The organism is Pseudarthrobacter sp. CCNWLW217 (assembly GCF_037203985.1).
In the GTDB taxonomy this organism is placed as follows: Bacteria; Actinomycetota; Actinomycetes; order Actinomycetales; family Micrococcaceae; genus Arthrobacter.
In genome coordinates this window covers 57,672-112,229 of record NZ_JBBCBT010000017.1, presented here as the reverse complement: position 1 = coordinate 112,229, position 54,558 = coordinate 57,672, and the positions used below count along the sequence as shown (strand labels likewise).

The 54,558-nt window shown below is 61.0% G+C and carries 39 protein-coding genes and 3 pseudogenes (1 of these 42 cut by a window edge); 37 read left to right on the top strand and 5 right to left on the bottom strand.

Going from position 1 to position 54,558, the window contains the following annotated elements; genetic code table 11:
- Both V9L18_RS18055 and V9L18_RS18050 read left to right on the top strand, forming a co-directional pair.
- Positions 1-327, top strand: a pseudogene (locus tag V9L18_RS18055) (tryptophan synthase subunit beta); the annotation flags it as partial.
- 34 nt (positions 328-361) lie between these two features.
- Positions 362-580 (top strand): annotated as a pseudogene (locus V9L18_RS18050) (tryptophan synthase subunit alpha); the annotation flags it as partial.
- Between the two features lie 73 nt (positions 581-653).
- Here the strand turns inward: V9L18_RS18050 and V9L18_RS18045 are convergent.
- The gene (locus V9L18_RS18045; RefSeq protein WP_337348534.1) at positions 654-1,307 is read right to left on the bottom strand and encodes a TetR/AcrR family transcriptional regulator; all 654 of its coding nucleotides are present in this window, start codon (positions 1,305-1,307) and stop codon (positions 654-656) included.
- A 184-nt stretch (positions 1,308-1,491) separates the two neighbouring features.
- Here V9L18_RS18045 and V9L18_RS18040 point away from each other — a divergent pair, with 184 nt between their 5' ends.
- The 10 genes from V9L18_RS18040 (at position 1,492) to V9L18_RS17995 (ending at position 15,611) form a co-directional block, all read left to right on the top strand.
- A complete protein-coding gene (locus V9L18_RS18040) occupies positions 1,492-1,710 on the top strand; it encodes a hypothetical protein (RefSeq protein WP_337348533.1) in 219 nt (72 codons plus the stop codon).
- 34 nt (positions 1,711-1,744) lie between these two features.
- Positions 1,745-3,547, top strand: coding sequence for a sigma-54-dependent Fis family transcriptional regulator (locus V9L18_RS18035; RefSeq protein ID WP_337348532.1), 1,803 nt, complete (start codon positions 1,745-1,747; stop codon positions 3,545-3,547).
- Between the two features lie 217 nt (positions 3,548-3,764).
- Positions 3,765-4,712 carry a C-terminal binding protein gene (locus V9L18_RS18030; protein WP_337348531.1) on the top strand — a complete coding sequence of 316 codons (948 nt, stop codon included), beginning with the start codon at positions 3,765-3,767 and terminating at the stop codon, positions 4,710-4,712.
- A gap of 19 nt (positions 4,713-4,731) precedes the next feature.
- Positions 4,732-6,024, top strand: coding sequence for an aspartate aminotransferase family protein (locus V9L18_RS18025; RefSeq protein WP_337348530.1), 1,293 nt, complete (start codon positions 4,732-4,734; stop codon positions 6,022-6,024).
- Between the two features lie 5 nt (positions 6,025-6,029).
- Complete coding sequence (locus V9L18_RS18020; RefSeq protein WP_337348529.1) at positions 6,030-6,929, top strand: fumarylacetoacetate hydrolase family protein; 900 nt, start codon at positions 6,030-6,032, stop codon at positions 6,927-6,929.
- A gap of 31 nt (positions 6,930-6,960) precedes the next feature.
- Entirely contained in the window at positions 6,961-9,051 is a 2,091-nt protein-coding gene (locus tag V9L18_RS18015; RefSeq protein WP_131134658.1) for a hydantoinase/oxoprolinase family protein, read from the top strand.
- 2 nt (positions 9,052-9,053) lie between these two features.
- Positions 9,054-10,814: a hydantoinase B/oxoprolinase family protein gene (locus tag V9L18_RS18010; RefSeq protein ID WP_337348528.1), complete on the top strand. Its 1,761-nt coding sequence runs from the start codon at positions 9,054-9,056 to the stop codon at positions 10,812-10,814.
- Between the two features lie 83 nt (positions 10,815-10,897).
- Positions 10,898-12,031 carry a Gfo/Idh/MocA family protein gene (locus V9L18_RS18005; RefSeq protein ID WP_337348527.1) on the top strand — a complete coding sequence of 378 codons (1,134 nt, stop codon included), beginning with the start codon at positions 10,898-10,900 and terminating at the stop codon, positions 12,029-12,031.
- Positions 12,032-12,214: 183 nt separating this feature from the next.
- On the top strand, positions 12,215-14,164 hold the full coding sequence (gene iolD / locus V9L18_RS18000) for a 3D-(3,5/4)-trihydroxycyclohexane-1,2-dione acylhydrolase (decyclizing) (protein WP_337348526.1): 1,950 nt from the start codon (positions 12,215-12,217) through the stop codon (positions 14,162-14,164).
- 91 nt (positions 14,165-14,255) lie between these two features.
- A complete protein-coding gene (locus V9L18_RS17995; protein WP_337348525.1) occupies positions 14,256-15,611 on the top strand; it encodes an aldehyde dehydrogenase family protein in 1,356 nt (451 codons plus the stop codon).
- Between the two features lie 71 nt (positions 15,612-15,682).
- On the opposite strand, the gene V9L18_RS17990 is transcribed toward V9L18_RS17995, so the two are convergent.
- A complete protein-coding gene (locus tag V9L18_RS17990; protein ID WP_337348536.1) occupies positions 15,683-17,221 on the bottom strand; it encodes a flavin-containing monooxygenase in 1,539 nt (512 codons plus the stop codon).
- 330 nt (positions 17,222-17,551) lie between these two features.
- Positions 17,552-18,301: a glucose 1-dehydrogenase gene (locus tag V9L18_RS17985; protein ID WP_131134664.1), complete on the bottom strand. Its 750-nt coding sequence runs from the start codon at positions 18,299-18,301 to the stop codon at positions 17,552-17,554.
- A gap of 59 nt (positions 18,302-18,360) precedes the next feature.
- Between V9L18_RS17985 and V9L18_RS22100 the strand changes: the two are divergent.
- The 4 genes and pseudogenes from V9L18_RS22100 to V9L18_RS17955 all read left to right on the top strand — a co-directional run bounded on the left by V9L18_RS22100 (position 18,361) and on the right by V9L18_RS17955 (position 24,389).
- Positions 18,361-19,215 (top strand): annotated as a pseudogene (locus V9L18_RS22100) (SDR family NAD(P)-dependent oxidoreductase).
- A 106-nt stretch (positions 19,216-19,321) separates the two neighbouring features.
- Entirely contained in the window at positions 19,322-20,851 is a 1,530-nt protein-coding gene (locus V9L18_RS17965) for an aldehyde dehydrogenase family protein (protein ID WP_337348522.1), read from the top strand.
- 219 nt (positions 20,852-21,070) lie between these two features.
- On the top strand, positions 21,071-22,717 hold the full coding sequence (locus tag V9L18_RS17960; RefSeq protein WP_337348521.1) for a sigma-54-dependent Fis family transcriptional regulator: 1,647 nt from the start codon (positions 21,071-21,073) through the stop codon (positions 22,715-22,717).
- A gap of 199 nt (positions 22,718-22,916) precedes the next feature.
- Complete coding sequence (locus V9L18_RS17955) at positions 22,917-24,389, top strand: APC family permease (protein ID WP_337348520.1); 1,473 nt, start codon at positions 22,917-22,919, stop codon at positions 24,387-24,389.
- A 64-nt stretch (positions 24,390-24,453) separates the two neighbouring features.
- On the opposite strand, the gene V9L18_RS17950 is transcribed toward V9L18_RS17955, so the two are convergent.
- The gene (locus tag V9L18_RS17950; RefSeq protein ID WP_337348519.1) at positions 24,454-25,638 is read right to left on the bottom strand and encodes a Gfo/Idh/MocA family protein; all 1,185 of its coding nucleotides are present in this window, start codon (positions 25,636-25,638) and stop codon (positions 24,454-24,456) included.
- Positions 25,639-25,826: 188 nt separating this feature from the next.
- Here V9L18_RS17950 and V9L18_RS17945 point away from each other — a divergent pair, with 188 nt between their 5' ends.
- The 13 genes from V9L18_RS17945 to V9L18_RS17885 all read left to right on the top strand — a co-directional run bounded on the left by V9L18_RS17945 (position 25,827) and on the right by V9L18_RS17885 (position 43,625).
- Complete coding sequence (locus V9L18_RS17945) at positions 25,827-26,594, top strand: SDR family NAD(P)-dependent oxidoreductase (RefSeq protein ID WP_337348518.1); 768 nt, start codon at positions 25,827-25,829, stop codon at positions 26,592-26,594.
- A 54-nt stretch (positions 26,595-26,648) separates the two neighbouring features.
- Positions 26,649-28,409 carry an IlvD/Edd family dehydratase gene (locus tag V9L18_RS17940; RefSeq protein WP_337348517.1) on the top strand — a complete coding sequence of 587 codons (1,761 nt, stop codon included), beginning with the start codon at positions 26,649-26,651 and terminating at the stop codon, positions 28,407-28,409.
- A 69-nt stretch (positions 28,410-28,478) separates the two neighbouring features.
- Entirely contained in the window at positions 28,479-29,462 is a 984-nt protein-coding gene (locus V9L18_RS17935) for a D-2-hydroxyacid dehydrogenase (protein WP_337348516.1), read from the top strand.
- Between the two features lie 140 nt (positions 29,463-29,602).
- Positions 29,603-31,066, top strand: coding sequence for an APC family permease (locus tag V9L18_RS17930; RefSeq protein ID WP_337348515.1), 1,464 nt, complete (start codon positions 29,603-29,605; stop codon positions 31,064-31,066).
- A 41-nt stretch (positions 31,067-31,107) separates the two neighbouring features.
- Complete coding sequence (locus V9L18_RS17925) at positions 31,108-32,115, top strand: Gfo/Idh/MocA family oxidoreductase (protein ID WP_337348514.1); 1,008 nt, start codon at positions 31,108-31,110, stop codon at positions 32,113-32,115.
- A gap of 699 nt (positions 32,116-32,814) precedes the next feature.
- The gene (locus V9L18_RS17920; protein ID WP_337348513.1) at positions 32,815-33,633 is read left to right on the top strand and encodes an ATP-binding cassette domain-containing protein; all 819 of its coding nucleotides are present in this window, start codon (positions 32,815-32,817) and stop codon (positions 33,631-33,633) included.
- On the top strand, positions 33,630-34,628 hold the full coding sequence (locus V9L18_RS17915; RefSeq protein WP_337348512.1) for an ABC transporter permease: 999 nt from the start codon (positions 33,630-33,632) through the stop codon (positions 34,626-34,628). The genes V9L18_RS17920 and V9L18_RS17915 overlap by 4 nt, the downstream gene beginning before the upstream one ends.
- Positions 34,629-34,704: 76 nt before the next feature.
- On the top strand, positions 34,705-35,673 hold the full coding sequence (locus V9L18_RS17910; RefSeq protein ID WP_337348511.1) for a sugar ABC transporter substrate-binding protein: 969 nt from the start codon (positions 34,705-34,707) through the stop codon (positions 35,671-35,673).
- 125 nt (positions 35,674-35,798) lie between these two features.
- Positions 35,799-38,738 (top strand): FAD-binding and (Fe-S)-binding domain-containing protein, encoded by a 2,940-nt coding sequence (locus V9L18_RS17905; protein ID WP_337348510.1) that lies wholly within the window; start codon positions 35,799-35,801, stop codon positions 38,736-38,738.
- A gap of 932 nt (positions 38,739-39,670) precedes the next feature.
- Complete coding sequence (locus V9L18_RS17900; protein WP_337348509.1) at positions 39,671-40,369, top strand: TetR/AcrR family transcriptional regulator; 699 nt, start codon at positions 39,671-39,673, stop codon at positions 40,367-40,369.
- Between the two features lie 206 nt (positions 40,370-40,575).
- On the top strand, positions 40,576-42,060 hold the full coding sequence (locus V9L18_RS17895; protein WP_337348508.1) for an APC family permease: 1,485 nt from the start codon (positions 40,576-40,578) through the stop codon (positions 42,058-42,060).
- A 44-nt stretch (positions 42,061-42,104) separates the two neighbouring features.
- Entirely contained in the window at positions 42,105-42,851 is a 747-nt protein-coding gene (locus V9L18_RS17890) for an SDR family NAD(P)-dependent oxidoreductase (RefSeq protein WP_337348507.1), read from the top strand.
- Between the two features lie 30 nt (positions 42,852-42,881).
- Positions 42,882-43,625, top strand: a complete 744-nt coding sequence (locus V9L18_RS17885) for an SDR family oxidoreductase (protein WP_337348506.1) — start codon at positions 42,882-42,884, stop codon at positions 43,623-43,625.
- An 860-nt stretch (positions 43,626-44,485) separates the two neighbouring features.
- Here V9L18_RS17885 and V9L18_RS17880 read toward each other — a convergent pair.
- Positions 44,486-45,271, bottom strand: coding sequence for a GntR family transcriptional regulator (locus tag V9L18_RS17880; RefSeq protein ID WP_337348505.1), 786 nt, complete (start codon positions 45,269-45,271; stop codon positions 44,486-44,488).
- 90 nt (positions 45,272-45,361) lie between these two features.
- Between V9L18_RS17880 and V9L18_RS17875 the strand changes: the two genes are divergently transcribed.
- The 8 genes from V9L18_RS17875 to pntB form a co-directional block, all read left to right on the top strand.
- Positions 45,362-46,828: an aldehyde dehydrogenase family protein gene (locus V9L18_RS17875; protein WP_337348504.1), complete on the top strand. Its 1,467-nt coding sequence runs from the start codon at positions 45,362-45,364 to the stop codon at positions 46,826-46,828.
- Positions 46,829-46,873: 45 nt separating this feature from the next.
- A complete protein-coding gene (locus tag V9L18_RS17870) occupies positions 46,874-47,680 on the top strand; it encodes an SDR family NAD(P)-dependent oxidoreductase (protein WP_337348503.1) in 807 nt (268 codons plus the stop codon).
- A 77-nt stretch (positions 47,681-47,757) separates the two neighbouring features.
- Positions 47,758-49,086 (top strand): MFS transporter, encoded by a 1,329-nt coding sequence (locus V9L18_RS17865; protein WP_337348502.1) that lies wholly within the window; start codon positions 47,758-47,760, stop codon positions 49,084-49,086.
- Between the two features lie 86 nt (positions 49,087-49,172).
- Positions 49,173-50,270 carry an isocitrate/isopropylmalate dehydrogenase family protein gene (locus V9L18_RS17860; protein ID WP_337348501.1) on the top strand — a complete coding sequence of 366 codons (1,098 nt, stop codon included), beginning with the start codon at positions 49,173-49,175 and terminating at the stop codon, positions 50,268-50,270.
- A gap of 73 nt (positions 50,271-50,343) precedes the next feature.
- On the top strand, positions 50,344-51,273 hold the full coding sequence (locus V9L18_RS17855; protein WP_337348500.1) for a ketopantoate reductase family protein: 930 nt from the start codon (positions 50,344-50,346) through the stop codon (positions 51,271-51,273).
- Between the two features lie 368 nt (positions 51,274-51,641).
- A complete protein-coding gene (locus V9L18_RS17850; protein ID WP_337348499.1) occupies positions 51,642-52,421 on the top strand; it encodes an HpcH/HpaI aldolase family protein in 780 nt (259 codons plus the stop codon).
- A gap of 295 nt (positions 52,422-52,716) precedes the next feature.
- Positions 52,717-54,276 carry a Re/Si-specific NAD(P)(+) transhydrogenase subunit alpha gene (locus V9L18_RS17845; protein ID WP_337348498.1) on the top strand — a complete coding sequence of 520 codons (1,560 nt, stop codon included), beginning with the start codon at positions 52,717-52,719 and terminating at the stop codon, positions 54,274-54,276.
- Positions 54,273-54,558, top strand: partial view of a Re/Si-specific NAD(P)(+) transhydrogenase subunit beta gene (gene pntB, locus V9L18_RS17840; protein ID WP_337348497.1) — the beginning only. It continues 1,196 nt past the right edge of the window; only the first 286 of its 1,482 coding nucleotides appear in the window; it begins with the start codon at positions 54,273-54,275; its stop codon lies beyond the right edge, outside the window. Before V9L18_RS17845 ends, pntB begins: the two co-directional genes overlap by 4 nt.

Below are 54,558 nucleotides of genomic sequence, written 5' to 3'. Positions count from 1 at the left end.
GGCCCGGAGCACTCCTACCTGGCCGACATCGGACGCGTCAGCTACGAGCCCATCACGGACAGCGAAGCCATGGAGGCGTTCCGGCTGCTGTGCCGTACCGAGGGCATCATCCCCGCCATTGAGTCCTCGCACGCCCTCGCCGGCGCCATCAAGGTGGGCCAGCGGCTCGCCGCTGAGGTCGACGCCGCCGGGGCAGCAGACAAGATCGTGATCGTGAACCTTTCCGGCCGGGGCGACAAGGACGTGGCTACGGCCGCCGAATGGTTCCACCTTCTGGACAAAAACTCGCCCGAGGCAGCCATCGGCACGGAAGGGGAACAACAGTGAGTACCGCGCAGTCGACCAGAAATCAGCGTGCGCCATCGCCAAGGCCCGCGCAGAAGGACGGGCGGCCCTGATCGGCTACCTGCCCGCCGGTTATCCCACTGTTGAGGACACCATCGCCGCGGGCATCGCCCTGGCACGGAACGGGGCCGACCTGATCGAAAATCGCTATTTCGCCGTCCGCCAGGTCTTCGACGTGGTTGCCGGCATCACCAGCCAGACCGACGCCGCCGTACTGGTCATGACCTACTGGAACTACGGGCACGGCCAGATTTGCCCTAAATGATAAACCAGTCAATAGTCGCACTGCCCAGTTGATGGCGATTGCGCTACGGCCGGAAATCCAGTTTGAGAACGGCGTGCGAAAGCAGAACTGCCCGGTCGGTCAGCTTATCCAACTCTTCGTCGTCGCACTCGGGGGATGCCCATCGGGTCGCACCTTCTAGCAACGTCATCACAACTTTGACTCGCTCCTCAGCCTCCGGATAACCCATATCCAGGGCAGCGGCCACGTACATGTCCTGATGTAGGTTTACCCAATCGTCTACCTGGGCGCGCAGCTCACTGGGGAGGATGCGGGCCATTCTGTCCGTGGCAACCAGCAGGTCCCATAAGTTGCTTTCCGGGAGCCTCACCTGTCGAGTGAAGTGCAGCTTGACCATGCAGACCCAGAACTCCTCTGCCGACTCCGCTTGGTCAACGGCTTCCAGGAGTGCCACGCCGAATCGGTGAAAGTGCCAGCGCAGTGATTCCGCCACGATTTCGTCCCTGCCGCCTGGAAAATGCGAGTAGAGGCTCGGCGGCTTGATATTGACGGCATTGGCGATGGTCCGCATGGATACGGAGTTGAACCCATTGGCGATGGCGAGTTGCAGGAAGGCCTCAAGTATGTGTCGTCGCGAAGCTCCCTGGCCCGCCCAATCCCACTCTTCCAAGCGGTGGGCGAAGGTGTCGCGGGCGGCCTTATAGGACGTGCTGCTCATGATTTGACCCTAGCAGTTGCCAGCCCGACACCTTGGTTGCACAGAGCCAACTTCGGTACCGAAACGGGAATCAAATTTTGTGGAAACTATTGGCTAACGATCATTAGTTAGCTATCCTAAAAGAGGCGCAAAGCAGCACCTGCTGGCTCCGCCGTCATCAGCGCATAGCAGGAAGGAACGGATCATGTCTGCCGACGATTCGAACCGGGAAGCCAGAAAAAACACCATGGTCTTTGGCAGTGGGCTTTCGGGCATGGTCGCCGCCTACATCAGTGCCAGGGCGCTTGAAGACGACGCTGCCCACAATCCCAAATGGCACGCGCAGCAGGCCTTCCGCCCCAAGGGCCAAGGCTGGGGAAGCAGATGGATTGCCTCCCGCCGCGCTGGTACTGCCGTCTCCTAAAATTACCGGGCACCTCCAGAAGGAACTATCTGCCATGGCCTCTGTCGAAGTAATTTCCCCTTGGCTGCCGCATGAGTCACTGCGACAAACAGACCGAGTGCGCGAACTCTTCCTGATGCAACCCCATACCGATCTCACCGGAATCCGGCCCATAGTGGCGCGCTCCTGGTACCGAAGCCGGGCAGCCGGAGTTGATGCTGTCGCGGACCGTGGTTTCTTTGACGAGGGCCGCGTGGATGAGTACACAATCCATGCAGCCGGCCCGCACCTGCAGAAACTGGATGAGGTTGCCGCCGACCTGGGTGGCTACGTTAGCCTGACAGCGCCCAACGGTGTGCTGATCAAAGCGAACTTCCTGCGTGATGACGGCTTTCCTGCCGGATATTCACTGCTGGAGGAGAGTTGCGGGAGCAACGGTGAAGGTCTGGCGCTGGAAGAAGGACGCGGTGTCTGGCTCGCACCGGAGGAGCACTTCCGCGAGGACATGCGGGGCAATTGGTGCTTTGCTTCCCTAGTCCGGGATCCGTTCCATAACAGGATTCGGGCTGTCATAGGGCTCACTCTGCCCGGTAACCGGGTCTCCACGCTGGAGCCGTCGTCCACTCTATTGATGCTGGAGGGGGTTGCCTCCCGGATTGAACGCGACATCGAGGTCCGGACGTCATCCAGGGAACGGGCGCTGCTCAATGAGTACTTGAGGGTCTCCCGTCGCAGGGGCAACCGTGCCGTGATTGCCTTCGATGGCAAGAACTCCCTCCTCAACGCTTCGGCAACTGCCACCTTGGAGGACAGCGACTTCTCCATCATCTCCGGGTACGCCAAAGCGGTGATGTCCTCCGGCCGGGAACTGAACTGCGAGGTATCGCTCCAGGGATCAGGCCTTTCCACTCTGGAAGTTTCACCAGTCACCTTGTCTGCGGCCAACGTCGGGGCAATTGTGGTTGTCCGTCCGCACTCACCTGTCACTGAGCGCATTTCTGAACTCATCAGTGTGCCGGACAAGCCGGAGTCGTCCCTGCCGGACACCGCGGACCGGCTCATGAAGCATCTGGACGGGACCAGCATGGGATTCAAGCGCACCCTTAACCTGGCTGGAAAGGCACTAGAGCAGGAACGCTCGGTAGTGGTGATCGGCGAGCTGGGCAGTGGGAAACGCCGGCTCGCGGGTGCCATTGCAGCACTGCGTGGCGAGCATATGGTGGTCGACGCCAGGGGTGGTGCCCTAAGGAATCCCCAACTCCGCGACGTCATCCATCGCGTATCGACCGAAATGCCCTCAACACTCATCGTTGAACATGCCGACGAGCTCTCACAAAACGAGGCCGCCGAGCTGGCGAGGAACCTCCGGGGCAATGCCATCACCAAACTCGCATTCACCATCACGCGGCCCACGGATGCCACCCTGCTTCTCTCCGAAGCGTTCGATGTCCTGGAGATTGCGGTTGAGCCCCTGCGTAACAGGAGGGAAGATATCCCGCCGCTCGCGAACGCAATAGCCGAAGAGATGGGGGACCGCAGGCTGTCCCGGCGGCTCATCACAACGCTGACGCATGCAGACTGGCCCAGGAACATCGATCAGCTGCGGGCAGTGGTGTCCAATGCTGTTGAACGGGCCGACGGCGCCGAAGTAACGGTGGACGATCTGCCGCAGGGGTTCAACCGCGTTCTGACCAAGGGGCGGTTGTCCCGGCTGGAGGACGCCGAGCTCAGCGAACTCCGTACCGCTCTCCAAGAATCCGGGGGCAACCGTAGCCTGGCGGCCGAAACCTTGCAGATTGGCCGCTCCACCCTCTACCGCCGGATGGACTATTTCCGCAGCCGCGGATTCGACCTCTAGCTCCAGACCCTTTTGAAGCAGCTGGCCATCGCGTGTGGTCGGCTGCTTTGTCTTGAACTACCCAGGGCGCATGGGACAGTGTCCCACGCGGGTGTCTCGATCTGGTACGGATGAGCCTGCACATATCGCGTTCTACTTGAAATTACCCGGACACCGGCACCCTCCCAAGGGGTGTTTGGCAGATAAAGAGGGTTACAAAACGAACAGGACGACGACTATGACCCGCGATGCCCAGGGAACCATTCTTGTGGCCCCCCATCACTTTCCGAACCTGGACCGCGAGCACGCGCTCGCTAAGGAGTTCGGTTACACACTCAGCCCGGCTCCCGATGCCGAAGCCTTCCGTGAAGGACTCCCCGAAGCCGACATTGTGATGATCACCCCATACGCGAAACTTACCGCCGCGGACTTCCCGATGATGACCAGATGCAAGGCAGTCATCAGGTACGGAATCGGCTATGACAACATCGATGTTGCTGCTGCCACCGAGGCAGGTATTCCGGTGTCCATTGTCCCGGGGACAGCTTCGGAGGAAGTGGCTTCGCACGCTTTCGCTATGGGCCTGGCGTTGGCCCGCAGGCTGCCCGCGGGTGATGCGTCGATCCGGGATCTCGGCTGGGCCGGGACTATCGGCTATGACACGCCGGTATTGTCCGAGCTCGAGGTCGGTGTTCTGGGAATGGGCCGCATTGGCCAGCACGTGGCACGGATGTACCAGGCTGTGGGTGCCCGGGTACGGGCTTACGATCCGTTCGTGACGGATAGCTTCGTGGAGCTGACCGGGCTGGACGACATCCTGGAGAACTCCGATGTCGTCTCGTTGCACCTGCCGCTGACCGCAGACACGGCAAACCTGGTTTCCGGCGATGTCCTGGCACGGATGCGCCAGGGCGCAGTGGTGGTCAACGTCTCCCGCGGCGGCCTCATCGATGAAGCGGCTCTTGCCGAAGCACTGACCTCGGGACACATTGCCGGTGCCGGCATCGACACCTTCGCTGAAGAGCCGCTGCGTGAGGGGCACCCGCTCCGCTCCGCGCCCAACACCATCCTGACCCCCCACATCGCGTGGCGTTCCAACCGTTCGACGGGCGCACTGCAGGACGGAGCCGTGGAACGGGTCCGTCTGGCACTGACTGGGCAACCGCTCATCGACCTCGTGAACTGAAAGACTGGAGGAAAACCAATTGGGAACAAAAAACCACCCGGAAAAAGTCGCGGAGCGTCACCCCGCGGAGGATCCACATCTGCGCAGAGGACCCCGCGGCTTACCCTTGCTGCCGGGCGGCTACGGCCGATCAACGTATTACACGGGAGCCCCGAGCCCGTATGCCATCCGAGGCGAAGGCTACCGCGTCTGGGATGACCGCGGCCATGAACTGATCGATGCAAACAACAACTTCACCTCGCTGATCCATGGCAACGCGCACCCCGAGATCACCGAGGCCGCGACGAAGGCACTCAGTGCCGGCGCCAGCTGGGGAATCCCGAACCTCTATGAGTGGGAACTGGCGGACCTCCTGCTGTCCCGCCTGCCTGATCTTGACCAAGTACGATTTGCCAATTCCGGCACCGAAGCCGTGATGTCGGCAATCCGCATCGCCCGGGCAAGCACTGGGCGCGAACGCGTCATCGTCACCAAGGGCGGCTACCACGGAACCTCCGAAGTGGCCCTGGTTCCTGGCGGACCGGCCTACCAGCGCGGAGTGACCCGCGGTGTGATCAACGACGTCACCGCGGTGCCACTCAACGACGTCAATGTCCTGCGTCAGGAAGTTGAAGCCGCACCGGACGCCTACGCCGCAATCATCCTGGATCTGCTGCCCAACAGGGCAGGTCTTCTCAGGATTTCCGAGGATTTTGTGCGCGCTGCCCGTGAACTCGCGACGCGGTACGGGATTGTCCTGATCATCGACGAGGTCATCAGTCTGCGCCTCGGATTCAACGGCTTCAGTGGTGAATACGGCGTTTCCCCCGACTTGCTCACCACGGGCAAGATGATCGGCGGCGGCTTCCCCGTCGGCGCTGTGGCCGGCCGGGCCGAACTGATGGCCGAAGTGGATCCGACCCGTCCGGGCAGCTTGCCACACGGCGGCACCTTCTCCGGGAATCCGGTCAGCATGGCTGCCGGAGCTGTTGCCTTGCGCCTCTTCACCCAGCAGGAAGTAAAGAGACTGAACCACCTCGGTGACACCACGCGTGATGCAGTGAACTTAAGGATCGCCGACGCCGGCTGGGAAGTGCGCGGCCGAGGTTCCCTGCTCCGCGCGGTTCCCGCCGGCGCAGAAAAGGTCGACGAACAGACCCAGCACCAGCTCTGGTGGGCGTCCTACGAACGGGGACTGCTCGGTTCGCCCGCCAACCTGCTCTCCTTGTCCACACCGATGGATGAGAAGGTCGCAGCGGATATTGCAGACCGACTGGCTGACGCCGTGCTCGCAGTTGCCGGGAAACCTTCCCTCACGGAAGACGGGAAATAGGAAATATGCAAATCATCTCGTACGAACACGAGTCCGGTATTCGGGGTGGGGTCCTGATTGGAGATTCTGTCCACGACCTCGAGCTTCTCTTGCAGGCTTCGAGTGGGGCAGTTAATGGTTCAACCACGTCAGTTCGTGAATTCCTTGAGCTCTACGGCGACCGGATTGCATCGATCTCGGCTGAGCTGTCCGCTCTCGCTGCGCAGGACCCAGAGGCCCGCGTCGGGGAGCGTTCCGAGGTTCGGTTGACCACCCCGGTACCGGATCCGGCCAAGGTGCTCTGCATTGGCCTCAATTACAAGGACCACGTGGCGGAAACCGGCCGGGCCTTCCCCGAATATCCTGACGTGTTCGCAAAATTCGCCTCCACCATGGTGGGTCCGGAGGACGAAATCGGCGGTGCCCGGGTCAGCGATAACCTCGATTTCGAGGGGGAAGTTGCCGTGGTCATTGGCCGCCGGGCGAGCGAGGTCTCCGAGGAGGAAGCACTTAACTACGTGGCCGGTCTGGCTCCGCTGAACGATGTCACAGCACGCGATCTCCAATACCGCGGGACTCAGTGGCTCGCCGGCAAAGCCGTTGACGGTTCAACCCCCTGGGGCCCTGCACTGGTCACGCTCGATGAAGTGGGAGACCCGCAGACGCTTGACCTGGCGACGCGGGTTAACGGCATCGAAGTGCAGCGTTCCAACACGCGATACCAGATCTTTTCCATCGCCCGCATCGTCTCCTACCTGTCGAGCTTCCTCACCCTCGAACCGGGAGACGTCATCGCCACCGGCACCCCGCAAGGCATTGGGGCCAAGCGGAATCCTCCCGTCTGGCTTCAGCCGGGCGACACGGTGGAAATTGAGATCGACAAGGTGGGGCTGCTCCGCAACCGCGTCGGCAAGCCCCAGCTATAACCCCTCCAACTCTACGAAAGTAAGAAGACCCATGAGTGAAGTACAGACACAACCAGGTGACGCGAGGTACCGCATCGCTGTCGATACGGGTGGCACGTTCACGGACGTGGTGGTCGGATCGAATACAGGCGACATGGCGGTTGGCAAAGCATTGACCACCTATGACCGCGTCTTCACCGGCTTCGAAGCCTCCGTGCGCCGCGCCGCTGAATCAGTTGGCTGGAGCGGAGATGACGTCCTCCGTCACGCTGACGTGATCGTCTACGGCACCACGCACGCCACCAACGCAGTACTGACGGGTAAGGTGGCCAAGACTGCCCTGTTGACAACGGACGGTTTCGCCGACACCCTGCTGCTCCGTGAGGGTGGCCGCCGGGACGCCTTCGACTCCAAGGCTGCCTACCCGCCGCCCTACATTCCCCGGCACCTGACCTTCGAAATCACAGAGCGCATTTCCGCTGAAGGCGATGTCCTGGTGCCGCTGGACGAAGAGCAAGTACGTGAGATTCTGGGTTCCTTTAAGGACCAGGGAATCGAGGCGGTAGCCGTTTCCTTCCTCTGGTCGATCATCAACGATGCCCACGAGAAGCGCGTCGCGGAACTCATCAAGGAAATCCTGCCAGGTGTTCCCTACACGCTGTCCAACGAGGCCAACCCAACTATCCGCGAATACCGCCGCTCCTCGGCAGCCTCGATCGACGCCTCCCTGAAGCCGCTGATGGCTGACCACCTGGGCAAGCTGCGCTCGGACCTCCAAGAGTACGGTTTTGGCGGTGACCTGCTGGTGGTCACCTCCGAAGGTGCGGTGCTTGACGTCGCGGATGTCCTGGACCGGCCGGTACTGTTGCTGAACTCCGGCCCGTCCATGGCGCCGCTTGTGGGCGCGGCCGCTGCTCCGGAGCGGGACACGGTCGTGGTCTGCGATATGGGCGGCACCACTTTCGACGTTTCCCTGGTTGAAGAGGGCGTTGTCCGCCACACCCGGGAAGCCTGGCTGGGTGAGCCTTTTGTGGGACACCTGACCGGTCTGTCCTCGGTGGCCGTGTCCAGCATTGGCGCCGGTGGCGGCAGCATTGCATGGATCGACGGCGGTGGCCTGCTTCGGGTGGGTCCGCAGAGCGCCCGCAGTACTCCAGGGCCAGCCGCCTACGGACGCGGTGGTGAGGAACCCACGGTGACTGACGCCTGCGTTGCGCTTGGTTACCTCGACGCTGAGGGCTTTGAAGGCGGGTTCACGCTGGACCGCGAGGCAGCTGTCCGCGCCATCGATACCCGCATCGCCGGCCCCATGAGCATGGATACCCTACAGGCCGCACAGGCCATCCTGGATGTCTCTGCCAACCACATGGCCACAGCCATCCGCCAAGCTTCCCTGGAGCACGGCGTGGACCCCCGGGGCGCCTTGATAGTGGCTGGCGGTGGCGCAGGTGCCATGGTCGCGGCCGCGATCGGTGTCCTCCTCGAAACCGATACGATCCTGATTCCCGCGACGGCCGGCGTGCTGGCCGCTTACGGCGCCCACCGCGCCCCCATCGCCACGGAATTCCTCTCGCCGCTGCACAACGACACGCGCAGTTTCGACGCCAGGTCAGCCTCCCGTGCAGTCGAGGACCTGACCGGCAAGGCGGACGCCTTCGTCGAGCGCTTCGACGGCGTAGGAGACGCACCCAACGTCACCTACTTCGTCGACGCCCGGTACCCAGGCCAGGCATGGGATCTGCGCGTCTACTTGGACGCTGCCCCCGATACCGCCGGCGACGCTGCCGGGATCATTGAGCGGGCCTTCCACGAAGAGCACGACCGCCGCAACGGAACCCACGATTCGGACAGTCGGGTGGAGATCATCACCTGGGGTGTCCGGGTCGAAATCCCGAGGCCAGAACACACGAAGGACCAGGTCGAAGCCAGCCGTGCCACCGAAATCCACCGCACAGACTCCATCGTTTTCGGCGGCGAAAGTTTCAGCACCCAGCGGTACCGCGGTGTCACGCTGGCACCCCGGGACAAGATCGTTGGGCCTGCGGTCATCGATCAGCCCACAACCACCATCGTCGTGCCGCCGGAGTGGAACGCCACGCTCGACGAACGATCCAATATCTACCTCACCCGTAAGGAGGCGTAACCGTGACACGCGAATTTGATCCCGTAAAGCTCTCGGTACTTGCCAACGCATTCGACGGCATTGTCCGCGAGATGACCAGTGGCCTGCTGCGTTCGGCCCGTTCCTCCGTCATCAACACGGCCAGGGATTTCTCCTGCGCCGTGTTGACAGCGGACAACCAACTGCTCGCCGCGGCGGAAGGTGTCCCGGTGCATGTCTTCGGCGCCGGCCCGCTCGGCGAAGATATGGTGGAACTACACGACGACATCCGGGAAGGCGATGCCTTCTTGCACAACGACCCCTACCGGGGGAATTCGCACGCAGCCGACCATGTGATTCTGGTTCCGATCTTCATCCAGGGACGCCACCTCTTCACAGCCGTCACGAAGGCTCACCAGGCCGACTGCGGCAACTCGCTCCCCACCACGTTCTTCGCCACGGCCCGCGACGTCTATGAGGAAGGCGCCCTGATCTTCCCCTGTGTCCGTGTTCAGCGCGACTACACGGACATCGACGACATCATCCGTATGTGCCGGTCCCGCATCCGCGTACCGGACCAGTGGTACGGCGACTACCTCGCCTCGGTGGGTGCCTCCCGGATCGCCGAGCGCCGCCTTCACGAACTCGCCGAAAAGTTCGGCGTCGATGATCTGGTGGACTTCGTTGACGCCTGGTTCGACTACTCCGAGCGGCTCACCGCCAGCGCCATCGAGACGCTGCCCGAGTACGTTCTGCACGGAACCACCGCCCACGACCCCTTCCCGGGCACCGGCCCGGACGGAGTGCCCCTGCAGGCAACCATCGAGGTCAAGCCCAAACAGGGAAAGATCACCATCGACCTGCGGGACAACCCGGACAACCTTCCCAACGGCCTGAACCTCACGAAGGCGACGGCGACAGGCGCGGCGCTGGCAGGCATCCTATCCGGTATCCCGGAGAACCTGCCGAGCAACGCTGGCACCTTCCGCAGGATAGAGGTGCTGCTGCGTGACGGCTGCGCCGTCGGCATCCCTAAACATCCCTTCTCCTGCTCGTCCGGAACCACCAATCTGGCAGACCGCGTCGTGAACCTTGTCCAGGCCGCGTTTTCACAGATCGACGACGGCTACGGCACCGCTGAGGGGGCTGCCGGGCAGGCACCCGCGAAGTCGGTCATTTCTGGAATCGACGAGCGAAACGGCAACGCCTACGTGAATCAGATTCTGGTGGGCGGCGTCGGTGGCCCGGCCACCCCTTACGTCGACGGTTGGCCGACGTACCAGCGGCCCGTCTGCGGTGCCCTTCTCTACCACGACAGCGTTGAGGTAGATGAGCAGCGGTACCCCATCCTGGTCCACGAACGCACCCTGATTGCTGACTCCGGCGGAGCCGGCAGGCAGCGAGGCGGACTCGCAACGCGCGTCACCATGGAACCACGGGTTCAAAGCATGACCATCACGTACGGCATCGAAGGTAAGCTGAACCCACCCAGAGGCGTTCGCGGCGGTCGCGATGGCGCTGTGCCAGCGGCGTGGGTTGAAGACCTCAGGACCGGCGAACGCCGCGAGATTCCCGTCGTGGGCCGATACGACCTGCAGTCCGGTGAAAAGGTAGTATCCATCACCCCGGGCGGTGGCGGATACGGTGACCCGCTGGAACGTGACGTCCTGGCGGTCCTCGACGACTACCGCGAGTCGCGGGTTTCCCTTGCGGCGGCGGTTGCCGAATATGGCGTCGTTATCATCGACGGCGCAATCGATGAAGCGGCCACGGCAAAGACCCGCCAAGAGCGTCTGGCCAGCTAGAAGTACCAGCCATAGCAACTGATTCCGGGGCGGGGTATATTCCTCGCCCCGGAAGGTTTCACCAACTAATGACGGAGATTCACATGGAACCCATTCGAGTCGGCATTATCGGCGTCGGAAACGTTCTCAACCAATACCTGGACAAGATCGGCGTCCACCCGGACGTCGACGTCGTCGCACTGGCAGACGTTAACGCGGAGGCCGTGAAAGCCCGGGCAGCTGAATATTCGGTTCCCAAGGCCCTCACGCCGGACGAACTGCTGGCCGATGACGAGGTAGAGCTGGTCCTCAACCTCACCCCGCCGAAGCTCCATGCGCCGGTGACCCTCCAAGCCATCGCCGCAGGCAAGCACGTCCTTTCGGAAAAGCCGTTTGCCACGTCCCTGGAGGAAGCTCGCCAGATCCTGGACGCCGCCCGCGAGGCTGGAGTGAAAGTGGGGTCTGCTCCCACCACCTTCCTCGGTTCCGGCATGCAGACCAGCCGCAAGCTCATCGATGACGGGTGGATCGGCGAGCCCGTGGCTGCTTTCGCGTCCTTCGCTTGCCGCGGCTACGAGCACTGGCACCCCAACGTCGACCCCTTCTACAGCCCCGGAGCCGGCCCAATGCTTGATATCGGGCCGTACTTGATCACGAACCTTGTGAATTTCTTCGGCCCGGTCAGGCGGGTTTCTGCAACAACGCCACGTTCATCAGAGACCCGGCCCCGTCCCGGCAAAGAGGGCGAAGTTATCCAGATCAAGACCCCAACGCACATCACCGGCACCATCGACTTCGAGTCCGGCGCGACCGCTACAGTGATCGTCAGCTGGGACATCTGGAACCACAACCTGCCGCACCTGGAGATCTACGGGACGGGTGGCTCGCTGGCGGCGCCAAACCCTGACCACTTTTCCGGGGCACCCGTGCTACGCCGTGGCGAGCCAGGCGACCTGGCGTTGGACATGACTCCTCCGGGAGGTGGCGACTGGCGGGAAACGCCGATCACCCACCGTGATGATGCCTACCGGGGCATCGGCTTGGCCGAATTCGGCTACGCCATCCGCAAGGGCGTCGAGCCGCGCACCGGTGGCGACTTCGCCTACCACGTGCTGGAAGTCCTCCTCGCCTTTGAATCATCCTCCGAGCAGGGCCGTCACATCGAGATTGAAAGCGCCTGCGAGCGGCCACGGCCGCTGCCTTCGGTGGGACCACAGGAGCCCTACCGTTTCGACTAGAGGGACGTTAGACAACAGCAGCCGACGGCGGTACTTGCGTTCCGCCGTCGGCTGCTGTTTTTGTGCCCCGTGGGCAAGCCGCGTATCAAACTGGGACACAACTTTGCTTCCCCACGGTGAAAACCTGATGTTAGGCGAATCGGTTTGCAGATGCCGACGCACCTACGAAACTTAGGAGAACGCATGACTAGCACAGCAGCTGCTGATATCGGCACCGACGTCGAGATCAAGCCCGTCCGCCGCCGCACCGTCGCACAAGCAATCGTTGAATACCTCCAGGTCCAATACAGCGAAATGGACGGTGAAAAGAGGCGCCTGGTTGCCGGAATGTACGGAATTTTCGGACACGGGAACTCCGTTGGCCTGGCGCAGGGAATAGACGAGTATGGCGTGGACTTCCCGCACTACCAGGGCAAGAACGAGCAATCGATGGTCCACGCGGCCATCGGCTTCGCAAAGGCCTCCAACCGCGCCGCAACGCTCGCCTGCACCGCCTCCGCCGGCCCGGGATCGACGAACATGGTTTCGGGTGCCGCGACCGCAACTACCAACCGCCTTCCGGTGCTTCTGTTCCCCGCAGACATCATCAACAACCGTTTTGGTGATCCTGTGCTGCAGCAGATCGAGCACCCCATAGAACGGGATGTCTCCGCCAACGACTGCTTCCGCCCAGTCAGCCGCTACTTCGACCGGATCACGCACCCGGCCCAGCTGCTGTCCACACTCCCGGAGGCCATGCGGGTCCTCACCGATCCCGTGGAAACCGGCGCCGTAGTGGTTTGCCTGCCCCAGGACATCCAGGGCGCGGAATTCGACTTCCCGGAATCCTTCTTCACACCGCGTGTGTGGCACATCCGTCGTCGCCCGGCTGTGGAGGACGAGTATCGTGATGCTGCCGAAATCATTGCGAACGCCGAGCGCCCCCTGCTGATCGCAGGTGGTGGCGTCCGTTACGCGAAGGCACAGGAGGAGCTGGCACGCTTCAGCGCCGAGTTCGGCATCCCGGTGGCCGAGACCTACGCGGGCAAGGGAAGCGGCCCCATCAGTGAACTCAATCTGGGCGCCCTCGGCGTGACCGGCACGGTGGGGGCCAACGAGATCGCCGACGGCGCGGATGTTGTCATCACCGTAGGCTCACGCCTCCAGGACTTCATCACTGCCTCACACTCACTGTTCCAGAACCCCAACGTGAAGTTCGTGAACCTCAACGTTGGCTCATTCGATGCCCACAAAATGGGCTCATTCCCCGTCATTGGCGATGCCAAACTGTCACTTGCCGCGCTGCGGGAACGCCTCGCAGCCGTTCACTATGGCACGACCGATGACTTCCGCAGCGACATCGCGGACGCCCGGAAGGCCACCTTCGAGGTACGCAAGCACGACCTTCAGGCATTCCCCGGGGAGAACATGAGCCAGGCCCAGGTGATCGATGTGCTGAACCGCACGACAACCAGCCAGGACGCCCTGATCCTGGGCTCTGGCGGTGTGGTTGAAGGCATCCACAAGGCCTGGGATCCGTCCAACGGCACCGAGATCCACTTCGAGTACGCCAACTCCTGCATGGGCCATGAAATCCCGGCAGGCCTCGGCTACCGGATCGCCCGCGGGGACGCACCAGGCGAGGTGTACGTGCTGATCGGTGACGGCACCTACTTCATGCAGCCTACCGAGCTGGTCACGGCGGTACAGGAACGGAAGAAGATCATCACCATCGTGATCGACAACCGCGGGCACCAGTGCATTTGGCCGCTCCAGGTGTCGAAGGGCGGCCCTGGCCGCGAGTTTGGTACCCAGTACCGGGAACGCAGCAAGGAGTCCGGTCGCCTCGACGGAGCAATTCTGGACTTCGACATTGCGGCCAACGCTGCCAGCATGGGCTGTGCAGCCTGGTCCACCTCCACAATTGAGGAGTTCCAGGCGGCGCTCACGGAGGCCAGGGAAGCGGACGGCCCCGCAGTGATCGTGGCCCGTGTGGAGCCTTGGCGCTACCTGTCGGGCAACGGCGCTTTTTGGGATGTTGGAGTTCCCATGACCTCACAGCGCCCGGGCAGCCAGGAGGGTACTGCGAAGCACTTGGAGGGCCGTGCCCGCCAGCGCTTCTACGCAGCAACCACCGCATCTGACGCTCGCTAAGCGCACCGGGCGGGACCGTTAAGCTACGGTCCCGCCCGGCCTTTTAGGGGGCAAACCCCGTTTCGAATTTTCTGACAAAGGAGTATCCACCATGAGCGCATTTGCCGTTATAGATCCGGCCACGGGAACCACCCACGCGCAGTACCCGGCGGCCACCGACGCAGAGGTCGAGGCAGGCCTAAGCGCAGCGCAGACGACTTACCAGGAGTGGTCACGCACCACCAGCGTGGCTGAGCGGGCAGCTTTCGCCAAGCGCCTGGCCGAGTTGTTTGTGGAGCGCAAGGACAAGCTTGCCGCCATCATCAACCGCGAGATGGGCAAGCCCCTGCAGCAGGCAGCCGGGGAGGCCGAGTTCTCTGGCGCCATCGCCGCAGCCTTCGCCGAGCACGCGGAGGAATGGCTCGCGGATGAACATCTTGAGGTTGCCGACGGCTTGCGGAGCTTCTTCCGGTACCAAGGCCTGGGCGTGATCCTCGGCATCATGCCGTGGAACTACCCTTACTATCAGGTGGCCCGCTTCGCGATCCCCAACATCATCCTGGGTAACACCGTGATTGTCCGTCACGCGAGCCAGTGCCCGGAATCGGCACTTGCTCTGGAGGAGCTCTTCCGCGATGCAGGCTTTCCGGAGGGCGCATACGTCAACCTCTTTGCCACTCACAAGCAGATCTCGGACATCATCGCCGACGACCGCACGCAGGGCGTCTCACTCACAGGTTCGGAGCAGGTGGGCGCGATCGTGGCTGAGCAGGCTGGGCGTGCCCTGAAGAAGTGCGTGCTGGAGCTCGGCGGCGCCGACGTGTTCATCGTGCTGGACACTGCTGACGTGGATCAGGCCGTTAGGAAAGCCGTCATGGGCCGGATGGGAAACACCGGCCAGTCCTGCAATGGCTCCAAGAGGATTGTGGTGCTGGATAAGTACTTCGATGAATTCTCGGAGAAGTTCAAAGCTGCCATCGCCGGGCAATCCTATGAGAAAGGTGATTTCGGGCCGCTCTCTTCAGATTCAGCCACCCAATTCCTCAAGGGACAGGTCCAGGGAGCGCTCGATCAGGGTGCCGAAATCCTGGTGGGCAACAACCAGCCCCAGGGCAACGTCTTCACCCCGACGGTTATCACCAACATCACTCCCTCTATGGACGTTTACAGCGAAGAGCTCTTCGGCCCGGTGGCCCAGCTGTACAAGGTCAGCAGCGACGAGGAAGCGATCAAGCTCGCGAACTCATCGCCCTACGGTCTAGGTTCTGTGGTGATCTGCGAAGACCTTGAGCGCGCTGAGCGCGTCGGCAACCAGCTCGACGTCGGAATGGTCTTCATTGGCGCCTACGACCTCAGCGGAGCCGATGTTCCGTTCGGTGGTGTCAAGAAGTCCGGGTACGGCCGCGAACTGGGCAAAGTAGGCATGTTGGAGTTCGCTAACAAGAAGTTGTTCCGCTTCGCCAAATAAGGGACTGGTGCACGCACGAGGAGGCCGGATCATCGCGATCCGGCCTCCTCTTCGAGCTGAACCCAGTTTTCTCAGCCGTTCGGCTGTTGAAGCGGCATGCTGCCGGCTTCTATGGCCGCAAGTTGCAGCGCAAGCAGTTTCGAGTAAAACCTGCCGTCGCCGATGCCAAGCGAGACCATGAACCATAGCTGGTCGACGCCGGTACGACGCCAAAGGCGACCATATTCACGATCCGGACCTACCTTGGAGAATTCACCTGCCCGATCAGCGATGTCGTCACCGAGCACTTCGCGTACCACCGCCGGGGCACCTAGGTAACCGGTAGCGAACACTACGAGGTCAGCTTCCAAGAACCGTCCGCCGTCCAAGTTCACCCCGCCTGCGGAGAGACCCTCAACGGTGCCGTGGCGAAGTTTAATGGTTCCGTCGATGATCAATTCAGATGCGCCCGCGTTGTAGTAATAGCCGGTTCCGTTTTGGCCAAAGATCAATCCAAGAACGCCCTGCCCATTCGGACCGTCGCTCAGCTCGAACCCTGCTTCGACAAGGCCGTCCAAAAGCTCCCGATCCATGGACTTGACCATCTCCACATGCTTTGGGCCGTGCGCTGGAAGTGCTCCGAAGGGAGTAGCAGCGTTTAGGAGATCAGCTTCTTCCGTACTGTACTTACCGCTGACGTGGTTGGCGTGCATCACTTTGTGGAATGTCGAGGTGTTCATGACGAAAGTTCCGGACCGTTGAATCATGGTGACGTCGACACCATGCTCCGCCAGGTCCTGCGCAATGTCGTGGCCACTGACGCCTGACCCGACAACCACTGCCCGCTTTCCCCGCCAACGCGCGTGACCCTGATAGTCGGCCGCGTGCATCACTGTTCCGCGATAGTCCTGCCGACCCGGAAGCTCGGGGATGTTTGGCGCAGCGTTCATTCCCGTGGCGAAGATGAGATGCCTGGGGCTAACCTTCCGGCTGCTTCCGTCCAGCCGCCCGACGTTGACAACCCACCGCCGTGAAGCGTCATCGAACTCCACGGTGTCTGCGCTGGCCCCGGTCCACACCGCCAGATCGAGGAGGGTTGCATAACTTTCGAGGAAGTCTCCAAGCTTGTCCTTTGGAGTGAAGCTTGGCCACGTGGAAGGGAACGGAAGGTACGGCAAATGATCGGAAGCAAGCGGGGTGTGGAGTGCCAGCGAACTGTAGCGCTTGCGCCAGTTGTCGCCGACCCGCTGGTTGCGCTCCAGCACCAGGGCGGGAATGCCAAGCGCTCTGAGACGGGCCGCCAGCATGAGCCCGTTGTGTCCTGCACCGAGGATGAGAACCTCCGGCTCCCGCTGTTTGAACTCGGGGTCTAGTCCTTCCTTCCAGCCGACGCGGTCACGAACCGGTCCGTGGGTCTTTCCGCTGGGCCGGGCGCCCTGGTGACGCTCGGGGTGACTGTCCAGGGTATCGAGCGCGAGGACCAAGCTTGCCGCGAGCCAGGATCCGTTTTCCTCTTGGACAAGGCGCACCTGCCCGAACCCTCCCCCCGCACAGTTTCGGAATTGAAGGAAGGAAGATATGGAAGCTGACGTCCCATCCTCTGCAACGATGGGCGCGCCATCCGGGCGCATTCCAATGGACGTAGTTGGCTTTGAGTCCGGCGCCGCCAGAAGACGTGCGATTTCCTCACGGCCAATGGCATTTCGGAAGTCCCATGACAAAGCCAGGAGATCGCGGAAGGTGCCATCCGGCCTGAACAGATCAGCAGCGGCAAGGGGGTCCAGCGACGTCATTGTTGTGTCCAGCCGTTCGACCCACTCACGCACAATACTTTCTGGCGCGTTGATCGAACCGGAATCCTTGGCTGCAGGTTGTACAGCTACATTGGTCATCTGCAGTGCATCCTTTGCGTATGTCATTTGCGTTTATCTTTCGGGCTCAAGTTGGCCGACTACGCCGCCCTACTGGGCGGTGTAGCCACCGTCAATAAGGAGGTCGGCACCAGTGACGTAACTGGCTTCATCACTGGCCAGATAGAGCACCCCGTAACTCACTTCCATGGGCTGGGCCGCTCGTCTCATCGGCGTGGCATTGCTGAATTCGCGGTTTGATTCTTCGCCCTCTTCGGCAGCCATTGCTGTCATTACCAACCCTGGTGAAACAGAATTGATCCGGACACCACGGTTGGCATACTCCATGGCGGCGGCACGCGTCATCATCTTCACGGCTCCTTTCGAAGCCTGATAGGAGAAGCTGCCTGGGTTGCCGACGGTGCCGTTGATGGAACACGTATTGACGACTGCGCCGCCGCCGCTGCGCTCGATTGCCGGAACGCCGTGCTTGAGGCCCAGGAACACACCTTGTTGATTGATCGCGGTGGTCTTGGACCAACCCTCAAGCCCCTCGTCTTCGACGGACTTCATGGTGCCTACGATCCCGGCATTGTTGATCAGGATGTCGACTCGTCCCCAGCGTTGTTCAGCTGCCGCGATGACGGACTTCCAATCACCTTCGGAGGTAACGTTCAAGTGCATGTACTGGACATCGTGGCCAGACTCCCGCAACTCCAGGGCGACAGCCTCGCCGCTCTCATCCAGAGTGTCGGTGACAAGCACGGACGCGCCCTCCTGGGCGAAGAGACGGGCGTGCGACTCACCCTGCCCTCTGGCTCCACCGGTGATGATGGTTACCTTGCCTTGTACGCGGCCCATGATTGTCTCCTTAGTGATCTGCGTGAAGTGTGTATCACGCTCTGGAAGACGCTACGGGCATGTTGGGGCCGGATTTGTGTCAGAAAGATACATTTTTGGTCAATCGATCCAAGCCAGCATTGGATTCAGCGCGGCACTCGTCCGCGCTGAATCAAAGGGGATCGACTGTGGGCATGCGGCTCGAAGGCAAGACGGCAATTGTTACAGGTGCAGCATCGGGACAGGGCCTGGCAACTGTGCGAGCACTGATAGAGCACGGGGCCAGCGTCATGGCAGCCGATATTGATGAAGCAGGACTGGAGCGGCTCGCTAAGGAGCACGAGCGCATTGCGACGCATCGCTGCGACATGAGCAGCCCGCCGAGGTGGAGAGGCTTGTAGCGGCGGCAGAGGTGACATTCGGGGCAGTACATGCGCTGCTTAACTGCGCCGGCTACCTGAAGGCCGCGTCGGTGCTTGAGACCACAGACGAAATGCTCGACCGGATCATTGACATCAACCTGAAGGGTGTGTTCTACGGCTGCAAATACGTTATCCCTGCTCTGCAACGGGCTGGCGGGGGGATCGATCGTCAACTGGGGGTCGGTGAACTCCATGGTGGCTGAATCGGATATTGCGGCCTACGCGGCGTCCAAAGCTGGTGTCCTGATGATTACCAAGTCAGTCGCTGTGGAATACGCCAAGGACAACATCAGGGCCAATTGTCTTTGCCCTGGCGGAGTGCGCACCCCCATGGTGGTGGACTTCTTTGATGATGGATTCCTCAATGACGAGCAAGCCCAGCGTGCCTACCAGCCGCTCGGGTTGATCGACCCGGAGGAGGTGGCAGACGTCGCCGTCTTCCTGGTTTCGGATGAATCACGCAAGATGACCGGTTCCGCCGTTGTTGTAGACGCGGGCTACACGGCCATGTGACCAGATGTCCCACCTTGGGACAGTAGCTGTTGGCGCTGCTGCGTAGTCTCGACAGAACCCACCGCGGAGGTGGGGAATAACCGATCCAATAGGGAGTTTCTTGGCGATGACCACCAACGCGCAGCAGGCCTTCGGTGCCCGGATGACTGAACGACGACGTGCACCGTATATTACAGTTCCCCACGTCATCGCAGGCCAGGAGTATTTTGAAGGCCAGCTCATGGAACGGGAGGATCCCAGCAACCCCAGCCTCGTAGTCAGCGCCTGTCACGACGCTCCCGCATACCTGGTGGAGCTAGCCGTCCGGGCAAGTCGAAACGCACAACGCGAATGGTCTCGCGTTCCGCACGCCGAGCGCATCGAGCGGGTACGCCGGGCAATCCCGTTCATCGAGGAACGTCTTGACGATTGGGCCGTTCGTGTTGCACTCGAAATCGGCAAGCCTTATGCAGGTGCTCACGCTGAGGGAGCAGAGGTGCTCGAAATTGTCCGTCAATACACCGAGTATGCGTCGGCGCCCGGCGCTTTCGAGGATGAACGGACAGACGACCCAGCTGGCCTGTCAAACGATTCAGTGCTCAGACCATATGGTGTATTTGGCGTCATCACTCCGTTCAACTACCCAATCGTCCAAGCTGCAGGACCGGCGATCGCTGCATTGATTGCGGGCAATGGGGTGGTGGTCAAAACTTCGCACGATGGGCCGTGGTCCGGGCAAGCCGTTTATGAACTCTGTCAGGCAATGAAGCTGCCGGAGGGTCTTGTTAATGTGGTCCATGGAGGCGACGGTCCGGGCCGCGCCTTGGTGTCGTCCGAAATTGACGGCGTGTGCTTCACCGGATCCGTGTCCGTCGGTAAATCGATCCTGCGCGACTTCGCTGCCGGACCCTACCCACGGCCAGTTATCGCCGAAATGGGAGGCAAGAACCCCGTTATTGTCACCGACACGGCCAACCTTGAGCAGGCCGCCGAAGGCATTGTCTTTTCAGCCTTCGACCTCAGCGGGCAGAAATGCAGTGCACTTTCCCGGGTGTTGGCGACACCGGCGGCCCATGACCACTTGGTCGAACTAGTAGAGGAACGGGTTAGGGCATTGAAGGCCGGTGACCCCATCGATGGGGACGTCTTCGCAGGACCTGTTGTTTCTGCGGATGCCATGGAACGCTACGCCTCACTCGTTTCCTCGGCCCGAAGGGGAGGCTTTCAAGTCGAAACCGGGAAGGCCGATGAAGGCGGTTACTTCGCACCGGCCACCGTAGTGTCCGGCGTGCCGGCGACTCATGAGTTGGCGACGGTGGAGCACTTCCTGCCGTTTCTGACCATCAGCAAGGTACCCAATTTTGAAGCGGCCCTCACAGCAGCCAATGACACGGATATGGGATTAACCGCGGGAATTTATACAGGGGACATGGACGAGGCCAGGGAGTTCCTTGATCGCATAGAGGCCGGCTGTGTCGACGTGAACGTCCCGGGGCATGCCACCACTGGCTGGTGGCCAGGACCGCAGACTTTTGGCGGGTGGAAGGCGAGCGGTACAACGGGTAAACAAACGCTGGGAAAGTGGTATTTTCAGCTGTTTGGGCGGCAGCAGGCGCGAAAACTGCCGGGCCATCTGGAACACCTGCTGCAGCACTGACCCCCGCCCTGAATGCAGAAAGCAGGCACAGACATGACTTTCCATGATGTTTCGAGGATGTCCGAGGCTTTTCCCTTGCATGTGGGCGCACGGCCGAACTCAGAGATCCAGTCGCTCAGAGAACGATTCCTAGCCGAGCCCGAGGTGACGGACCTGAGCATCCTGCGACCAGTCATCGCACGGTCCTGGCAACGTAGCCTTGCGTGCAATGTCACGGCTGTGTCACCGTTTCTGCACACCACAGTTCCCCAGGTTGATGAGCAGTTGCTGGCAGCTGCGGAGCCCGTGCTGACCGAACTCGAACGCCTGTGCACCGATGCCGGGGGCTTAGTTGTACTCACCGACGCGGAGGGCACACTCGCGGTCTTCCGCGGCGATGCTTCCGAGCGGCGGAAAGCCGAACTGTTGTTCCCTAGCTTGGGCACGCGAATGGCTGAGGACCTGATTGGAACCAATTCTGACGGTACGGTACTGGAAGAGGGCGAGGCTGTGCAGGTCTGGGGAGCCGAGCACTTCAATGAAGCACTCCAAAACAGTTACTGCACATCTGTTCCGATTCGTGACCCCCTCCGGAGATCCGTCCGCGGCGTCCTGGGCTTGATGTTGCCCGAGAAGTTAGCCCGGACCACTCATCCAGGGTCGGTCCTGCTGACTGTTCACGGCGCAGCCGCCGACATCACACGTAGATTGGCCGAAAGGTTGGCAGCCCGGGAGCAGGCTCTCATGTCCGAGTATCTGACCGAGATCCGGAAACGCGGTGCAGACGCTGTGGTGGCGATGGACGAACGCACCACGATTGCCAGCCGAAGCGCTCTTCGCATGCTGGACCCAAGTGATTTTGCCGTACTTGGGGCCCTGGCAAGGGAGGCTGAGCAACGGGACGGTACCTCGCAGCATCGTATAAATGTGAGCACCGGCAGGGAGGTCCAGCTCCACATCCGCCCGATGGGTCTCCGCGAACTCGGTGCCGGGGGAGCATCTGTCATGCGGGTCCAAGTCCCGTCTGTTCCAAAGGGATTGCCTGTGGGTTCGGCGACAGGAGAATCCAGCACACAGTTCGACGGCATCGTCGGTACCAGCCGGGCGCTCCGGAGGTCCTTGGACGCTGCAGGTGCTTCCGTAAGCCGTCGAATGCCGGCCTACATTATCGGTGAGCAGGGAAGTGGTAAACGGACCCTGGCGGAAGCGATGGCCAAGCGTCTGTCCGCCGATACCCATGTGTTCGACTTCAGTCAGCGCTCGGCTGGCCAGTTCACTATTGAAGACGTCGATACAGCCTTGGAACGAGGAGCGGCAGTGATCCTCCACCGGGTCGATAAGTGCGGGCCACTATTGCGGGATGACCTTGCCTCCCTGCTGCAGGTCCTGGAACAGCCCCAACTCATTTTGACTGCAGGGATTGTCAGTGATGATCTATTGCCTGTTCTCTCGGCCCTCAGGGGAATCGAGGTGGTCATGCCGCCCCTAAGGGAAAGGCGGGAGGATGTTGTTGTATTGGCGTCGCACCTACTCCGGAACGCACTCGGACGGGAAGTGCGGATGTCGCCAAAGCTGCGCGATGCCCTGGTTGTAGCTGACTGGCCAGGCAACGTCAGCCAGCTTCGCGAGCTCGTGGAATCGGCGGCGTCGCAGTCCCTTAGCGGGGAGTTGCACCTGTCCGACCTTAACGCCGTGCAATTGCGCAGACTTGGCACAACCCGCCTCTCCCGGTTGGAAGAGGCGGAATTGCAACAGATCAGGGCAGCACTTGCCGAGGCATCCGGCAACCGCGTTCGGGCCGCAACCCTCCTGGGAATCGGGAGATCGACCCTCTACCGGAAAATTGAAGCTTATGAAGCCATGGGCTTCGATCTGGCGCTGGGCTGAGGGGCAGAGCGACTGTTGCCCGCCTGGAAGTGCATCAGCCTGGTACAGTTCCTGCGCCCTTCCAGAATCAAAATCAAGAAACTGACTGGGATCACCTGAGGAAACCTCGTCAGGTGACCAGCAGTATGGCCAACCGGCCTGCCTTCCCCCAAAAACAGTGAGCGTCAAAGATGACGTCACTCTCCTGAGGAGAACAAAAGTGAAACAGGAACTTCCCGTCCAGCGCACAGCCGTTGTTGATTTAGAAGACATTGAAGCCCCGTCGTCCATCTATAAGCTCAGAGGCCGGATGGGGACCACTGGACTGCTCTTTACGGTCCTGGCTTTTACCGCACCCTTGGGCGTGGTCTATGGGTTCGTCTCAGTTAACATTTCCTTCGGGATCGGAGTGCCCATCGCGTTCGTTGCGGTCGCTGTATTGATGGCGCTCTTTGCCATGGGTTTCACAGCAATGACGAAGGCCATACCGCGCCCCGGCGCTTTTTACACGTACATCCGCGAAGGTCTGGGCCGTCCAATTGGACTGGGAGGATCATTCCTCGCCTTGGTCACTTACGGCTTCAACGTCACGTCGTGCATTGTTGTCTCCGGAATCGCCGTGAACAACCTGCTGGGTGCCTTCCTGGAGGACGTGTCAACACCGTGGTGGATCTGGAGCATGGTCATGTTCGGCATTGCCTGGGCGCTTAGCTACTTCAATGTGGAGTTATCTGCCAAGGTCCTCTCGGTCATCCTGGCCGTCGAGGTACTTGCAGTGGCCATTTTTGATGCGGTGATCATTGTCAACGGAGGACCTGAGGGGCCTTCCTTCGAGCCATGGAACCCTGTCAACCTCTTCACTCCAACCATAGGAGTCCTCCTTCTGTTCAGCATTGGGGTCTTCAACGGGTTCGAAGCGACAGCGATCTATAGGGACGAGGTTAAAAGGCCGAGCATTACAATCCCAAGGGCAACCTTCCTGGCTGTGGCATTTCTCGGAGTCTTTTACGCCATTTCCGCGTTCGCCCTGATCCTTTCGGCGGGAACGTCGAACGCAGTGTCGGCGGCTCAAGCGGATCCGACGGCCATGATGCCGGACGCCCTCCTCCAGTACTTCGGAGCCTTCGCGAACCAGATGATTGCGATTCTGCTGGTGACCAGCTTTTTTGCCTCAGGTCTATCGCTCCAGAACATCTTGTCCCGGTACACGCACTCCCTGGCCGTTGACGGAATTTTTCCGAACGCGCTCTCGACAGTCCATGCAAAGCATGGATCTCCGCATCGCGCCGCCGTGGCAGTCGGCGCCGTCTTGCTGTTGATACTGCTCATTTTGGTGATTACCGGCGGCGAGGCGAACGCTCTCTATGCAGCAGCAGCCGGAGTTGCATTTTATGGAATGCTGCTTTTGCTCTGCCTGACCGCTGTGGCCGTGATCGTGTACTTCCGCAGGAACAAGACCAGCATGTCTTTCTGGCGCACCCTCGTAGCTCCGGTGATTGCTCTCTTGGGGATCGGTTTCGCGCTCTTGACAGCTTCCTTCAATATGGAGTTGTTGGTGGTCGGTGACCCACTCCTGCTCACCGTGCTGCTTCTCATACCCTATTTGTCGATAGCTGTCGGCATTGCGCTTGCTCTGTTGTTGAGGCGCCGGAACGCTGAGACCTACAGGCGTATAGGTCGAGCTGTCGACTGAGGACATGAAGGAGGCCGGATCATGGAGATCCGGCCTCCTTTTGTTGCGGGGAGCGTATTCGTGCTTAGGCCTGGTAGGTCGTCTGCCCGGAGACTTCCGGGATCTCAACCCACTCGCCGGAACCGGCGCTGCGCAACGAGGCATCCACGAGCTCGGAGGCTGACCAGCCGTCCGCGACGGAGGGACCAAGCTGCTTTCCTTCCGCAACTGAACGCAGGAACAGCGCCGCCTCAATGGTCTTGAGGTCGTTGAATCCAATCCCGGGCCCAGGACCGGGCTGGAAGCGGCCGAACTCGCCGAACGACGGCGGTGTCATGATGGTGCGGTAGCCGCTGCGGTCCGTCGCGAGCTCCAGTTGGTTCATCCGTTCGAAGTTCCATCGCAGGGAGCCTTCAGTGCCGTAGACCTCGATGATGTATTCCGCATGCGGGCCGATGGCCACGCGCGTGGATTCGAACATGCCGATCGCGCCGCCCTCAAAGCGGGCCAGCATGGCGGTGTAATCCTCGTTTTCCACCTTCCGGGTGACGTCAGAGGCCTGGCCCATGTCGAAGGAATTCGAGGAGTTGCCGGCAGGGAGCGGTCTGTCCTTGATGAACGTTTCCGTGACGGCATTCAGCGATGTAATGCGGCCCACCAGGAACTGTGCGAGGTCGAAACCGTGGCTGAGTACATCCCCCAGCACGCCGGATCCTGCACGGGCCTGCTCATAGCGCCAGGTGAATACCTGGCTGGGATCCGAGGCGTATCCGGTGAGGAGGCGGATTTGCACGTTGGTAACTTTGCCCAGTGTTCCGGACCGGATAAGGCGCCTGGCTTCCGCCACGGCGGGTGCGTGCCGGTAGTTGAACCCGACTGAAGTGATGAGCCCTGCGGCCTCAGCCCCTTGGGCAATCTCGCGGGACTCTTGGGCGCTGCGGCCCATGGGCTTCTCAATCCAGAAGTGCTTGCCGGCCTCGATGGTGGCAAGCGCTATTTCGTGGTGCAGGAAATTGGGAGAGCAAATGGAGACAACGTCCACGTCCGGGTTTTCCAGCACCTTGCGGTAATCCGTGGCCGTTTCCTTGTAGCCGAGTGCGTCTTCGGCATGATGGCGCCCAGCGTCGTCGGGGTCCGCGGCAATCACCAATTCGGGATGTCGCGGCAGTTCCGGAAAGAACTGCTTGGTTGCCAAGTACGCGCGCGAATGCAGCCTCCCCATCCATCCGACCGAAATCAAGCCAACCCCAATGCGGTTTTGCTGTTCCAAGAGCACTCCTTAGTCTCTGCCGCTGTCCGGCGGTGCTGTGCCGCAGACTGACGGCGGCATCTGCTGATCAGCCTAAGGACGTTGGCCGTGTGCTCTGTGTCTCAATGTGAGACAGCCGGAGGCAGGGGAGCGCTGTTTTAGTGGAGGGTACTAGTCAGCCACTGCCAAGCAAGAGGAGCCCGTCGCCGATGATGGACCGCGACCAACAACTTCGAACGGAACCCCTTCGGGTTCTCATCACTGGTTCAACCTCCGGCGTTGGGGAAGCGACGGCAAAGCTTTTCGCGAAACGCGGTGCTCGGGTGGCGCTGCTGGGACGGCGTTCTGCGGAGCTGCAGCGCGTGGCTGCGGAGATCGGCGCCGATGCCCACACCGTGGTTGCCGATGTCTCCGACGCCGACGCAGTCAGGAACGCCGTCCGGAGTGCGATCCACGCACTGGGCGGCTTGGACGTCGCGGTCAACGCTGCGGGTGTAGCCGGGCATGTTGCTTTGGAAGACCTCACCGAGGACCACTGGCACGAAGTGCTGCAGACCAACTTGTCCGGCACTTTTTACGTTGCGCGGGAGGCCGCGCTCCATATGCGGCGGTCCGGGGGAGGCTCGATTGTCAATGTTGCCTCCGACCTCGCCGCCATGGGCGTGCCGGGGCTTGTCCATTACTGCGCGGCCAAAGCCGGCGTTGTGGGACTCACCCGCGCCCTGGCGCTGGAACTCGCGCCCCTTGTCCGGGTGAACGCCGTCTGTCCTGGACCGATTGACACACCCATGGTGCGGGCGGGCCTGGAAGCGGCCCTGGATCCAATAGAAGCCCGGAGGCTGAAGGAAAGCACCGTGCCGCTGAACCGCCTCGCGGATCCGGACGAGGTGGCCGCAGCTATCTATTTCCTGGCTGTCGAAGGGACCTTTGCCACCGGAACCAGCATGGCGTTCGACGGCGGCACATCAGCTGCGTAGGAAACGCCACCGATTACCTGTCAAGACCGAACTAGCCAAGGAGCTTTAAAGGATATGGAAGAGTCGAACTACAAGGACCTCCGCAGTGCGCGGTGGTTCGCGCCGCACGACCTCACCGGATTCGTTCACCGCACAGCGATCCAGGCAGAGGGCTTTTCGCGCTTCGCCCTCAAGGACAAGCCGGTCATCGGCATCGCCAACTCCTGGTCCGAGCTGGTCAACTGCAACATACATTTCAAGCTGCTGGCGGACGCCGTTAAGCGCGGTGTCCTGATGGCCGGCGGGCTGCCGCTGGAATTCCCCACCATTTCCCTGGGTGAGAGTCTCATGAAGCCGTCGGCCATGCAGTTCCGAAACCTCATGGCCATGGACGTTGAGGAGTCAATCCGCGCCTACCCGCTGGACGCCATAGTGCTCCTGGGCGGCTGCGACAAGACAGTCCCGGCCCAGCTCATGGGTGCTGCCAGTGCGGATGTTCCCACCATCATGCTGACCGGCGGACCCCAAGAGCCCGCACACTTCCGGGGGAAGCAGCTCGGGGTAGGCACAGACACCTGGAAGTACGCAGATGAGCTGCGGGCAGGGAAGATCACCGAGGCGGACTTCGACGAGCTCGAGTCCGCCGCGAAACCTTCTGCCGGACACTGCAGCGAGATGGGCACAGCCTCTACCATGACGTCCCTCGTCGAAGCACTCGGCATGTGCCTGCCGGGTACAGCGTCGATCCCGGCGGTAGATGCGCGTCGCGCCCAAGCGGCGGAAGCCACCGGCCGCCGGGCAGTGGAGATGGCTCTGTCACACGGGCCAAAGCCCAGCGAAATACTGACAAAAGAGGCCTTCGATAACGCCATCACCCTCCTGATGGCAGTGGGTGGGTCCACCAACGCCGTGGTGCACCTTCTGGCACTCGCAAGGCGCGTCGGCTACGAGCTGCCTTTGGACCGCTTCCACGAGATCTCCCAACGGACCCCTCGCATTGTCAACGTCCGCCCATCCGGCGAGTACCTGGTGCAGCAACTGTTCCAGGTCGGCGGCATCTCCACCGTACTAAAGGAACTGGCGCCACTGCTGAACAAGGACGCCATCACAGTCACAGGGGAGTCCCTCGAGAGTGGCTACAGTTCGGCCCCCGAACCTGACGGCGTCGTGGTCAGTACTCTCGAGGCCCCGTTCGATGCCTCCGGAGGCATCGCCGTCGTCCGCGGCTCCCTGGCGCCCAACGGAGCGGTCATCAAACGGAGTGCCGCGTCCAAGGATCTGCTGCAGCACAAGGGCTCAGCAGTGGTATTCGAGGACATTTACGACCTGGGACGCAGGATTGACGATCCCGAGTTGGACATTACCGAAGACTCCGTTTTGGTCCTGCGCAACAGCGGGCCTGTAGGAGCTCCCGGAATGCCCGAATGGGGCATGCTGCCAATTCCCGAGAGGCTCCTGCGCCGCGGTATCCGCGATATCGTCCGTATTTCCGATGCCAGGATGAGCGGCACGGCCTTTGGGACCACAGTGTTGCACGTGTCTCCCGAGGCCGCCGTAGGTGGACCGCTGGCAATTGTCCGGGAAGGGGACCCCATTGTGCTCGATGTTGAGAACCAGCGCCTGGATTTGGACATCCCTACCGAAGAGATCGAGAGGCGACTTGCGGACCTAAAGCTTCCAGAACCGAAATACCGGCGCGGCTACGGACGGCTCTTCATCGATCACGTGAACCAGGCGGACGAAGGCTGCGACTTCGACTTCCTGAAGGGCCTTCCCGACGAGGAGCCACAGCGCTTGCCGTACGGCCTAATGAGCGGTTGGCAGGGCGGCTGGTAAACGACAGCAAACTCAAAACGCAAGAACAAACGGGGCTGCTCGTCAGATGCAGACCGGGAAGGGGAAAGTATGTCACGACCAAAAGTGATAGCGATTGTCCAGGAAGGCCGCCCGCGACCTCCTGTTGAGCGGTTGGAAGCCGATGCAGATGTCGTGGTGGTGCGCACCGCGGACGAGTTCCGGGCTGCCCAGCCCGGTGCGGAGATCCTGTTCCTGAACGACTTCAGGACCAAGCTCCTGCGCGAGGTGGGGCCAGGGGAGCTGCGCTGGATACACACCTCAAGCATCGGCGTTGACAGCCTGATGACCGACGAAATCATCAACAGCGACATTGTTGTGAGCAACTCCCGCGGCGTATGCGAGCGGCCGATCGCAGAGTGGGTCCTGGGCGTCCTGCTGATGTTCACCAAAGACCTGCGCCGCACCATCGAGCTGCAGCAGGCCCGCACCTGGCAACACCGCGAAACCGAGCCGCTGCTGGGACGGAGAGTCCTGGTAGTGGGGCCAGGTCCCGTGGGCCGCGAAACCGTCCTTCTGCTGCGCGCTGCAGGTATGGACGTTAACATCGTGGGCCGGTCTGCCAGGAATGATCCGCAGCTGGGTTCCATCTCGGGCTTTGATGAGCTTGACCGGCTCCTGGGCCAAGCCGATGATGTCGTGCTGACATTGCCGCTCACAGAAGAAACCCGTGGCCTGTTCAACTCGTCGCGGTTCCGCAAAATGCGGCCCGGGGCGCGTCTGGTCAACGTCGGACGCGGGGCGGTGGTGGTGGAGCAGGACCTCCTTGACTCCATTGACGCCGGACATCTGGGCGGGGCGGCACTGGATGTGTTTGAACATGAGCCCTTGGATGCCGGGAATCCGCTGTGGAGCCGTCAGAACATCCTTGTCTCCCCGCATGCCTCCGGAGACTTGATCGGCTGGCGCGGAAGAGTAGTGGATTGCTTCGCCCGGAATCTCAGGCTGTGGAAGGCCCATGAGCCGCTGCAGGACGTGGTGGACCTGAAGAAGCTTGGTCCGGCTACTCCTGCCTTGGCGTCTGAAGCGCCCTGAAGCCATTCCATGGGGAATTTCGGGTTCTGGAAACAGGCCGGAATGCCCCATGGGATCCCGTGTCCCAAGCTGGTACAGTGCTCCCACGATCCTCGTCGATAGTGTGATTCAGCACTCAAAATTTCGTAACGAGGATTTACATGTCAAGCACAATAAGAGGTACGACGAAAACGCCGACCCAGGCCCAGGAACATAAGCTCAGCGGCAATATGGGCGTGGGCGAGCTCGTGATGAACGTGCTCGCCTTTTCCTCTCCGCTGACAACAGTTGCAGGCACCTTGCCTGTGATGCTGCTTTTCAGCGGTCACACGGCACCGGGCATCTACCTCCTGGTGACCCTCATGCTGTTGATATTCTCTGTTGGCTTCGTGAAAATGAGCCGCAGCGTTGACGCTCCGGGTGGTTTCTACTCGTTTGTCACTGCCGGCTTGGGTAAGCCCGCAGGCCTTGGAGGTGCGCTGCTGGCCCTCTTCGGATACGTTTTCATTGGGTTCTTTGCACCCTCGCTTTTTGCTTTGACCCTCCAAAGCTTCGTGGTGAACACGTTGAACGGCCCCGATCTCCCTTGGTATTGGTACGGGCTTGCCATCATCGCCGTCACCACACTCCTTGCCTACCACCGCATTGATCTCTCGGCCAAGGTCCTCACGGTCGTCATGCTGCTGGAATCTGCAGTAGTGATCATTTTCGATGTCGCCGCTTTCGCCGCAGGATCCGGAGCGGTTGTTCAGGGCATCGGCTTCTCCATGCCGTGGATCACGGATGCCGGGTTGGGGCTGGCTTTGCTGTTCGCCGTCGGAAACTTCTTTGGATTCGAAGCGACAGTCATCTACCGGGATGAAGTCAAGAATCCGGACCGCACCATTCCCCGGGCCACCTACATCGCGGTAGTGGGAATCGGGTTGTTCTACGCCGTGGCGGCCTGGGCCTACACCGCGTTCTTAGGGGCAGACAAGGTTCAGGGCGAAGCTGCCGCCAACACGGTGAACCTCTTCAACGACGGCGCCACGGTCCTGGTGGGCAAGATCTTTGCGGACATCGCAGTGGTCCTTCTCATCACCTCGATCCTGGCTTCAATGCTTTCGATCCAGAACATCGCCGCCCGGTACAGCTTCTCACTTGCGGCCGACGGGGCCCTGCCCACCATACTTGGCAGGGTCCACCCCCGCCACAAGTCGCCCTACGTCTCGGCATTGGCAGTCGGCCTCCTGTGGGCCCTGGCCACAGTGGTCTTCACCGTGGTGGGAGTCGCTCCCGAGCTCCTGTACCCCATAGCCAGCGGCAGTGGAACCTTCGCAGTGCTCCTCTTGATGTTCATCACGAGCTTTGCTGTTCTTGTATACTTTGTCCGCCGCCGCAGCTTCGCTCCGGAGTCCGTCTGGAAGACCATCGTCGCTCCCATCGTCAGCGTGGTTTTCCTGGGTCTGATCACCTATTTGGCAATCACTAATTATCCGGAACTCATCGGCGGTTCTGCAGTCATGACGGCAATTTTCATGACCTTCACTTTCGCCCTGTTCTTCGGCGGCATTGTCTATGCGTACGTCCTGCGTTCACGGCGTCCCGATGTCTATGCACGCCTGGGCCGGCAAACGATCGACTAGAAAATCACTCTCACTTCAACTTCAACATCTGGAGATCTGCAATGACGCAACAGATCAGGGTTGGCCTGTTCGGGACCGGAAGAATCGGCCAAGTACATGCTATGAGTTTGGCTACCTTGGACGAGGCAACGCTGTCCTGGATATGTGATCCATTCATCGAAGGCGCAAAACAAACGGCTGCCGAATTCGGCGGTCGAGTGACCGACGACCCCGACGAAGTGTTTGCCTCCGGGGAAATCGACGCTGTCATCATAGCCTCACCCACTGTGACCCATCTGGGCCTCGTAGAGAAGGCGATCGACGCCAATGTACCAGTTCTTTGCGAGAAGCCGATCGACCTGGATATTACCCGTGTGGACGCCCTCCGTGAGAAGGCAGCAGCTTCCGATGTGCCAGTTGCGTTGGGTTTCAACAAGCGCTTCGACAGGCACTTCGTTGAGCTGAAACGACGCGTGGCAGCCGAGGAGATAGGAGTGTTGGAGCAACTGGTGATCACGAGTCGGGACCCCGGGGAGCCGCCGGCAGCCTACCTTACGCAATCCGGCGGGATCTTCCGGGACATGACCATCCACGACCTTGATATGGCTCGGTACTTCATCCCGGAAATTGTTGAGGTTTCAGCCCGCGGTGCAAATACGTTCAGCGAAAATATCCGTCAAGCTAATGACTTCGATTCAACTGTAGTCACATTGCGGGGCTCCAAGGATGAATTGATAACGGTCTTGAACTCACGTCACTCGGCGTATGGCTACGACCAGCGCATCGAGGCGTTCGGTTCAACCGGATTGCTCCAGGTAGGCAACAAGAACGACAGCCTGGTACGCCACTGGGGGCCCAGGTCCGTCGAATCGATCGGGCCCTACCAAAACTTCTTCCTGGAGCGCTATGCGGAGGCGTACCGCCTGGAAGTAGCAGAATTCCTCCGCGCGGTCCGAGGCCTGCCTTCGAGGAGCCCAGGATTCGAGGACGGCCGCGCAGCCCTGATCCTTGCTGACGCTGCTGAAAAATCCGCCCGGACGGGCGTTGCGGTAGCAGTGGACCTGACCTAGCCGGGCCAATTATGCCGCCTGCTCTGGGCCGCTGATGTTTCGCAACAACGTCTGCGGCCCAGAGCAGGCCTTTTTCTTCATTCATTGCGAAGAACCAACCAAGACGAGAGGCACGGTAGGCCGGTATGGGGGTAGTTGATGGGCCAAAGGAAGATATGCAGGCAGATTGGACGCCACCGGCTGCCTTTTGGGAGATCGCTGAAAAAGGGGACGCAGTGCGTCTGCAAAAACCGGGCTGGCCACCGCACGACGGATACGTGGAGGACAAGACCCCCGACGGGGACATCGTGTGGGTTGTTCGGGTAGGTGAGCGGCGCCTATTCCACAGAGCCGACGGTTACAGCCTGATTGTATGGAGATAGGCCCCCCAAACTTTATGTATTTCAGTTCTATGCCCGCTAGAGGCCCGGGCGAATTGAAACGATTCACAGACCCTGTTTCAAAGTGGCACATATGCCCCACTCCAGAGTCCGTCAAAGTTCTAGTAAGTGAAAAAGTGTGGCGAGCGTCACGCGGATATGGCTTCTTTGGTAGCCCATTTCTGCACAAATCAGACATCAAAGTTTGATTGACCCTTGCTGAACGTGATTCACCGGTTCGTTTGCATTTGCCCTATCAATCGAGGATGAAATGACCGATGCACCACCGGCGACCCCTCCACTGGTCGCACTCCATGACATACATAAGACCTTCGGTGCAGTGTCCGCGCTGCGCGGCGTGAGCATCGATGTCCAGCCTGGCGAAACGTTCGCGTTGCTGGGTGACAACGCAGCCGGCAAGTCGACGCTCATGAAGGTTCTCACTGGCGTCTACCAACCTGACCGCGGATCTATCGACCTTGACGGTCAGCGGACCGAGTTCCCAACACCCTCAGCGTCCCGGGACCAAGGAGTCGAGATGGTCTACCAAGACTTCGCCCTTGCCGACAATCTTGACGTCCGGTCAAACATCTTTCTCGGTCGCGAACCGCAGAAGAACATATTGGGGCCGCTGTTGAAAATCATCGACAGGAAAAAGATGGAAGCCGAAACCAAGCGCGTGCTTGAAAGGCTGGACATTCCCATCAATCCGCGGCTAAAGGTCAAGCGCCTTTCCGGAGGGCAGCGCCAGGCCGTCGCCATTGGCCGGGCACTCGCTTTCGATGCACGCCTGATCATCATGGATGAGCCCACGGCCAACCTATCCGTCGCAAAAGTCGACAAGCTCATCGAAGTGACACAGCGGCTCAAAGACCTGGGCATTGCGGTCATCATCATTACTCACAGGCTAGATGAGGCCTTTGCTGTAGCTGACCGCTTCGCCGTCATGCGTCAGGGCCAGGTTGTGGGGCGTTTCCGTGTAGGGGACGTATCCGAAGCGCAAGTGGCCCATCTTATTTCACACGGCACCCTGGACGACTACGTCGACAACGGGAGCGGCATTCCGGAAGAACGTCGCAAGATCGGCAGCACATCATCCATGGACGTGGTCGATGCGATGGCGGCCGCGCGCGGCAGCAAGGGCGGGAACGGCTCATGAGCCTCACAATGGACAACATCAAGACCAAACTCGGGCCTGCCGATCTGAAGGACGGAACTGCGGCCACGAAGATCAAGCGCTTCATCGGCGACTACGGGATCATCGTCCTCTTCGTCGTTATCCTTCTGGTCCTGGCTGCTGCGGCACCCAACTTTCTGACCCTGAACAACATCGTGAACGTTGTACGGCAGTCGTCCATCATCGGACTGATCGCCCTCGGAATGACCTTCATCATGATCACCGCCGGCATCGACCTTTCAGTGGGCTCGATAGTGGGTTTGGCGGGCATGACCTTCGCATTGCTGGCCCCGGCCAGTGGAGGCGCTTTTTGGTTGCCCCTGATCGTCGGCTTGGGAGTAGGCCTGCTGGTTGGCTTCCTCAGCGCAGCATTGGTTGTCTGGGGAGCCATCCTGCCGTTCCTAGCAACACTTGCAACTATGGCCATCGCCCGCACTGCAGTCCTGGTAATGACAAACGGGCAGGTTGTTTCCGGGCTTAGCGGCCCTGCTGAATGGCTGGGTTCGGGCTTCATCGGCCCGGTTCCGGTGCCGGTCGTCATCTTCTTGATCGCCGCCATCATCTGCGAGTTCGTGCTCAGCCGAACCAAATTCGGTTCCCACGTCTACGCCGTCGGTGGCAATGAAGAATCTGCCAAGAAGGTGGGGATCTCGACGGGCCGCGTACTGTTCGCCGTCTACCTGATCGGTGGCGTCACGGCCGCCCTGGGTGGCCTCGTCCTGACTGCCCGTCTCGACGGGGCGGCGCCGGTAGCTGGCACCGGCTACGAACTCCAGGTGATTGCCGCCGTCGTTATTGGAGGCACGAGTCTCTTCGGCGGAGTTGGCACCATCCGCGGAACCGTCATCGGAGTCCTACTCCTGGGCGTTGTGATGAACGGCATGAACCTGCTCGGTGTCTCCTCGTACTACCAGCAAGGCGTCCAAGGCGTCATCCTTGTGCTCGCCGTGCTGCTGAATCGCTGGAAGTCGGACTGACCCCTGGGCCCAGCGTCAACAAACAAACAAACAAACAAAATTCCTGAAGCACAGGAATCCCTCGAAAGGAACAACAATGGGAATGCGACGTAAGATCGCCGCGGCGGTCGCCATGATGGCAGCAGGTGCCCTCACCCTGACAGGATGTGCCGGCAGCAGCAATGCAGGCAGCAGCGGCGGGACAGACAAGACCTACAACATCGGCGTTGTGGTGCTTGACCTGCAGGACCCGGACCTGGCGCACATGACGGACGCTATGAAGAAGACGGCCGATGAAAAGGGCGTCAAGCTGAACATCACCGACTCCAAGAAAGACGTCGGAAGTGAACTGAACCAGGTTGAGGACCTCCTCACCCGCCAGGTTGACGCCATCATCATGCAGCCTTTGGACGGCGAGGCCAGCCAGAACGCTGCAAAGCGGGTGATCGCCGCCAACGTCCCGCTGTTCATTCTGTCCACCGAGTTCGCGGAGGGTGCGGACGTTGGATACAAGAGCTACATCGGTGTTGATGACACCGTGGCCGGCGAAATGCAGGCCGAATACTTGAACAAGACGCTTCCGGAAGGTGGCAACATTGTATTCGCCGCCGGCATCTACGGAGCCTCCTGGACGGATCGCCGCAAGAATGGCTTCGACAGCAAGATCAACAAAAACTTCAAGGTGGTGGCCGAGTTCCAGGCCAAGGGAAGCCGCGACGATGCCAAGCGGAACATGGAGGATACTCTCCAGCGCTTTGGCGCCGGCCAGATCGATGCCGTGGTGGCCAACAACGACGAGATGGCCATTGGCGCAGCCTCTGCCATTGCTGATGCGGGCCGCACTGCCGAGTTCAAGGCGGTAGTCGGCGTCGACGGTACGGACCCGGCACTGCAGGACATCAAGGCCGGGACAATGTCGGCAACGGTCCGCCAGGACTCTGCAGGGCAGGGCGCCAAGGCAGTTGAGGTTGTCACCGACTTCCTCAAGGGCGGAAACGTGGAGAACCGGTACACGCTGCCGTTCACGCTCATCACCAAGGACAACCTTTCCGAGTTCTTGAAGTAGCCAGCTCCATCAATCCAACGGGCACAGCGGATTCATCCGCTGTGCCCGTTCTGATTTGGCACACCCCCGCGTACACCGCACCTGCCTACACTTCCTGCGGACCACTACGAATGGAGAATTCGACCATGCCCCACGATGACGACGGTGACACGAAACTGAGACAGCTGCTCGCCAGGTTGAGGGATCACGGCATCGAGGTGGACGACTCTCCGCGGAGGCGCTCTGAGTACTCGTATGATGCATCGAACTACCGGGTACGGCCGGCCGCCGTCGCCTTCCCAAAGAACGTCGACGACGTTCGGACAGTTTTGCGGGCATGCTCGGCTACGGGCGTACCAGCCACCGCACGGGGCGGGGGCACTTCGATGGCGGGGAACGCCGTAGGCGACGGTGTGGTGATCGACCTATCCCGCCGTATGACCTCTGTGGGAACCCTCGATGCCGGTCACGCGACGGTGTGGGCCGACGCTGGGGTTGTCCTCGGTGAGCTGCGCGCGCAGGTTGAGAAGGCCACCAAAGGCAAGCTGACATTCGCCCCGGACCCTTCTTCCCTGACGCGCGCCACAGTGGGCGGCTCCATCGGTAACGACGCCTGCGGAAACCACTCAGTAGCTTATGGCCGCATGACCCATCACGTTGAGGAGTTGGAGCTGGTTACAGCGGACGGCGCGTACCTCAGGGCGGGGCAGAATTTCCTCCGCGCCGTTGACGAGAACGACGCCCATTCCGTCGTCCGGGCGGAGGAACTGCTGGAGGGCCTCAAAGCGCTGGCGGGAGCACATCTGGCGGCCCTACGGGTGGAACTGCAGACCATTCCCCGGCAGGTCTCTGGCTACCATCTCGGTCATTTGCTGCCGGAACACGGTTTTAATCTGACCGGCGCCCTGGCAGGAAGCGAAGGTACGTGCGCCGTCGTTGTGCGGGCCAAGATGGGTCTTGTGCAGAAGCCCCCGACCACCGCGCTGCTGTGCCTTGGCTACGCGAACACTATCGATTCCGCTCGCGACGTGATGACCATCCTGACCGCCAAGCCGAGCGCCATCGAGGGCCTGGACGTATCGATCGTGGACATCATGCGGCACCGCCGGGGAGCGGCCAGCGTGGAGTCATTGCCGGAGGGCAAGGCCTTTCTCATGGTCGAGTTTTCGGATGACACCCTTCAGCAGGCGGCCGCTTCTTGTGAAGACCTGGTTGACAAGCTCAGCGTCGACGGACACGTCGTTGACCATTCGATCGTCACGGAGTCCTTGGAGCGGGCCGCACTATGGAGGGTGCGGGAAGACGGCGCGGGGCTCTCATCGAGACGGATCGATGGGGTGCAAACGTGGCCCGGGTGGGAAGATTCTGCGGTTGCACCGGAGCGTCTTGCCGATTACCTGGCGGGCTTGCTCCCACTGGTGAAAAAGTACGGCTATACGGCCTTAATGTACGGCCACTTTGGTGCAGGCTGCGTTCATATGCGGTTGGATTACGATCTGCGCAGTGACTCAGGGCGCAGGGTGTTCAGCGAGTTCACCCGTGAAGCGGCCAAGCTGGTGGTGGCCCATGGCGGCTCGCTGTCCGGGGAACACGGTGACGGCCGGGCGCGGAGCGAATTACTTGAGGTGATGTACTCCCAGGAGATGGTGGGCATCTTCAAAGCCTTCAAGCACCTCTGGGATCCGGCACGGGTCCTCAACCCCGGGATCATCGTCGACCCGGAACCTTTCTCTGCCTCGCTTGCTTTGGAAGGAGTAGTTAGACCCGGCCCCGCCCACGATGAGCTGACCGCAGCCCCGACAACCGCCGTCGTATCTTCCTCTGGAGACCGTGCCCTGCTCCCGGTAGCGAGTCCGTTCGTCGGGAACACCCACGCATGCATCGGTGTAGGACGGTGCCGGTCCACCACCGGCGGCTTCATGTGCCCTAGTTACCGGGCCACGAAGGATGAAAAGGATTCGACCCGCGGCCGGGCCCGGGTGTTGCAGGAACTAACCCGGACCCAAGGCAGCACCAAGGAGGGCTGGTCGAGCCCGGAAGTCCGGGAGGCACTGGATCTCTGTCTGTCCTGCAAGGCCTGTTCCGCTGACTGTCCCACCGGCGTGGACATAGCTGAGGCTAAGTCGGAACTGGTCAATGAGTATTACCGCGGGCGCATCCGGCCCTTCACTCACTACTCCATTGGCTGGCTGCCCCGGTGGCTCCCGCTGCTGACGCGCGTGGCGCCCCTGGCTAATGTGGGGACAGCTTTCCGCCCCTTCCGCATTGTGGGGGAACGGTTGGGCATCAGCGCCCGACGGCGGCTCCCGGCTTTCGCGGCGAACGGCAGGATCCGCCAGCGGGTGCGGGAAGCCGGATTCGCGGAAAAGGCCGACGCCCTTCTGTTCATCGACAGCTTTACGCGCGCATTCCGGCCCGAGGTCGTACCGGCTGCAGCCCGGGTGATCCGCGACTCCGGCAGCTCCGTGGGGTGTACGCCGGACGCTTGCTGCGGCCTCACTTGGATCTCGACCGGGCAACGTGACGGGGCCAGACGGCGACTGGCCCGGTTGATAAGGAAGCTCGACGACGGCACGGACCGGGTTATCGTCGTCCTCGAACCCAGCTGTGCGGCGACCATCCGCGACGAAGGTCCAAAACTGGTCGGCGGCGAGGCCGCTGCCAGGGTCGCGGCAAGGGTGCGGTCATTCTCCGTGGCTGTGGATGAAGCCATCAAGCGGGGGTGGAAGCCGACGGCGATGCCGCCAGTAACAGCCGTGCTGCAAACCCACTGCCATGAGCATGCTGTGTTCGGTTCAGGTGCCCAGAAACGCGTCCTGGAAGCCTGGGGAGTTCGACACCTCCTGGAATCGTCCTCCTGCTGTGGCGTGGCCGGTAACTTCGGTTTTGAGGCCGAGCATTTCGATATATCCATGAAAGTTGCTGAGCATTCCGTCATTCCTGCCCTTTCGAAGGGTGACGCTGACGCCCTTGTTCTCACCGACGGCTTCAGCTGCGCCATGCAGGTCTCGCAGATAGACCCCAAGCGATCGAGCAAGCACCTCGCTGTGGCGATGGACCCCGAGAATGCCAGCGGGGAACGGTAGGTGGAATACTTCGGAATTTTCCTCATTTTGGTGGCGGCCGGGGTGGGCTTGGTTGGCCCACATGTGGGTAAGCCCGCCCGTCCACCGCGAAACATGGCCAACATGTGGGGCATCCTTTTTATACCATCGGGTGCAGCAGCTTTTTTGATCGCAGTGGCCGGGTTCTTCATCTTTGTCACGAGCATCAGCTCACGATGAGCCCGTGCCCATCAGTAGTTGTGTCTCAAACTGACACGGTCGGCACAACTCCCCAAGGCGGATTCTGGAAGGGACCAATAGGCACAACTAGTTTTTAGGGTTGATCCCGATGATGAACAGGAAGCTCGCACAAGGACGGCACGCTGAGTGGCTGCGATCCGCGGCACACTGCGGCGAGACGGACGCAGATGAGCGCAGCGACCATCAATCAAAGCGATCCCGCCGGATCGTTCATCGTCTCCGGCAGGACATGGCAGAAGGACGCGACATCAGTGATGTCTGGCCGTGGCCGATGCCAGGCATCTAACCCCCGCAAGCCGCAGCCCGTAGGGTCTGTTCCTGGGACTGTGCGTTCAGATACGGAGGCCCGCTTTCCCTTGCAGCACAGGAGACAGAGCTGGGCAGCGTGGACCGCCCGTCCTTCCAGTGAGCCTGGGCAGTTGTAAAGCACACTGCCAGGGCGTTCGCCGCGACCGGGCGCCCCTGCCCTGGTGGAGGTTCCCTAGGCCGCCGACCGGCACCACAACGAGCACGCCGGCAGGCCCAGTCCGGCAACGCCGGAGGGTTCCGTCACGTTTTCACCGCTGTGGCCGTAGCTATCTACTGGAGCTACATGGATGAGGCTGAGGCGGTCCGGGTCAGTGACGGCTTCCTAAAGGACCAGACTGAAATCCGGATTGGGGATGCGACGTGGCTACGATTGGGGAAGTGCAGCCTAACGATCGTTAGTTACAATGGAGGTGACCGATCAACGTTGTGAGGATGACATGAACCATTCGCCGCGCGAGCAGGCAAATACTGCTGTCAGAGATTTCCTGTCTAGCCGCGATTGGTCAGCCCAGACGCCCGCCCGGCAGCGGATCCTCGTGGCGTTCCTAACTCTGGCTACCGCCAGGGGCTTTGGTTCAGTGACTATGAGGACATTGGGCCGCGAGCTCGATATGAAGGCACCCAGCCTGTACTCAAGCTTTCCCCGAGGCAAGGACGAAATTGTTGCCGAGTCGCTCAGTTGGTTCACCCATAGATTCGCCCGTGAGCTCCTTGACGCTGCCGAAGCCACCACCACGCCGGAGGAGTATTGGGCGGCGCTTGTTCGCTTCCATCTCGCCCAGCAGTTGCAGCGGCCCGAGGCGGATCTCTGGGACCTCCTGGTCGCAACTGATCGGGTAGCCCGGTTCCTTAGCGACGAGGTGCGCCAGGAAGTGGCCTCCTGGGTGAGGCTGCATGAGGACATGTATGCGGCTGCCGCCGAAGAGATGGGCTTCCGCCTCTCCAGGAAGACCACCAATGTCATTTTTACGCTCCTCGACGGTGCGGGACGCTGGGCTGACTGGAACGGAAGTGACACAGACCTTGAAATCCTTCTGGACCATGCGGTGGCACTGAGCCGCTCCATTCTGGAAGTTGGCAGCGGGACCCCCGCCCTGGCTTGATCAGAAGTCCCCGATGACGCGCTCTATGCAGGAGCGCCGCTTTGGCGTGCCCGGAATTTGCGGCTGGCGCAGCGGGGGTGTCCCTAAATATTTCTAAAACTCTTGCCTAACTAACGCTCGTTAGCCTACAGTCGTCGCAAGGTCCAAAGACGTACCTGCAGGAGTCTCGACCTCACCGATTACCTGAATCGACAAGGGAAGCCACAATGAGCCATTCCACCAGTGCCGAACGTGATGAGTCGGCCCTTCGCACCACCACTGAACCTTCAATCGAACTTCGCGGCCAACTTGGCGTTGGAAGCATCCTCTTTTCCGTCGTCGCATGGGCCGCACCGCTGCTTGTAGTTGTGGGACTGATGCCCTCGATGATTGCCTTCGGCGGCAACGGGATCATTGCCGCACTCGCAGTCTCCACAGTCATCCTGCTCCTGTTCTCCGTGGGGTATACGGCTGTCACCAGATATGTGGAGCGCCCCGGAGCTTTCTACGCCTACATCACTGCCGGGTTGGGCAAAGAAATCGGGCTCGGTGGTGCCTTCCTAGCCATGTCGGGCTACTTGGTCCTCCTTCTCTCCACGTGGGCCGCGTTTGGCGTTTATGGCCGCGCACTTGTAGTGGATACATTCCATGGGCCCGATGTGCCGTGGTATTTCTACGGGTTGCTGGGCGCCCTGCTCGCGGGAGTAGCTGCATACCGGAAAATCGAGTTCTCGGCCAAGACACTTGGTGTGGCTCTGATCCTGGAAGTCGTCCTCGTCTTGGTGTTCAATCTGACGGTATTTTTCGACGGAGGCCCCGGTGGTCCACCGCTGGGGGCCCTGACTTGGGACGGCGTCAGCACTGGCAACTTTGGACTTGTACTGTTGTTCGCGATGTTGTGCTTTGGAGGATTCGAGTCCTCGGCAATCTACCGTGAGGAAGCCAAAGACCCCAACAAGACAATTCCTAGGGCAACATATGTTGCAGTGGTCCTCATTGGGCTGTTCTACCTCGTTGCGGCTTGGGCAATGCTGACTGCCCTAGGGCCGCAAGGGGTGGCTGATGCCCGGGCCGGCGGCGCCGTTGCCTCTATGTTCGGCGACCTGGCCGCTTCCTATGTTGGCAATGTGGTGCCGGGCATCATCAACGTCCTCGTAATTTCCTCGACGTTTGCCTGCCTCCTCGCCCAGCATAATGCTGTAGCCCGGTACGCGTACTCACTCGGCAAAGACGGCGTCCTGCCGCGGAGGCTGGGCCTGGCGCACGCCCGGCATCATTCCCCGTTTGTAGCCTCCATCATAGTCACCGCCCTTGAATTCGCGGCAATTGTAGCCATCGCCGCTGGCACTGCCTTCGACCCCGCTGGCACGGACGCCTTCACGGTCTATATCCGCCTGAATGGCCTGGGTGCGATCGTCGTCGTGGCGCTTCTGGTCCTGGTCTCCGTAGCAGTACTCATCTACTTCCAGCACCACAAGGTGCCGGGTCGCGGGGTATGGAAGACGACGGTTGCCCCGGCCTTGGCGTTGGGCAGCCTCGCTATAGTGCTGGTGCTCAGCTTCCTCAACGTTGACGCGTTAATTGGGGCGGGACCCATAGCTTCCTTGGCCTTTACCCTCTTCATCCCCTTGGTGTGGGTGGGCGGCATCGCCTACTCCCGCTGGTTGAAGAAGGCCAAGCCTGCTGTCTACCAAAAAATCGGCCGCCAGTAGGCGGTCCTCAGTTCACTGACATGACTAACAACAAGGACACCACCATGACACAACGTCTCACCGGCAAGATCGCTGTCATCAGCGGAGGAGCCAGCGGCATGGGCGTCAGCCACACCCGCAGGATGATCCAGGAGGGGGCGAGGGTCATCTCCTTCGACCTGAACGAAGGCTCCGGGCCCCTACTCGTTGATGAATTTGGCGAAGACAACCTGCTCTTCCTCCGAGGAGACGTGAGGAACGCAGAGGACTGGGCCAGGGTGGTATCGGCCGGACAAGCACATTTTGGCACTCCGAATGTGCTTGTCAACAACGCAGGTATCTCTCCACTGCAAACACTTGAAAAGGTGTCCGAGGAAGACTACCGCCGCGTGATCGATATCAACCAGGTTGGCACCTTCCTCGGAATGCAGGCCTTGATTCCATCGTTGCGCCAAGGCGGCGGATCCATCATCAACATAGCCTCCACTGCGGCGCTCGTCGCTTTTGCCGATCTTTTCCCCTACGTCGCATCAAAGTGGGCGGTGCGCGGAATGACAAAAGCGGCGGCATTGGAACTGGCGCGGGACGGCATCAGGGTTAACGCTGTTTGTCCGGGAGACACTGATACCCCAATGATCCGCGCCATAGCCGATACGCCCTCAGGGGCGCTTCCGCCAGCTGATGATCTGCCGTTCAGAAGGTGGGCGCAACCTGAGGAGATCAGTGCCGCCGTCGTATTCCTCGCCTCAGACGAATCGTCGTATATGAGCGGCAGCGAACTCGTCATCGACGGCGCCTTCACGGCGCAGTAGCGCGCCCAGCAAACAGAAAAGAGAAGAACATTGCACCGAGTCAAAGGCAAGATCGCCATCGTCAGCGGTGCCGCCAGCGGCATGGGCGTGGAACACGTCCGCGCCCTGGTGCGGGAGGGAGCAAAGGTGCTGGGCTTTGACCTTGTTGAGGGGGAGGGGACTGCGCTCGTCGACGAGCTGGGCTCCGATAATTTCTACTTCCTGCCCAACCGCAGCGTCGCCTCTGCATCCGATTGGGCAGAGGTTGTCCGGCACTGCGAGGTCAATTTCGGCGCGCCGACAGTCCTGGTCAACAACGCCGGAATTTTCCGATCGACAAGGGTCGAGGATGTCAGCGAAGATACGTACCGAACGGTCATCGACGTGAACCAGGTTGGCCCGTTTCTGGGCATGCAAAGTGTCATCTCAGCGATGCGATACGCCGGAGGTGGCTCGATTGTGAACATCTGTTCCACCTCCGGCTTGGTGGCCTTCGAAGACAACTTTGCCTATGTGGCTGCCAAGTGGGCGGTCCGGGGGATGACAAAAGCAGCGGCACTTGAGCTGGCCGCGGATGGCATTCGCGTGAATGCTGTCTGTCCCGGAGAAACGGAGACACCCATGTTGCTCAACAGCACGGAGCCCGGCACATCCTTGCCGCCGGAGTGTTTTCCGTTCGGCCGGTGGGCCTGGCCTCAGGAGATTGCCGCAGCTGTGCTGTTCCTTTCATCAGACGAGTCTTCATACATGAGCGGCAGCGAAGTCGTGGTGGATGGGGCATATACGGCTGGGTAGAGCGCGGTCTAGCTAGGGGAATGCTGCACAAGCCACGGGTCCAGGTCTCTTCGTAGCGTGGGTGCCGGCATCGGTGTCGTGACTGCGGGGATATTGTGGTGTAAAGGAGGCCGACATGGGTCAGGGGCTCGACGTCTATTGCGGACTCGATGTCGGCAACCGCGAACACCAGGCCACCGCGTTGACCGCAGCGTCCAGGTGCTCGAGTCCGACATCCGTAAATGGGTCAGAGAATGGAACACCAACCCCACACCCTTTACCTGGACCAAGTCAGCCGAACAGATCCTCGAATCAATCGGCCGACTTCTGAACCGAACTTCAGACGCGGGGCACTAGCAGCTCCGCCGACCCTGCTTGCCCAGGTCGGCGGAGCTGGACTCGTTTATTCCGAGGAAATGGCACCAGTAGACATCCGGGCGAACCTTCATTCATTGGCTCCTGGTCCGTCAGTAGGCCGAGGTGTCACGTCGAGCGGTTGTCCTTGCCCACGCTGCGCTGTTCTCCCGGGGGACTGCCCGTCACAGCCCATAGAACGCCCTAGGGTTTCCGCCATGACTGCAATGGCCGGCTGTTCTACGTCGCGGAGCTGTTGAGCACGGGGGGAATCCGTTGGCGGGGGTCGATGACGGCCCGCCGAGGAGCCTTGTTAAGGACCAGCTGTGTGACATCCGTGCGGGAGTTGCGGCCCGGGGGCAGCAACAGCCTTCGACACTGAGACAAGGCCCAGACCGATCTCAGCATAGTTGAGGCCTTCCTGATTTTCCGACATACGATGGCAGTCGAAACCGGCGACTTCGCCGGAGCGTGGAGCCGGCAGGTCCTCAGTTCAACCGTTGATCGGGAGCAGCAGGCATTCGGCCCTACCGTTGCTGGATGGGCATGAAAGCAAAGCCGCTTTGCGGGGAATATGCCTCCAAAATTGGTACGAGGGTGGCAATGCCGCGGCGTCGATGGTCCTCAAGTGCGGTTCGCGCGCGCAACGGATCTCTGTTTGAAATTTCCTGGAGGATCCTCGCGTGGTCCTCGTTTGAAGCGCTCGGCCATGGCCTCAAGTTGACCGTTAGAAGGCGTGCTCGGTGGGCATGTTCCATCACTGAGGCCGCCACCCTGGCAAGCCGGGAATTGCCGCTTCGTTCAATCAGAAGACGGTGAAAGCGGTCATCCTCCGCCGCCCAGCGCCGCAGGTTCTTTTCTTCAAGTGCCAGTTCACACCGACTGCAGGCGTCCTGCAGTTCGAGGTCCACTTCGTCATCCGCCGCTGGTTCCCGCGAGGCAAGAGAAGCGACTGCAACGCCTTCGAGCCCGATCAGGACTTCGTAAATCTCCCGCATTTCGTCGGCGCGAAGGGGTGCGATAGTGACGCCCCGGCGTGAACTGACTTCCAGCCATTCTTCATTCTGTAGTCGGACTACTGCCTGATGAACAGGGGTCCTGCTGACATTTAGCTGTTCTGCCAGTTGCTGTTCGGAGACCCTGCTGCCCGGGGCAAGCGCACCGCTGATAATCGCAGCCTTAATTTGCTCATACGCGATTTCGGCGTGAGGTGCCGGCGTTCCTACGATTGCGGACGTTTCCACCGACGCAGTCATACCAGCTCCATCCGCTAAATCAGGTGAACGCGGTGCCGCACCCGTTGCTACCTCCAACGGTACTCGACTCAATGGATTCTTGCATTTTCTCTTGCATACCAGCTCGCATGGAAGTAGGCTGGATCACATCAGGCAAAGGAGCCCCGCATGAACACGCAAACAGCAGTCCTCCATCCCCGAAACGAAAACCCGGCCATACAGGCCCAGAAATTCCTCGTCGCCGGTGAATGGCGCACCGGCCAACATTCACTAGAAATTTCATCTCCATGGAGAGATGAAGACATCGCCACGATCGGCCTGGCCGAGGCCGTTGACGTGGAAGATGCGCTCAAAGCAGCAGAATCTTCCCGACCTCAGCTGGCAGAAACTTCCCGCTGGGACCGGGCCAACACCCTGGAACAACTCGCCGCGCTGGTGACCGACCATTCCGAAGACCTCGCATTGTTGCTGGTCGAGGAGGTGGGCAAGACACTGCGCGATGCACGCGGAGAGGTCGGCAGGACCATTTCCACCCTCCGATTTGCCGCTGACGCTGCCCGCAACCTGGTCGGCGACATTCTCCCCTTGGATGCTATGAAGGAGGCACGGGGCAAGTTCGGATACACCGTGACGGAGCCGATCGGTACGGTGATCGGCATCCCCGCGGCGAATTTTCCCTTGCTCATCGCCGCTCACAAGATTGCCCCAGCGGTCGGAGCCGGGTGTCCTATCATTCTCAAAGCGCCTGACCTCACCCCTCGCGTTGTACTCCGCCTGGCGGAGCTCCTGATTGAAGCCGGGTGGCCCGCTGTGGGTATCAGCGTCCTCACGGGAGGTCCGTCAATTGGTGAAGCCTTGATCCGGGATGACCGGCCGCGGCTGGTGTCCTTCACTGGATCAAGCCCCATCGGAAAGCTGATCGCCAGCCAGGCCGGTTTCAAGCGCCTTCTCCTTGAACTTGGTTCCAACGCAGCGACGATCGTTTCCGAATCAGCTGACGTAAACCTCGCGGCCTCGCGAATCGTAACTGGGGCATTTGCCGCTGCCGGCCAATCCTGCATTTCCGTCCAGCGCGTCTACGTCCACCATGCCCGACGCCAGGAACTGGAAGATCTCATCGTCGAAAAGACGTCCAAAATCCGTCTAGGCACCACGGAGGACCGTGACGCGGATCTGGGACCACTCTTGACCGAAAGCGCCGCGAAGCGGGTCGAAGACATGGTCAAGGACGCAGTCGACCAGGGTGCCCAACTGCTCACCGGCGGCCGCCGTACGGGCAGGTTCTTCGAAGCCACGGTGGTGTCGGGGCTTACCCAGTCCATGGATCTTCATCGGGAAGAAGTATTTGGCCCCGTTGTTGCCCTGGCGGAATTCTCCACCTTCGAGGAGGCGCTGGACCTGGCCAACGACAGCAAGTACGGACTTCAGGCGGGCGTCTTCACGGACTCCTCCTCCGAGGCGCACCTCGCAGCACGCAGACTCGAAGTCGGCGGTGTACACATCAACGAAATCTCCATGTGGCGTGCGGACCATATGCCGTATGGCGGAGTGAAAGACAGCGGCTTTGGAAAAGAAGGCCCCGCGTGGGCCATGCGGGAAATGACAGTGAACAAAGTCGTCTCCTGGAAGCAATAGATATCAGCACCCCTGGCACCTGAACCACTACTACAAGGAACATCCATGTCGAGCATCACCAACTCACCCGATCTCACTGATAGTTCAGCCCCCGTTGTGGGGTTGTCCTCCAGCATTCTGAATCCGTCCGATCTGGTCGGGAAAGCCGTCCTCATCACCGGAGCATCTTCCGGAATCGGGCGGGCCACGGCCCTCGCCCTCGCATCCTCCGGCATGATGGTTACGTGCGTGGACATCGCTCCTCCTGAGCAGACCGTTGAAGCGATCCGCGCTGCAGGCGGCACTGCCCTCGGCGCCGTCGTCAACATTGCTGATGACGAAGCAGTCCGGGAAACCATCGAGCAAGCTGCAGCGGCGTATGGCCGACTGGACGCTGTAGTGAACTGCGCCGGCATCGGCGATTTCACTACCTTGGAGCAAACCACTCCCGAACATTGGGAACGCCAGCTGGCCATCAACCTCACCGGGCCCTTCTACCTGGTTCGGCATGCCATTCCCATCATGAAGGCCCAGGGCTCAGGTTCAATCATCCTGTTCGGCTCCATCGCAGGGAAGACAGGCGGTCTTAAGAACGGCCCCGCCTATGCCGCGGCTAAGGGTGGGGTGCATTCACTCGTCAAATGGGCCGCGAAGGCCAATGCCTCGGCCGGGATCCGTGTGAACTCGATCGCCCCGGGCCCAGTGGACACTCCCTTCACCCAAGGCCAGGGCTTCGATCCGAAGACCGTCCCCCTGGGCAGGATGGGCGAAGCCGCAGACTTCTCCGAAGCCGTCAGTTACTTGGTGTCCGACGCCAGTTCATGGATCACCGGACAGATCCTCAACATCAACGGCGGACTCCTGATGGAGTAGCGCCCCCTGAAGCCAGGGCGCAGTAAGCACGGCAGTTCCTATCAGCAGATTTCCCGCAGTTCAAAGGAGAACATGAAGTGGCATCACAACAGGTATCCGCCAACCAGAAGCATCGGGCGGTCGCAGTCGGCACCATGGTCGGCGCAGCAATTGAATGGTACGACTTTTATATCTTCGGCATCGCCGCCGCCCTTGTATTCAACAGGGTCTTCTACCCGGACGTCGACCCTGCCCTAGGAACGCTTCTGGCTTTCGGCACCTTCGCCACGGCATGGTTCGCCCGACCTTTGGGCGGCATCATCTTCTCCCACCTGGGAGACCGCCTGGGCCGCAAGAACATCATGCTCGCCACGCTCATCCTCATGGGTACTGCAACAGTAGTTATCGGCCTGCTCCCTGACTACAACACCATCGGCGTCGCCGCACCCATCGGACTGATCGTCCTGCGCCTCCTCCAGGGCATCGCCTGCGGCGGTGAATGGGGCGCCGCTACGGTAACAGCCGTCGAAAGCGCACCGCCAGGCCGGCGCGGCCTGTTCGGAGCGTTCCCGCAGATGGGCGTCGCCATCGGGCTCCTGCTCTCCTCGGCCGTCTCACTCATTTTCTACGCACTGCCAGATGACCAACTGCTTAGCTGGGGCTGGCGCGTACCGTTCCTCCTCACCGCTGTCTTCGTCATCGTCGGTCAGTACATCCGCAGGCGCCTGCCTGAGAGCGAAGACTTCACCGAAATGAAGCGGAAGGGCGACATCGTCCGTTTCCCGATGATTGAAGCTTTCCGTCGGCACGGCAAGGCCATCCTGATCGTGTTCATGGGCCAGGCAGTCATCAACGTCGTCTTCTTCACCGCCACCACCTTCATCCTGAATTACTCGACCGTCAATGGCACGTTCGAAAAGACGACAGTGCTCACCGCCGTTACGCTTGCGGCGGTGGTGGACCTCGGCGCGATCCTCGCCGGGGGACTGCTGGCAGACAAATACGGAGCCCGCCGAATTTACCTGATCGCCACGACGTCTTCGATCTTCGTCTTCGCTCTGATCTTCCCGCTCGTCGGCACTGGAAATATCCTGGCGCTCTTCTTGGGCGTCTCAGTCCTCTTCCCCGTTGTCCACGGACTTGCCTTCGGGGCCCAGGCCTCCTTCTTCGCCAGCCTCTTCCCGCCGAATGTCCGCCTGACCGGAATGTCCACCGGTTTTCAGTTTTCCGGCATGGCCTTCGGTGGTCCCCTCCCGCTGCTCGCTGGCCTGCTCGTGACGATGGCCGGCGGCGGCCCTTGGCTGCTCGTCGCGTACATCGGACTCATCGGGCTGGTGAGCACTATCGGAGCCCTGATGGCTCCTACCGACCCTAAGCGCCTGTTCACGGATGCCGCCTCGAAAAAAGAACAAACGTTGAGCGTCTAACGACCTACCAACGCCCACCTCGGGAAGCGGCAAGGCGCGCGCTTATCCCGGCACATCACCAAAATCTTGAAACTAAAGGAATAGCTATGACCACCACCAAACGATATGACATCGCAGTTCTGCCGGGCGACGGCATCGGACCGGAGGTAATCGCCTCGGGACTTGAGATACTCCACGCTGTCGGGGACACCTTCGGGATCAGCTTCGACTGCACGACATATGAGGCAGGCGCGGGACTCTACCGGAAGTCGGGCGTCTCGATCTCCGACGAGGACATGAAGGCGATCGGAACCGCGGATGCCATGCTCCTGGGCGCCATGGGACACCCCGACACCCGCAAGCCGGACGGCACCGAAGTAGCCCCGCAGATTGACATCCGTGAGCATTATGGATTGTTCGCCAGCCTCCGCCCTGCCAAGCTCTTCCCGGGCGTCCCGACGAATGTGCGATCCGAATTCATCGACATGCTCGTTATCCGGGAAACGACAGAGGGCCTGTTTGCGGGCCGCCACGACAAGGCGGCCCCCAGCGACGAGGCGGTCAGCGACCGATTGACCATCACGCGGGCCACCAGCGAAAAACTCTTCAATCTCGCGTTCGCGCAGGCTGCGGCCCGGAAAGAATCACACGGGTCACCAGGACGCGTGACTCTCTTCGACAAGTCCAACGTCCTGCGGAGCAACGCCTTTATGCGGAAGGTGTTTGACGAGGTGGCTGCGGCACACCCCGACATTGAAGCGCAGCGGCTCTACATCGACGCCGGCTCGATGATGCTGGTGACCAACCCCGAGCGATTTGACGTCATCGTCACGGAAAACGTCTTCGGAGACATCGTGTCCGAGATCGCCGCAGGCGTTGTCGGCGGCCTGGGCGTCGCCCCCTCAGGTGACGTCAGCGCCGACCACGGCGTCTTTCAACCCTGCCACGGAACCGCGCCGGACATTGCCGGGGCCGGGCTGGCGAATCCCGTCGCCACCATCCTGTCCGTGGCCATGATGCTTGACTGGCTGGGAGTACGAAACGGTGACGAGCGAAGCATCGCAGCGGCCAAAGCTGTGCGCAACGCCACGGCTGATGCCCTGAATCGCGGCCTTTCCACACCCGACATCGGCGGCACACTGTCCACCAGTGAACTTTCCGGCACCATCAGCGGAACACTCCGCTCGGCAACAGTCGCAGCCTGACCGAAGCCATGAAGCCGCATAAATGGACGTCCGAATACGGGCACCCAGGAACTAGAAAAAGGTAGGGAAACTAATGGCCAAGATCGCGATCATCGGGGCCGGAGCGATGGGATCGGTTTATGCCGGCCTCATGCAGGACGCCGGTCATGAAGTCCATGGCGTTTGTAAATGGGCCGACCACGTCGAGGCAGTCAATGCCAAAGGACTCCGGGTCACCGGGGCAAGCGGCGACCGAACCGTCCGCCTCAGCTCCATGTCACAAAATGTCGATGAGGACCTGGGCCACATGGACCTGGTCATCCTTGCCACCAAGTCCTTCGACGTCGAAGAGGCAGCAGCATCCGCACGCCCCCTCATCGGACCGGACACCATCGTCCAAACGATTCAGAACGGTCTGGGCGCTCCGGAGCGCGTCGCCAAAATTCTGGACCCTGACAGGCTCGTCGTCGGGGTAGTGGGGGGCTTCGGGGCATCCGTACCTGAACCAGGGATCGCCCATCACAACGGCATGGAGATGATCAGATTCGGTGCCTTCGGCTCACTTTCCCAAGTGGAGCTTGAGCGTTCAGCCGAGGTGTGGACCAGTTCCGGTTTCACCGTCAAGCTGTTCGAGGACGTACAGCAGATGGTTTGGGAGAAGTTCATCATGAACGTCGCCTTCTCCGGAACAACGTGCGCGACGGGCATGACCATCGGCCAAGTCATGAATAATGAGACCTCCTGGGCCGTGGCACGGAAATGCTCGGAAGAGGCCATTGCAGTGGCCAAGGCACGTGGGGTGCGCCTCGATGTGGGGGATCCGATTGAGCATGTCCGCAAGCTCGGTTCAAAGATTCCCGATGCCAGGCCCTCCATGCTGCTGGATGCGACTTTGAAGCGCCGGTGCGAAGTAGATGCCATTAATGGTGCAGTGGTCGAAGAAGGCCGCCGCCTCGGCGTAGCAACCCCGGTCAACGAAACTGTCGCCAACCTTATCCGGGCACGCGAACTGACGTACCTTTAGCCCGCCCGTTATGGGGTCTGTGCATCGCCTGGCTACTACCCTTTTTGAACTCCGAATCCACCCCGGCTGAAGCAGCAGCCGGGGTGGATTCGGCCATGAGCACCCAAGGCTAAATTATGTGTCCGGGGAACGTTTTACTGACCTTTCACATGACAGAGGCCCATGCCCTGAGAAGCCCACTACCCTTTTTCGTTGGCTCAGCGACCTCACGCAGTTCCCGCCGGGCGTGCCGTCAGCCTACCGGTGTAGGCCATTGACGATCAGCCCAGGGGAGAACTCCCTCCGGCGCGCTGCCAGGGGATGGCTCGGGACCGCACAACCAAATGCTGCCCGCCCGGGCCACCAATCGTGAAAGGAATGTCCAGCAAATGAACGACGGACTCAGGAAAAAGTTCCAGTCGGGTGAGACCGCTTATGGGCTTTGGGTGACCCTTGAAAGCCCCGCAATTACCGAGGTTGCAGCCAAGCTTGGACTGGACTGGATCTGTATAGATCTTGAACATGGACCCTTGGATTATCGGAACGTAAGGAATCATCTTCTGGCCGCACGGGGCTCTGGGCTATCAGTTTTGGTGAGGCCTCCGACCCACGAATTGGAGCCCACCAAGCGTGTTCTCGACCTCGGCGCCGACGGGATTATTTTGCCCATGGTTGAGACTGCCGATCAGGTGCTCGCTGCCGGAGAGAATATGCTCTATCCGCCTCAGGGGAGGCGTGGCATCGGCGGGGAGCGCAATGTCTGCTGGGGGCTGGAGATAGACGAATACGTCAGCGGCGCCAACAACGCCGTCATACTCATCCCGATGATAGAAACCCGACAAGCCGCTGAAAACATCGACGAAATCCTTGCCGTTCCTGGACTCGAAGCAATTTTTCTGGGACCTGGCGATATGTCTGCCAGTTATGGATTCGTAGGACAGTGGGAAGGACCCGGTGTGGCGGAGATAAACCTGAACCTGAAGCAGTCAGCTGCAGCGAAATGCATTCCCACAGGAGTGGTCGGACGGAATGTTGGGGACGTCCTCGAACGCCGCAATCAAGGTTTTGGCATGGTTTCCATCGGTTCAGATATTGGACTGATGGTTCGAGAGCTGCAGGCTAACATCACAGCTCTCGAGAAAGATTCTGTCCCGCACCGGTGGTTTTAGGGCGCGGAACGCATCGGATGACTATCCCAGAACCGCCCATCACCACTGCGCGACCTGAAGCTTTCCTTGAAAGCAGAACAGTCAGTAACAAAACACGTCAGCATTGTGCCCGCATGGGCAAGCACGTCACCGGGCTTTACCGACGTCACTGAGGGTTTCGGCGAGGACAAACAGAAGCCAAAGAACTGTCGATTTCCCGCCAGACTTCGCATGTCGAAGAAGATGGGCGGCGGTAGTGCTCGGTAGTGGAACTACCACCCATTGCACCACTGAATAAATGAAGGAGAGAGAAAAAGTGACGCGTATTGGAGTCGTGGCCGAGTTAGGTCGCGAGACACGGGTGGCGGCAACGCCTGTCACCGTGAAACAACTACTGGGGTTGGGCTACGAGGTTGTGGTCGAAAAGGGTGCGGGGGAGTCCGCGTCCTTCCGGGATGACGCCTATGTTGAGGCCGGCGCCCTGATTGTGGGCGCTGACGAGGCGTGGGGGTCTGCGGTGGTGCTGCGGGTGAACCCGCCCACCGAGGAGGATATCGACCGCCTTACCGAGGGTTCAACGTTGATCGGAATGCTCAGTCCTGGTTTGCGCCCGGAGCTGGTGGAGGCGTTGGCGGCGCGGCCGATCACGGCGCTGGCGTTGGATGCTGTGCCGCGGATCTCCCGCGCCCAGTCGTTGGATGTGCTCAGTTCGATGGCGAACATTGCCGGGTATCGGGCCGTCATTGAAGCCGCTCACGAATTCGGCAGGTTTTTCACCGGCCAGGTGACCGCCGCGGGCAAAGTCTCACCGGCGAAGGTCCTCGTCGCCGGCGCCGGCGTCGCCGGGCTGGCCGCGATCGGGGCAGCGTCCAGCCTGGGTGCGATTGTGCGTGCCACGGATCCGCGCCCTGAGGTGGCGGATCAGGTGAAGTCGATCGGCGGGACCTACCTCAAGGTCAAGGTCGCCGAGGAGATGAACTCCTCCGACGGGTACGCCAAGGCCACGTCCGAGGCCTACAACGCCCGGGCCGCGGAGATCTACACGGAGCAGGCTGCGGATGTTGACATCATTATTACCACGGCACTGATTCCGGGGCGTCCGGCGCCGAGGCTGCTCACGGCTGACGACGTGGCCGGTATGAAGTCCGGCAGCGTGATTGTGGACATGGCCGCCGGGCAGGGCGGGAACGTGGAAGGCTCCGTTGCCGGGGAACGCGTGGTCACTGAGAACGGTGTGGTGATCCTGGGCTACACGGATCTGCCGGCCCGGCTGCCGGCCCAGGCCTCCCAGCTGTACGGGACGAACCTGCTGAACTTGCTCAAACTCCTCACCCCGGAGAAGGACGGGGTGCTGCGGATCGATTTCGACGACGTCGTGCAGCGCTCCGTGACGGTGGTGCGTGACGGTGAGAAGACCTGGCCGCCGCCCCCGGTCCAGGTCTCCGCCGCACCCGCGGTGAAGACCGACGCCGGGACGGCCGCCGAGACCACGGCACCGAAGAAGAAGCAGGGCCTCAGCCCGGCTGGCAAAGCGGGTCTCTTTGCGGCAGGGATCGCTGCGTTGTTTCTGGTGAACGCGGTGGCCCCGGCGCCGTTGCCGCAGCACTTCACGGTCCTGATGCTCTCGATAGTGGTCGGGTTCTACGTGATCGGGAAGGTCCATCACGCCCTGCACACCCCGCTGATGTCCGTCACCAACGCGATCTCGGGAATCATCGTCGTCGGTGCGCTGCTGCAGGTCACCTCCGAGAACGTGGTGATGCAGGTCCTCGCCGCCGTCGCGGTCCTGCTGGCCAGCATCAACATCTTCGGTGGCTTCGCCGTCACCCGTCGCATGCTCGCCATGTTCTCCCGCGGTGAGAAGGCACGTTCATGAGCGCCGTCACCGAAGCAGCAGCAGCAGCAATAATTACGAGGAGCCTTACAGTGACTGACGCCGTCTCCGGTCCGTTGACCGCGGAATCCATTGCGGGGGCGGCGTATGTTGTCGCGGCCCTGCTGTTCATCCGCAGTCTTGCCGGGCTGAGCAAGCACGAGAAGGCCCGGGCCGGTGTCATGTACGGCATCACGGGCATGGTCATCGCCCTCGCAGCGACGATCTGGCTGACCGTCCAGGGCGCCTGGGGCACCGGCCACGCCCTGACCGGTCTGGGCCTGC

Excerpts from the sequence above, each read along its gene's own strand:
- V9L18_RS18045 (WP_337348534.1), bottom strand. The coding sequence starts at position 1,307 with ATGAGCAGCACGTCCTATAAGGCCGCCCGCGACACCTTCGCCCACCGC.
- V9L18_RS17935 (WP_337348516.1), top strand. The coding sequence starts at position 28,479 with ATGTCACGACCAAAAGTGATAGCGATTGTCCAGGAAGGCCGCCCGCGA.
- V9L18_RS17860 (WP_337348501.1), top strand. The coding sequence starts at position 49,173 with ATGACCACCACCAAACGATATGACATCGCAGTTCTGCCGGGCGACGGC.
- V9L18_RS17895 (WP_337348508.1), top strand. The coding sequence starts at position 40,576 with ATGAGCCATTCCACCAGTGCCGAACGTGATGAGTCGGCCCTTCGCACC.
- V9L18_RS17945 (WP_337348518.1), top strand. The coding sequence starts at position 25,827 with ATGATGGACCGCGACCAACAACTTCGAACGGAACCCCTTCGGGTTCTC.
- V9L18_RS17990 (WP_337348536.1), bottom strand. The coding sequence starts at position 17,221 with ATGCGCCCGGATGGCGCGCCCATCGTTGCAGAGGATGGGACGTCAGCT.
- V9L18_RS18020 (WP_337348529.1), top strand. The coding sequence starts at position 6,030 with ATGCAAATCATCTCGTACGAACACGAGTCCGGTATTCGGGGTGGGGTC.
- V9L18_RS17965 (WP_337348522.1), top strand. The coding sequence starts at position 19,322 with ATGACCACCAACGCGCAGCAGGCCTTCGGTGCCCGGATGACTGAACGA.
- V9L18_RS18015 (WP_131134658.1), top strand. The coding sequence starts at position 6,961 with ATGAGTGAAGTACAGACACAACCAGGTGACGCGAGGTACCGCATCGCT.
- V9L18_RS18030 (WP_337348531.1), top strand. The coding sequence starts at position 3,765 with ATGACCCGCGATGCCCAGGGAACCATTCTTGTGGCCCCCCATCACTTT.
- V9L18_RS17910 (WP_337348511.1), top strand. The coding sequence starts at position 34,705 with ATGGGAATGCGACGTAAGATCGCCGCGGCGGTCGCCATGATGGCAGCA.
- V9L18_RS17915 (WP_337348512.1), top strand. The coding sequence starts at position 33,630 with ATGAGCCTCACAATGGACAACATCAAGACCAAACTCGGGCCTGCCGAT.
- V9L18_RS18035 (WP_337348532.1), top strand. The coding sequence starts at position 1,745 with ATGGCCTCTGTCGAAGTAATTTCCCCTTGGCTGCCGCATGAGTCACTG.
- V9L18_RS17995 (WP_337348525.1), top strand. The coding sequence starts at position 14,256 with ATGAGCGCATTTGCCGTTATAGATCCGGCCACGGGAACCACCCACGCG.
- V9L18_RS18005 (WP_337348527.1), top strand. The coding sequence starts at position 10,898 with ATGGAACCCATTCGAGTCGGCATTATCGGCGTCGGAAACGTTCTCAAC.
- V9L18_RS17890 (WP_337348507.1), top strand. The coding sequence starts at position 42,105 with ATGACACAACGTCTCACCGGCAAGATCGCTGTCATCAGCGGAGGAGCC.
- V9L18_RS17925 (WP_337348514.1), top strand. The coding sequence starts at position 31,108 with ATGACGCAACAGATCAGGGTTGGCCTGTTCGGGACCGGAAGAATCGGC.
- V9L18_RS17870 (WP_337348503.1), top strand. The coding sequence starts at position 46,874 with ATGTCGAGCATCACCAACTCACCCGATCTCACTGATAGTTCAGCCCCC.
- V9L18_RS17905 (WP_337348510.1), top strand. The coding sequence starts at position 35,799 with ATGCCCCACGATGACGACGGTGACACGAAACTGAGACAGCTGCTCGCC.
- V9L18_RS17875 (WP_337348504.1), top strand. The coding sequence starts at position 45,362 with ATGAACACGCAAACAGCAGTCCTCCATCCCCGAAACGAAAACCCGGCC.
- V9L18_RS17900 (WP_337348509.1), top strand. The coding sequence starts at position 39,671 with ATGGAGGTGACCGATCAACGTTGTGAGGATGACATGAACCATTCGCCG.
- V9L18_RS17855 (WP_337348500.1), top strand. The coding sequence starts at position 50,344 with ATGGCCAAGATCGCGATCATCGGGGCCGGAGCGATGGGATCGGTTTAT.
- V9L18_RS17940 (WP_337348517.1), top strand. The coding sequence starts at position 26,649 with ATGGAAGAGTCGAACTACAAGGACCTCCGCAGTGCGCGGTGGTTCGCG.
- V9L18_RS17930 (WP_337348515.1), top strand. The coding sequence starts at position 29,603 with ATGTCAAGCACAATAAGAGGTACGACGAAAACGCCGACCCAGGCCCAG.
- V9L18_RS17985 (WP_131134664.1), bottom strand. The coding sequence starts at position 18,301 with ATGGGCCGCGTACAAGGCAAGGTAACCATCATCACCGGTGGAGCCAGA.
- V9L18_RS18040 (WP_337348533.1), top strand. The coding sequence starts at position 1,492 with ATGTCTGCCGACGATTCGAACCGGGAAGCCAGAAAAAACACCATGGTC.
- V9L18_RS17850 (WP_337348499.1), top strand. The coding sequence starts at position 51,642 with ATGAACGACGGACTCAGGAAAAAGTTCCAGTCGGGTGAGACCGCTTAT.
- iolD (WP_337348526.1), top strand. The coding sequence starts at position 12,215 with ATGACTAGCACAGCAGCTGCTGATATCGGCACCGACGTCGAGATCAAG.